This window comes from Achromobacter sp. 10T422, from assembly GCF_056394065.1.
On record NZ_JBFTHD010000008.1, the window covers coordinates 400,761 to 455,986 of the forward strand.

A 55,226-nucleotide genomic window follows, 5' to 3' on the forward strand; every position below is an offset into this window, starting at 1 on the left:
CTTCTTGCCGGCAGGATTTCCCCGCGCGATCAGCTTGCGAACTTCGGTCTGGGCCTTATCGCAGAATGAGCAGTGCAGCATGCCCGGCTGCTTTTTTCGCCGTGGGCTTTTTTTATTGTTGTCGTCCATTGGGCACAGGGGCCGCGTCAACGCGTCGCTAGATCAGAGAGGTGCGAAATCTAGCATATGGCAGGCTAATACGAACGGGTGTTTATCCCTAGTGTGCAGCCCATTGCACAATGGCATTCTCGGCTCCAGCCGCACCCGGATGTTGCTGATCTAGGAGAATAATTTTGGAGGGAACCGTGGTCATCAATGGCGTCCGGGCGGCATACAGAACTATTCAAACGCCGAATGGAAATGGTGTCGTTGCGGAGGTGCAATATGCCCCCGGAGGCCCGTGGGAATGCGTTGGCGGGGCGCGCGCGACTTTCGCGGATGACGCCACCGCTCACCGTGCGATCCAAAATCATGTCGCCGCGGACTGGTCTAAAAGATTGAACACCAACAGACGACTGTAAGCGCGCCGCCCTCGGCATGTTGTTCGTGTCTGATTGCTGAGGTGAGAAAGCCAGGCCGGCAGGCCTGGCCATGCCGTTCAGCCGTTTCGGTGATGGTCCACCATGCCGGCCAAGTACGCCGCCTGCAATGCCCTCCAAAGGTCCCACACCGGTATTTCGCGATAGTCCTTCGAGCGGATCATCTGAAATTCCAGACATTCAATGTCCAAAATCTCCAGGGCGATGTTCTCGATGGCCGCTTCCGCGGCCTCGGATTGTTGCGGCACGCCCATGCTTCACTCCGTGTCCAGCTCGGCCAGCACTTGGCTGGCCAGCTCATTGAGGTTGATTTTCGACTGGGCGATGGCTCGCACCTCGTCCAGCGGCAAGGATTCAAGGAACCGCGCCAGTCGTTGTTCGGTTTCCCGTGCCGCCAGCACGGGCCAGGCGCCGTATGAGGCGATCGCGGATAAACCGGCCCGATTGTTGCGGCCGTAGCCTCGTAGGTAGGCGGTTAACCCACTCTGCAATTCGCATTCATCCCGGCTCATGCTGCAATCCTTTCTTGGTTTGCCAGCGCCAGACGCTGCAAGGCGGCGTCGTGATACTTCGGGTCCATTTCGATTCCGTAGAAACGTCGGCCGGTCTGACGGGCGGCTACGCATGTCGAGCCGGAGCCTGCGAACGGGTCTAGAACAATGTCGCGCGGACGACTAAAGGTTTCGATCAGCGGTGTCAGGCATTCAACCGGCTTCTGGGTCGGATGGTGGCGGTTCCCGGTGTACTTCCAGGGCAGCACATCGGGCAATGGCGTCGCCGGCAGGGCTGGCTGGCCCTTGGCCAGCAAATAGGCCGACTCGTGCTGGTACGCCAAGAATCGCGCATTCGATTGGTATTGCTTGGCGAACACGATGTGGCCTACAACACGAAAGCCTGCCGCGCGCCAAGCGGCAAAGAACCGATCAACGCGATTCCAGCCGTAGAACGAAATGCAGAACGCGTCATCGCGGAGCACGCGGAACATCTGCGCAAATGCCGGCGTCATCCATTCGTCGGTGCGATCATTGGCAATGCTCCGACCGGAGCGGTCAACGTAGTTGACCAGGTACGGCGGATCGGTCAGCACCAGGTCAACACAGCGATCCGGCAAGGTGGGAAGAACGGACAGGCAATCGCCCAGGACAACACGACTCATGGTTGGCTCCTTGCGTGCAGCAATGTCAGCCGATCTGCATTGCACTGCACGGGGCAGGCGGGCGCAGCCCACGAAAGCGCGGTCAAGGGACGTGGAATAAATAGCGAACGCGGTGAGCGGTTTATGCCGCGAAAGCCCTTGAAGATGGGGCCGCGGCTACAAAGCCGCGCGCAGCGGCCCTAGCGTCCGTGGGGGAGTGGGATGCGACTGTATGCTCCGTGCAGTGCTTGTTGGCCTGCATGTGCCGAAGATGGCGCGTCGCCGGCGCGCCAGGCCCCTAGAGGGGCCATTGCAACCTCGCTAGAAGAGCGACATCTGGCCAGCGGCAGCAGCTTGGCGGATGGCCTTCGGAATGGCCTGCGGCGGCGCATCGATATCAGCCGATGGACTGTCGGCCGCCACCTGGTCGACGCGGATCTCGTCCATGGCCGCCGGCGTTTGCAGTAGCGCCCGATCGCCCTCCTCCGCTTCGCGACGGCGAAGCCGTGCGGCCCAGCCGCCCAGGATGTGTGCCGGCGTAAACCACTGCTCCCGGCACTCGCCCGTGAGACCATTGCCATGAATCACCACGGCCGGCACGTGCAAGAGCGCCAGCTGAATGAATGTCATATGCACGCACCGCTGATCGATGTCGATTGCAGTCGCGTGCATGCACTGCTGATAGTTCAGCTGCGCATCGTGCATCGCGTGCGCCGCCGCGATCAACATGCCGCCGGCGCCGCACGCCGGCTCCAGTACGCGGACGAACCCCTGCGCGCTCGTCTTATCGGCCAGACCCTGGCCATTGCCCATCATCGTGTTGCCCATCAGGCGCGACACCTCATAGGGCGTGAAGAACTGGCCGGCGCGAGCGTTGCCCATGTCCAGCATCATGAACGTGCTCCCCAGCACGTCGCCGAAGTCTGCTGCCTGAACCCGGACCTCGTATGCCATGACCAGGTGCGAGAACGCTTGGACGAGCTGGTCGAGCTCGGCTCGCTCGTACTGAGCGATCACCTGCAGGTAGCGCTGTTCGCGCACCTCGCGCTGCGCCAGGTCTGCACGTGCCAATGCGATCGCGCAGATCTCCACCCAATCACTCCAGACGCGGTCGATGCCGCGCGTACGCGCGACATGCCGAATGAGGCTGACGATTTCCTTCTGATGGGCGTCGGCGTTGTTCAGGAAACGGTGTTGTTGTGCATTTGAGGTTTTTGCCATGTGGTCTCTCCGGTTGCCAGGGCGGGAATGCCCGGAACTTGAGAGGCACGGCGCAGCGCAGTGCTCAAGTGTCGAAGACGGCCAGCGGCCGCAAGTGGCGCCGGCGCAGCCGGCGCCGCGCCGCACTTGAACGCGAGAACGCCGTGGCACACTGACCGGGAATGCAGACCCGCCACCCCGTATGGCTTTCAACGGTCCAACTTGAATGCGCAGCCGTTCCCCTGCAGCGCCACTTAGCAGGGGCTGAGCCACRATGGCTTGATGGCGCGCAGAAGAAGAAAGGCCCGCCGAAGCGGGCCGGGATGGCATCAATCGATCGCCGCGAAGATGGCGTTTGCCTCGGCGTGTTCGCCGGCGAAGTCGCGCAGGGCATGGTACTTCTCGGCCAGGTCGTCGCTACGGTATTGGCTGCACAGTTCGCAGAGGGCGTACAGCGTGGCCACGATGCCGGCGGCGTCTGCCGACATGGTTCGGTCGCACCGGTTCATCGGCCAGACGATGTGAAGCGTCTCGTAGTCGGCCGGCGCCATGTAGAAGCCATTCGGGATCTCGTAGTAGTGCCAGAAGCCGCCGCTGTATTCCTGCGACAGGCGATCCAGCCAGTTGTAGACGCTGATTTCCCCGCGCAGCATCAGGCGACTTCCGAACGCCTTGGGGAGAAAGTTCATTCGTTCGCCATCGGGAACCAGGCGTGCGACGGAAAGAGTGGCTTGGGTCATGTCGTGCTCCTCAGAAGTAGGGCCCGGCCGGGTGGCGGGACGGGAGCACTGGCGCCCTGCGGAACAAGCGCCGGGGGCAAGGGGACGTGGAATATAAAGCGAGCGCAGCGAGCGGCTATATGCCGCGAAAGCCCCTTGCGCCTGGTGCGCGCAGGGCAAAGATGCGCCCAAGGCCTGACACCAGCGCCAGGCCCAGGCGCTGCAGGTCAGGGCATGATGCCCTTCTCTGCGAACGAGACGATCCTGCTGCCGGCTACGACCAGGTGATCGAGTACGGTGGTGCCGACCAGCGCGAGCGCATCTTTGAGCTGACGCGTCATGTTGATGTCGGCAGAGCTCGGTTCGGCATGACCGCTCGGATGGTTGTGCGCCAGGATCACGCTCGCCGCGTTGTGCGCCAGCGCAGCTTTGACGATCTCGCGCGGGTAGACAGGCGCGCTGCTCAACGTGCCGCGGAACGGTTCTTCGTATGCGATCAATTCTGCGCGCGGGTTCAGGTACATGATGCCGAACACTTCGTGCTCCAGGCTGCGGTTCAACCGCAGCTGCAAGAACTCTCGCACGAGCTTGGGCGAATCCATGAGTTGGCCCCGCTGGATCTCCTGCAGGACGATCTCACGCGCCGCAGCGAGGATCTCTTTCGGCGCAGCCGGACGCACGGCGCCAGCGGAATCCTGTACGAAGAGCGCGCCGGCGGCGTGATCGTTGGTGTTGAACGCGATGGAATACTGCATTGCTGGATCTCCAGTGCCGGGCGGGATTGCCCGGCGATCCTGGGATACGCTGCAGCGGAGCGGTCAAGTGGCCCGCCGGCCCCTGGCCGCAAGCGGCGCCGGCGCCGCCGGCGTTGCGCAGCACTTGACGGCGAGAACAGCGTGTCATGATCGCCAAAGACGCAAGACTGCCCCCTCTCCCCGGGGGTTGGCCACCTTCAGTACGGCACGCGCGCGCCTATACTGGCCAGACATCTGCATTCACAGAGGTGATCGATGTGCGGTCGAATCGTTCAGAAATCGGGTCCGCTGGACTACGTTGAGCGGATCTTTACCAACCAGAGCCAGATCTTCGCGGACCCGACGGGGCCGCGATTCAACATACCCCCGGGCACGCGCCCGCTCACTTTGCATCGCCTGGCTGAAGGCACCGAGGCCATGGGCAGGCTGCCGTGGGGATACAAGCGTCCCGACTCCAAACACTTCATGAGCAACGCGAAGCTGGAGACCATCCTGAAGAACGGATGGCCCTGGCGCTTTCTCATCGGAGCTGGCCGCATTCTGGTGCCGGCAGACGGCTGGTACGAGTGGCCCGTGCTTGTGGACGGCACGAAGCAGCCCCACTACATCCACGGTGATGGCCCGCTCTACTTCGCCGGGTTGACGGCCTGGTCGCCCGGCGCGCCGTTAGATGCCGCACATGGCTTTGCCATCGTGACCAACGATACGAAAGGTGGAATGGTGGACATCCACGCCAGGCGGCCGGTGGCGCTGCCGCCGGATGTCGCTCGGCGATGGGTTGACCCTTCCTGTCCATTGACAGATGCGCGTGCGCTGTTGAAGGACTGCCTGCCCGAGGACGCCTTCACCTGGCACCCTGTACGGCAAGAGGTTGGAAATTCTAAGTACCAACTGCCGGACGCTATCGATCCGGCCTGAAGGCGGGTTGGGTCAGGCCTTGGCTTGGTGTTCGTACAGCGCCAGCGCACCCTCAAAAGACGCCCTCATCCCGATCAACCTACCCGCCTCTCCGCGCGTGTGCCACAGCTCGTGCTGATACCGTCCGTCTACCCAGACCCGGCAGATGGTCCAGCCAGGCGGACCTGCCCAGTAATAGTCATCGGCGCGCCGCCACTCGGAATTATCCAAAGCTCTGTTCCCATCGGCTCCCAAATCGGGGGCATATGGCGGGAATTCTAGGCATGTTTATACTGTACGTCCATACAGTTGTTTTTCTCCATGCCGTTTAAGCCGCCCTTGCCTCTCGCTCAGCTTCGCGCCATCCAAGACCGCCATCGCGGCCCCGACGGCAAGATTAATGACGCCGACGTCCTTGCCCTGCTCTTAGAGGTCAAGCGGTACCGGTCGTTCGTCCTTCGCACCAAGCAGCTCTCTGGCGAATTCAAGCGTCCTTCCGGCGTGCTGGCGCCGGTCTACGACGAGTGGTGGGAAACCTTGGTGGCGGAACCATGCGTGGCCGAGCAGGAGCAAATGATTCGCGAATTGCTCGAAGGGCCTTTCAAGCCTCGCAAGGGGATGGGGCCGCGATAAGCGCCCCGCCCAGTACAGGGGCTCCATTGTTCCAAACGGCGTTTCATCGCATACTAGTCCCCCGCATCTTTTGGAGGGCGAAAGCCATGCTCGACGACATCCAGAAGCAGGGCGCGGAGGCAGCCCGCAGGGGTTTGAGCCTTTTGAACTGCCCGTATCTGAAGGCGGACGCTATGCCAGGACATACAGGGGAATCTCCCGGCGAATGGCTCAAGCGAGTGAATGCCTGGGAAGAAGGCTGGAAGAAGGAGTCGGCGCAACGCGGGGCCAATCCATCCGCCAATCCGTTTGCAGTCTCCGTCGCCAAGAGGCGACCGGACAGCTGCAATCCGGCCACCTAAGCGACCGACCGAACAAGCGCCCCGAATGGGGCGCTTTTGCTATGTCCGTCCTCGTTTAGCCGCTAAACAGGTAAGCCGCCTCTTCAGGACCAGAGTTTCGTTTGGACATATCATGTGATATTCAATTTCCTCACTATCACATGCCTACACCTCTCCTGAGTTTGCTCCGCTGCACGGGTTACTGGATCACAGCGACCCTGGGCGCGATGGTTCACTACGGATTTGTGGTCCCGTGGCAATGGATCTTGCGGCCGTTGTCGGGAACTCCCTTTGTCCTTTGCGCCTTTGTGATGGTTGCCAGGTCGAGGGTCCGACCGTGGCTGGGGATGCTGGTGGCGGTCGGAGTCATTTCCGCTGCGATGGCCTTCACAGTCATACTCGACCAAGGTTTGAACGCGTGGGCGGCGGTGGCGGTATCTCTAAGTGCCGTCACCCTCGGTCGACTGTTGCACAACCATCACGGCCGGATCCTCGTGGTGAGCAACCAGGGACGTGGAATTTGGTCTGTGCATCTGAACCTCCTCAAGGCGAAGCATCCCACGGCACTGTGGAGGGGGGTGTTCCGGGAATTAGACAATGTTGTTCGTATGGCGAAGGCAGCCGGGGCAGTCGAACTGAGGTTTACGTCTCCACTGCTGGTCAACGACACAACAGGAGGGCGGCTGGACCGAAAGTTGAGGAAGGCGCTGTCTAAGTGTGACCTCACTGCCGAAGTGACATTGGCAGATCCCAAGCCCATGGGCGTGGGCGGCACCGGCCTTATTCATGTTTACCTGGCACGCCAGCGCGGACTCAAAGCCACGCGACAAGTCTATGAAGACGCGCCGTGGAACATCAAAACAAGAGCGATCACTTTCCAGATTACGCCGGCGCCGCACCCTTTTCCTCCGGCCGAGCCTCAGCATTGTTTCGGTGGTGCCGGCGTTTCCCAACACGGCTCAACGCAGGATGGCAGGGCGGCGGTCGCAGCGTCCTCTGGATCTGCACGTTGATCCTGGCCAGGAAAAGCGTCCTTTATGTTTAGCGGCTAAACAGCGCGAGGCCAGATTGGGAACGAGAGTTGCTGCACGGGGGTTTCTTGTTCCAAAGGAGCCAACATGTCCGATGATCTCAACAACCGTGGGCCGCAGGACCGGTCTCGCATCAATGTCAACGAGCCTCACGAGCTTCGCTACTGGACCAAAGAGCTGGGCGTGACTGAATCGCAGCTGCGCGCAGCGGTTAAAGCCGTTGGAGTGTCGGTGAGCGCCGTGCGTACGCATCTGAGCAAGTAGAAATCGGGCCGGCACACGCGTGTCGGCCCTGTTCACTTGAGTGACCCGAAATGTCGGATTCCCTGAAAAAATACCGCGAAAAGCGCAACTTTGCGGTGACCTCGGAACCGGCAGAAGGCGGTCTGGCTAATGAAGCCGAGCGAGCATTTGTCATCCAAAAGCACTGGGCCAGTCGGCTTCATTACGACTTACGCCTGGAACTCGACGGCGCGATGAAAAGCTGGGCTGTGCCAAAAGGGCCGTCGTATGACCCGACCGTTAAGCGTATGGCGGTCCAGGTCGAAGACCACCCTATTGCCTATAACGAGTTCGAAGGCGATATCCCGAAGGGGGAATACGGCGCAGGCAAGGTCATCATCTGGGACGAAGGCGTTTGGACGCCCGTGGGGGACCCTCGCCGGGGATACAAGTCAGGACACCTGAAGTTCGACCTGGAGGGGTCAAAGATGCACGGGCGCTGGGCGCTGGTGCGTCTGCACGGCAAGGAAGACGAAAAGCAGCCTCCGTGGTTGCTCATAAAGGACAAAGACGCCTTCGCGCGTGGCAGTCACGAATTCAGCGTTGTCGACGAGCTGCCGGACAGTGTTGTACCCCTTCGTAAGAAAAAGAAGCGCACCGCCAAGCAAGCCCCCAGGAAGGATCCTCCCACTGCGTCGACGCTACCGGGGCAGGAGACCGATATGCCGGGGTCACTCAAGCCACAGCTGGCCACGCTCGTCGACGGTATCCCACGCCGCGGGGACGACTGGCTGTACGAGGTGAAGTTCGACGGATATAGGATGCTGGCCAGGATCGACGGCCCGAACGTCAAGCTGTTCACGCGGAACGGCCACGACTGGTCTGCAAAGATGCCACATTTGGTTCAAGCCCTGCGCGGCCTTCCTGCGCAGTCTGCATGGATCGATGGTGAGATCGTCGTCCTTGCTGACAATGGCGTGCCCAGCTTCCAGGCCTTGCAGAACGCCTTCGACGGCAAGCGCACAAAGGACATCGTCTTCTATGCGTTCGATCTGCCCTACATCGCCGGCCGCGACATCCGTAGCGAGCCGTTGCGATTGCGCCGAGATTTGCTCGCGCAGCTCATCGCCGCCAGCAAGGACGATCGGATCCGTTTCAGCGAGGCGTTTAATGCGTCACCATCAGATCTGATCGCGTCTGCTTGCCGCATGGGTTTGGAGGGAATCATGGGCAAGCGGCAGTCCGCGCCATACGTCTCCAGGCGCACCGACGACTGGGTCAAGATTAAGTGTGCTCAACGGCAAGAGTTCATCATCGTTGGGTATACCGCGCCAAAGGGCGGCCGCGTCGGATTCGGTGCTCTGCTGCTCGGAGTCCATGATGAACCCAGAGGCATTCGATATGCAGGCAGCGTGGGCACGGGCTTTGACGACCGCGGCCTGGCCGAACTGCATAAAAAACTGATGGCCTTGGTCCAAAAGACTAGTCCGCTCACTGTCGGAAAGCCCAAGTCCGCCCGGGACGTTCGCTGGGTAAAGCCTACGCTGGTATGCGAGGTATCGTTTGGTGAATGGACGGAAGGTGGCCACGTGCGGCATGCAACGTTTCGCGGCCTTCGCACCGACAAGGCACCTCAATCGATTACGCGAGAGGTGCCCCTGCCTGCTGGCGCGGTAGAGGCTCATGCCACGGCTGAAGAGGCCACCGATGAGCTCAAGCCGCGTGGAGCAGGCAGTAGGCCAAAGCCTGGAAAGCTGTCCAATCCGGACCGGGTGATCGATCCCTCAACCGGCCTGACGAAACTTGATCTGGCGCGGTACTACGGCCTAGTCGCCCCGTTGCTGCTGGCACACCTGAAAGATCGCCCTGTGTCCTTTGTGCGTGCACCGAGCGGCATACAAGGACAACTGTTCTTTCAGAAGCACCTTGATGCCGCAATACCTGGCGTGACGGCACTGCCGGAAAAACTACATCCAGGCCATCCGGCGCTGCTCGAGGTCCCGACGCAAGAAGCAATCATGTCGGCCGCGCAGATGAACGTGGTCGAGTTTCACACCTGGAATGCCGTCAAGAGCGCCATAGGCAAGCCGGATCGGTTGATCCTAGATCTGGATCCTGGTGAAGGCGTGACCTGGCAGGCGGTCCAACAAGGTGCCCAGCTGGTGCGAGTGCTGCTGGACGGCATCGGCTTGGCCGGATGGCTCAAGACAAGCGGCGGTAAAGGGCTGCACGTGGTGATCCCGGTGCGTAGGCAATACGACTGGGACACCGTCAAGGGGTTTTCCGAGACGGTGGTACGGCATCTGGCACGCACGCTACCGCAGATTTTCGTCGCGAAAAGTGGCCCTAAGAACCGGGTGGGAAAGATCTTCGTGGATTACCTGCGCAACGGCTTTGGAGCAACAACGGCGTCGGCCTGGTCTGCTCGCGCCAGGCCTGGGCTGGGCGTCTCCGTTCCGCTAGCTTGGGATGAACTACCCAAGGTGACCGGCGGCGCGCAGTGGACTATCGCCAACATACACAATCGGCTCGACGTCGCAAACTCGCCGTGGGATGACTATCTGCCCCAATCACTGGGAAAAGCGATGAAGGCCATTGGTTATGAAAGACAGTAGAGGCTGCCTTAGCGGCTTGGCCGCTTGGCTTGGCTTCCGCGCAACAACGAGCATTAGCGCCTACTGGGGCATGTTTAGAAGTTATGTATCTTATGGCTGCTTGATGGGGGCCGGTGGGTATGTGGGAGAAGCGCGGGTAGCCGGTCGGCATACCCTGTGGTCAAGCGCGTGGTCAGGCGGAGCCTGTCCACCGTTTGTCCATCAGCGGTTGTCCACGGGCCGAGCAGAGCGAGCCGGGCGGTCGCGAAGCGATCATCCACATATCCACGGGTTCGGATAAACGTGTTTTGAATTGGGTGTTTAGCGGCTAAACCGAACCGGTTCGCGCTGCCCCTCTGACTTGGAATGCGCTCTGCCCGTCATGTCGACGTGCTAGCATTTCTGCGAAGACGCATGTCCCAGACAGCGTGCGTCTTTTTGCGCTGAACGGCCCTGACCTCGCGGTCATGGCCACCTTATTGCTCAGCACGAATGTTCACCTATCAAGGCGCCGGAGGCTGGCTGAGCTGAAAATAGACCGTAGAAATTTCGCGGCTAAACAGGTGCCCGCTCAGCGCCCCAGGTCGCGATCACGCTGATGTTGCATCGAGTAGGCTTGCTCAGCCTGTAGGTCCGTGCGCTCGACCAGGCCAACGCCACCATGCGGATAGCGTATCCCGACCATCTGCCCCGGGACGGCGAGATCCACGTTGAGCAGCGCGCGACGGCTGTGCAGGACCATCTCTCCAGCCTGGCCCTTTTGCTCTTGAACCAGGTACCGCTCGGTCAATCCGATAACCACGCCTTCATAGCTCTGCCCAGGAATAGCCTGAACGACGTGTGCGCGATCGCCTGCCACCGCCCTGGCCAAATCCAGAGCGTATTCCCGGTCAATTTCTCGAAGACTGGCGCGAATCAAGTGCGCCATGCGCTGCGAGTCTCCTTGATAGGCCTCGATCGACGCCTTCGTCATCTCGCCCCGATCAACGCCCTGCCAGTCAATGCCGTAGCCGGCATCCCTCGCAAGCTGACCGATGAACTCCCGAATACTTCTGCCATTGCCTTCCCGGAAGGGATGAAGCACATTCAACTCGCCCAAGTAATGACCAGCACGCTCACTGAACGAATCAGGCGCAAGGCCCTTCAGGAGACCTTCGCGCGAAAGTGGTCTCGTGATCTGGGGCGCATAGCTTGTGATCTGCTCGTGGCTGGCGAAGCGTGTTGTGCCCTTCGAAATGTCGACCGTGCGGATCTTGCCCGCCCAGTCATAGACGTCGCCGAACAGACGTTGATGAATCTGTTGAAGGTGCGCCAGGTCAAACTCGCCTCGAACGGGCGATACCGCAAGCTCATAAGACCGCACGGCAGCAAAGGTCGCTTCAACCCTATCCAGTTCGGATTGGTCGCTGATGCCAAATCTGTTGCGTAGAACGCCTGTATCAGGATCTACGTAGGGGTCTTTTGAGTTAATTGGATACTTTGCCATGGCCGTAGCGAAATGGCCGCCAAGGAGGCGGCCAATGCTATTCGATGGCGGTGGGGGAGCGAAACTCCCCAGACGCTACGCGGGCGCGCAGCGTATTGATCACGTCCTGAACGCTCAAGGTTCCGTCCGCGGCACGCTTAAGATCTGCGATAGTCCGCGCATCTGGCTCCAGCCCCTCGAGACGCTGGCTGGCTACCGCATTGACGACTGCGCGATGGCGGTCCTTCAGGTCGTGAGCAGTAAGCATTTGGAGGCCTCCGGGTAAGGCTTCATTTTACCGAATATCCGCGCTTCACAGCTGTTCTGAATCAGATTTTGCCGTCATCAGGAGACCATATCAGGCGCTTCAGAACGACTGTCACAAAATTCTGCGCAGCATCCCAGAAAACATAGAGACTGCCGGCCAGTAGTAGGAGGAACCACCAATTCGTATCGGGCAGTAGTCGATCGAAAACAGAGTGAATCTCCAACAATCTCAGCATTCCTGCCGTAGCCAGTATCCAGGATAGGGCGTAGGTAATGATTCCGAACGCTATGTACAAGATCAAGAACATCGTTGGCTCCTTAGGCTGTTGGGAAGAAGTCGGACGGTAGTTATAGGGTGCGTCACCTCAACGAAGAAGGTAACCGGCCCGCAGATGTTAAATGCGGAACTGTTCGCGCAGTGCTCCGCCCTTTTCTACTGCCGTAAGCCAGCGGGGAGCGCGTCCACGACCAGTCCAAGTCTCTCCCGATTCGGGATGGCGGTATTTTGGCGCCACGGGGCGACGAGGCTCTTTTCGATCTACGACCTTCTTTCGCTTGGCGCGGGTCGACTTCATTGCACCGTATGCGGCCTGGATATCTGCGGGAGCAATCTGAAACTCATGCATCTGCGCGACGATCTTTTGTAGGGCTGACGCCCGGCCATTGATGCGAAGCGCTTCGGCGCGTCGTTGCAGGGCTTGAATTTGAGCGTTGAGCTTGGCGAGCGATTTGTTCGAGTGCATTGCGAATCCTTTTGCTGTTCTATTTTGGTGCTGACCCGGATGGGGCGCTTAAGCGTGAAGGCGTCGTTGCCACGGCGGTCATGCCCGCGCAGCCCATTCCAACTCTGCGGCCGGGCCGATCGTGACGGAGACTCGGCTGTTGGCGCGCTTTTTTATATCCACGGCTTCGTTTTGCGAACGTGCCGCAGCGAGCTCCACCGGATCGGCCTCGTTGACGATCGATACGAGAACGTCGAACTTCCGACCCTGCTTCCCATAGAAGTCCAACACGCGGACTTCGTCAGTCGAAAGCAATGCGTAGATGCGGCCATCCAGGGACTTCACATCGTTCAAAGAGGGGATTAAGTTCGGCATGTCATTTTCCGTTCGCGTGTTTTGTGCAAGTGGGTTGGGTAGGGTCGATACTTGCGGTTTAGCCGCTAAACATCGGCACGCTTTGTCATTCATTAACGAGCTGGGGCCTCCAGATCTTTACTAGCTCCTTGAACGCCTCGTGTACGGTGGTGCTGAGCGTGTCTGGATAGGATCGGCAGCGCCGGACCAGGGCAATGACTGAAGACATGTCGTCGTAAATCTCCTTGTCCACGCTCCACAGATCCGACAGATCAAAACCACCGCAGCTTGTTGCGTTCCACCAGGCAAGCAGGAAGTCCGCCACGCGCTTGCTCTGGTTGGTGTCTCGTCGAGCAATTTCGATGAGCCGATTCAAGGAGTCCATGCCGGCTTGTCGCAGCGCGGGATTGGCAGCGTCACGCTGCTCTTGCTCGAGCACGTTCCGACGGCGTTGGAACTCCGCCTTCACTTCTGCAGGGATCTCGCCGGCGGTCGACACGAATGTTGAGCGAGGCGGGAGTGCGCCGTCTGCGGGCGGGGAGCTCGGCTCGTTTGCCAGGAATACGTAGGTCGAGCATTGCGCGGCTACCGCGCGGGCTGTCGCCTCATTATGTGATGACGGTGACGTCTCGTCCGACGGTGCTTCTGGCGACACTTCCTTGGTCCCTGCGGCTTTGCGAATCGCCTTCACTGCTGACCGCGTCGGCTTCGTCTCGGTGGTGTTTAGCAGATCTGCGACAGCCTGCGGATCTTCTCGATGAGCAACGGCCAGCTCGCTGGCCAGCGTCACGTCCGTGACTTTTCCCGTGGCGACGGCTTCGGCCACCGCAGGCGGCAGATCGAGCATCTTTGCGTGTTGGGTGACCCAGGCCTTCGACTTTCCAAGCCCGACAGCGATCTCGCTCTGCGTTCTGCCCTCCGCCAACTCGTCGCGGATGAACTCGGCAACCTCAAGAGCGGTGATGCCTTCGCGTTTCATGTTCTCGGCCATTTGTGCGAAGCGATCGAACTTTTGCCGGATGATCCCAGGCACCTGGCGCCAACCTTCAGCCTTGGCCGCACGAAAGCGTCGGTGACCGAAGTTGATCAGATACCGACCAGGACGAGCCGGGTTCGGCCGGAGCGAAATCGGGCTCAACATTCCATCGCGTCGCAGCGATTCGCGAAGTTCATCGATGCTCTCTTTGCTCAACCCCGGGTTGTACTCCAGACGGACGTTGCGGTCCTCGTCGATAATGTCCATGTCGAACAGGTCGGGTTCGCCGACTTGCCGTTGGGGGCCGTCCAGGAACGAGGCGAGGTCGCCCAAGCCTGCCAGATCGAGATCGCTACCACCTTGTTTAGCGGCTAAACTCATTTCGCCACCCCCATCGTTTGCAGGACGTGATTGCCGAGGGCGCGCATCTCTGCGGCCGCAGCGCGCGCGGTAGTCTTCTTGCTCTTCCACACGGGTTCACCTGCCGCCAATGCCTCTGCAACGCTGGTGCGCAGGCCCACCACGACGGGGGCCAGAAGCTTGCCATGGGCAGCTTGCACCTCCGCGAGATGTTTGACCTGGCGCGGATTACGGCGGTCAACCCGGTTCGGCACGATCCCCAAAAAATGGAGCTTCGGGTTGTGCTGCTTGGCACCGACGATCACGCGCATCATGTCCTTGATGCCTTCGATGCTGTAGTCCTCCATCTCGACCGGACTGATCACCGCATCGGCGGTGCGCAGTGCAGTAATGGTGGCGATCCCGATGCTGGCAGGCGTGTCGATCACGCAGAGGTCGAACCCCCGCTTCTCAAACTCGCGCAGATTTACCGGGAAATTTTTTAGCGCCCGTTCGACTGGCATGTAGATCACATTTGCCAGCAACCGATCCGCGTGCAACAGGGCGATCGGTCCTTGGACCTCCGGTATGGACGGCAACTCATCAAGAAACAGCGAGCTCGCCGGCACCTCCAGCCGATGCTGGCGCATCGTCTTCGAAAGGTTGCCAGTGTCCAGGTCGACCACAAGGGTTTTGAGGCCTTCTTCGGCCGCATGAAATGCAATGTGAACGGCGTTAGCCGTCTTGCCGACGCCGCCTTTTCCCTGAGCAACAACCGCAGTTTTCATACTCATGAACTTCCTCATAGAAGAGATGTAGGTATCGTTTAGCGGCTAAACTCGTCGGCCGCTGCGTGCAGTGCGGATAGGCAAATACGTGACCGCTTGTAGAACGAGCAGGCGTTACTCGGGACGGGGTAGATCGGGCCACCAGTCCCAGTAGTCGTTTGGTCGAAGCTCTTGGCGTTTTGCCAGCCCGAAGCTCTCGCGCTCGATGATTACTGCGCGGTCGGAAGGGACTTCTGCGCGGTCGATCCATTCGTAGATCGATCCACGGGTGATTCCGAAGCGGCGTGCCCATTTGGTTACGCCGCCCGCGTTGCGGATTGCGGTACGTACCGTGGCTTGTGCTTCTGAATGGGCGAGCATAGTGAAAGACCTCTGTGTATTGTTTTACCGTACATTTTATCGACGGCTTTACCATTCGCGCAAGTGCTAGGCTTCGCGCATGCACGATTTCGGCGAACGCATCCGCAAGCTTCGCGTTGAGCGAGGTCTCACCCTGCAGCAGATCGGGGAGCACTTTGACATCCAGCGCTCGTCGGTTTCCGACTGGGAGAATGGCCGGACGTACCCCGACGCACGCAGACTCATTAAGCTTGCCCACCTACTCAATACGTCGGTCGAATTCTTACTCACCGGACGCGAGGAAGCCTCTTGGCCTCTTCACCCCATTGAGAGAGCGCGGATAGTTGCATTGCCGCCGCAGCAGCTGGATGAGTTGTTGATTGCAATCTCAGCAGCCCTTGCCATGATCGAGGCGAAGCTGGCTAGGCACGCTCACGCTGACGACCCATCCCCCCGCAAGACCGGAACCACCGGAAGACCCCACCACTAGGCATCCGGCCTGCCGGTTTTCACTTCTCATCAGCGAAAGCCCCACACTGTCCCCACCAACGGGGAGCCTGCAACCAGTGCCAACTCTTTTTTGGCCTTCGTGTAACCACTTACGAAATACGTAAGCGCGCAGTTGCATCTACGCGACTTCAGCTGACAAACTCTCCAATATTTCTCTGCATCCGTTGACGCGATGTATTGTTTAGCCGTACTATTGTTGTACGGTATAGCAGTACAAGCTCTTTCAAAACCTAACTTTGCAATTCAGTCCCGCACAACCTTTGGGGGTGCTTGGAGGGGAGGCGGCCGCGAGTATGGAAAGCCCCAGGGACGCAAAGAAGCGGCAAGAATCAATGCGCCAGACGAGGCCCGTGAAGCTCGTTGGCAACAGCGCTGACGTACAAATCCGGCCAGGTGCAGAGCCTGGCAGGCGCATTGATCTCGTGCAGTGAATGGACTTGTTTTCCTTCCCTGCTGAAGTGAACCGACTGACCGCTACTGCGAGGTCGGGCTTTTCAAACGAGCGCCTAAGCAGGACATGCCTCACGTGGCGAATAACGTGTTGGGCGAACACTGGGCAGGGTCTCAACTTGCCTGCGCCGTGCAAGTCGGCAGGAAGCCGCCAACGTTGTGGTATCTCGACGGCGGCATCCGAATCGGCGTTCACCAGGATTTTTCCCGGTGTTTAGCTGCTAAACACTACGGAAATCGAGCGCTCCGATTCGGATGGCACATGACTCCATCTCACGGAGGTCTACACAAATGAACGCTCTTCAAAGAAAGCGCGACTTCAACAGCAAGTATCAACTTTGCAGTCAGGCTGATGGGAGCGGCGCAACCAACCAGCGATGGTTGAAGGCCTTAACAAGGAGTGCCACCGCGCACTTTCTTGCATTTGTCGCCCTGACCATTCTCGGAACCACTATCTGGCATGCGCACAGCCACGATGTTCATCCCGTAGAGGCATTTCAAGAAGCTCTCACGGCCATCCTGCAGGATGCTCAACTCTTAATTGCCCTTGCGTTGATGTCGACGCTCGCGGGATTGCGCGGCGGGAAGAAATCTGTGTACGTTCGCGCCTCGGAACTCGCAACGCCGGAGATATCGCCCATTGCCCACAAGGAAATTCAATGAAAGAGCACATGATTATCTGGGGGGGCGTATCCGTGATCCTCGTTGCCGGCTATGCGTCGTACGAGTTTTACTCCTACGCCAAATTGCGTAAGAAGCAGCCCCCTCATCGAAATCCAAACAGCACGTTAATGGCTTCGTCCGCGATAAAGGTCGCAATGGGACTGGCCTTGATCGTCGTGGTTCTGGCCACGGTTGGAAAGCTAATTGAAGAATGGGCAACTGTTCTGTGGCTGGTATCCCTGGGCGGACGGTTCTGGGGAGCTGTCTCCGTGGGACTAATCTGCGTCGCATGCGCTACTTGGGCCGGGTTGGTCAGTTATGGCATGAGGGAAAGAGAAGCCCCGATAGCGCCTGGCGCATCAAAGCGTAAGGCTACGAGCTTGTTCTGGCTTGATGCCACGCTGATCGCGGGCCTGGTGATTTTCCTTGTCGCTAACGTCGCCCTGTACGCTTCGTACGGCACTTTCAGCGGACTGAACATCTATCAACAGATCGCAGTGGCCGTTATGCACGGCTCCATCGTCATAGGAATTCTCATCCTTAGCGTGCACGCGGCGATCGAAGGCGGAGACCACTGATGGATCGAAAGATATATACCGTGGAGGTCACGCTAGCCGGAATGACCCGACCGTACTCGTCGGAGTTTCAAACGGCTGATCAGTTCAAGGACGGCTGGAAACGCGTACTGTTGATGGCGCATGGCAAGGCAGACGTGAGGTGTACTTGCCCTGGATCGGGCGAACGGCGCTTGTCGATCCACAGCCGTTCCAACTCTGATCGGTTCCACCTTGCCCGCTTTCCAGAAACAGGATCAGAGCACAGCGAAGACTGCGTTTACTACGGCGTAGATCCCAGCATGTCCGGTCTTGGTTCATACCGACGCGGAGTGGTCCAGGAACTCGACGACGGCGCGGTCAAGATTAAGCTGAAGGTCGGGCTTCAACAGCGTGCGACAGCCGCCCCAGAAGAAGGGGACGCCTCGTCCGCCGCTACGCCGCCGATGCCTGCAACGCGCCCGCGAACCGGTCAAGCCAGCATGACACTGCTCGGTCTCCTGCACTTTCTTTGGACGCAGGCTGGACTGCACGCGTGGTCGCCAGGCATGGAAGGAAAGCGCAATCTTGGAGTGGTGCATTACCACCTGATGCGCTCGGCAATGACTACGTACGCGGGGCGTGTGCGACTAGCGCAGAACCTCGTGATTGCCACGCCAACCGCGAGCGGGCAGCAAGCTGGACACAACAAGGCCAAGGCTCTGGAGGCGGTTACTCAACGACGGCGCCTGGTTGTAATTGCACCTCTCGCACAGCACCAAGAGGGAATGGATGGAAGCGCCACGCTGCCTATAGCGGGGTTTCATGGAATCCCGTACCTGAACCTCGATGAGAACGTCTGGGAACCGTTGGAGCGCCGCTTTGCCCGAGAAATCGACTCGTGGCGGGCTGGGAATGCCGTCATCGCTGTCGTACAAACTGATCCACCCAAGTCCTCTGGCGGCAGCATGCGCGCGCAGGTTGTCGATATCGCCCTGATGCAGACAACGCGCGACTGGATACCAGTCGATTCAGGCTACGAGGCTCTGGTCGCTGAAAAGCTCGTGGCCGAAAAGCGTCGGTTCGAAAAGCCGCTGCGGTTTGATGCTGGCGAAGACGCAGCCTTCCCAGACTTTTGGTTGCGCGACAGGCAGACGCCAGCACCATTGGAGGTATGGGGCATGAACACGCCCGAGTACTTGGCGCGCAAGGTCGAAAAAGGCGCGCACTACGACGAGACATACGGAAAGGGCGGTTGGTGGGCTTGGAACGCCTCAATCGGAGATCCCGTTCCGGATTTCCCCGCACCCCTCAATTCACGCCAGGTGGACTAATGATTCAACATTCGACAATTCTGGCTCTCTGCTTGCTCGTAGGCGTGTCAGTTGCGGGATGCATGAACGGCGGAATTCGAGGTTCGAAGAGAGAGGCCTTCGTATTTTTCTCAATCCTAGTTGCCACGGTTCTGATGGGATTTGTCATGAATTCGGGAACGTGGCCCGAGCGGGCTCAGGCCGGATTGGAGCGTCTATTCATCATCTTCTCGTATTCGACGGCCATCTTGATTCTGTGCATCTCCGTGGTTTTGTCGGGGCGAAGAGAGTTTGTACGCGACCTCGGTGTATGCGTCATCTGCGCCGTAGCGACTTACCTCATCCTGTGGCTGTAGCCGGTTCTGCCTATGGAGGCATCGAAGTCACAACATGATCACTGGATTTGAAATTCTCGCCCTGGTGTTCGTGGGCACAGTGGGATACGCGACGATAACCAAGACGCGCGCCGCCTGGATCCTGGTGCTCAGCGAAGCCATTATCGGGTTCGGCTATTTCGCCTACTCCGTTCTTCTGCCCAAACTATGAAGGACCTCTTTCCATTATGACGAAGTTCATTTCGCTGCTTGCGTCCAGCGTCTTCACCATCTTGGGGTCGATTCTCGCAGGGGCCGCAATTGTCAAAGGCGAGGAGGGTCTGGGCGCAGTCGCCATCGCTATTCTCGCGTTGCTGTTCAAACTGGAAGCCGAACTTCCGGAGTTCAAGGATGCCATCCGCCAGCGGCGCCAATAGCATCCTACCTTTCCTGGCACACCCCGATACATTCACGGCCCGATAAAGGAGTTCGTATGTCTTCCATGCCTCCGGCAGAGAACATGGATGAAACGGCGCTCACGCTGCAAGAAGCTGCAATGCGCCTCAACATCTCTTACAGCACCATCTTCAGCTATCGCAAAGAGCTCGGTTTTCAGCTTAGAGCGAGGGGCGCATGGCGCATCTGGCCTTCGCGTCTTGCTGCATTTTCGGAAAAGAACAACAATGTCACCCAGCTATCGCTGCGGGTTGTGGGAGATGCACAATGCCCATCCGCAAAGATGAAACCTCAGGTATTTGGCAAGTTGATATCCGCGTCCCAGGCGTCCCGCGAGTTAGATGTTCTTCTGGAACGACGGACAGGCAAGCCGCGCAGGAATACCACGACAAGCTGAAAGCCGACCTCTGGCGTCAAGCCAAGCTTGGCGAGCAACCCGACCGCTTTTTTGAAGAGGCCGCGGTGCGTTGTCTTCGACTTTGGGACGGACTACGCGACTATGACAGCAAGGTCCGGCACGTTGCGTACTGGCGTAGTCAGTTCTCTGGACGTGCCATTCGCTCTTTAAAATTCGACGAGATCGCGGACAAACTGCCGACGCATACTACCCATAAGCATCGCAAACCCACGCCGGTAAGTGCAGCGACCAAAAATCGCTACCTAGCCACGCTTCGCAGGATGCTCAAGCTATGTGAAGACTGGGACTGGATCGACAAGTGCCCGAAATTTTCGGAGTTCGTTGAACCCGATAATCGTGTGCGATGGGAGCCCCCATCCGTCATCGGTCGGCTGATAAGCGCGATGACGCTTGAGTGGATGCGCGATGTCAGCCTCGTTGCCGTGGCGACTGGCATGCGGGAAGACGAATTGCTTTCGCTCAGGCCGAGCAACGTGGATATGCCCCAGCGAAACGCATGGGTCATTGCGGAAGAGGCGAAATCGGGCTATGCCAGGTCGGTGCCCCTCAACGCGGACGCGATGGCAGTGCTGCAGCGCCGGATTCCCAAAGCCAAGAGGTTTGTCTTCGAACGGCCATCAAGAGATGGTGTGGTGCGGAAGATCAGCCAGGTCGATGCTCGCTGCTTGCGTCGTGCGTGCGCCGAGGTCGGGATTGACGACTTTCATTTCCACGACCTTCGCCATACCTGGGCCAGCTGGCATGTACAAGCCGGAACACCACTCATGGTCCTAAAGGATCTGGGGGGTTGGGAGACGCTGGACATGGTTCAACGCTATGCCCATTTGGCCCCGTCGCACTTGGCCCACCATTCGAACACGGTCGAATTTTGGTCAAAGTCGGAACAGAAAGAAAAAACGCCGCTAGTGATAGCGGCGTAAGTTCTTGATACTGCGGGTGTTTGGTGGTGGGCTGAGCGAGACTCGAACTCGCGACCAACGGATTAAAAGTCCGCTGCTCTACCGACTGAGCTATCAGCCCGACCGAAGCCAGAAATTATGGCGGATTTTTTTTAACTTGTCAAAAGGTTTGACGAAGATCCGCCATGAACATTCCGAATGTGCGCGCTTCATCGTCCATGAAAAACGGCCGCGCAAGGCGGCCGTTCTTGGGCTGGGGTGAACCTGGACTTACCAGGCGGCCACCACGGCGCCCTTGTACTTGGTTTCGATGAACTGCTTCACGGCCGGGCTGTGATAGATGCTGACCAGCTTGGCGAGCTCGGGGCGGTCCTTGTCCTTTTCACGCACGACCAGCACGTTGGCGTACGGCGAATCCGGCGATTCCTGGGCGATGGCGTCCTTGGTCGGGTTCAGGCCGGCTTCCAGCGCGAAGTTGGTGTTGATGGCCGACGCGTCGGTGTCGTCCAGCGAACGCGGCAGTTGGGCGGCGTCCAGTTCAATGAAGCGCAGCTTCTTCTTGTTCTCGACGACGTCGATCGGCGTGGCCTTCAGGCCGGCTTCCGGACGCAGTTTGATCAGGCCATTGGCTTGCAGCAGCAACAGGGCGCGGCCGCCGTTGGTCGGGTCGTTCGGCAGCGCGATACGCGCGCCGTCCTTCAGCTCAGCCAGCGACTTGATCTTCTTGCTGTAGATGCCGATGGGGAAAATCACAGTCTTGGCAATGCTGACCAGCTTGTAGCCGCGGTCGGCGTTGGCGTTGTCCAGGTACGGCTGGTGCTGGTAGCTGTTGACGTCCAGGTCGCCCGAGGCCAGTGCAACGTTGGGCTGCACGTAGTCGGTGAATTCGATGATCTGGATATTCAGACCCTGCTTGGCGGCTTCGGCCTTCACCACATCAAAGATCTGGGCGTGCGGGCCGGCGGTCACGCCAACCTTCAGCGGCTTGTCCTGAGCCAGCGCGGGCTGGGCGAAAACGGCGGCGCCCAGGGCGAACGCGGCCAGCGACTTCAAAACCTTGATGCTCATGATGCGAGTTCCCGAATAACGGAAGTAGAGAGAAGAAAGAATGGGCGTCTTAGTAATCAGCGATGCGACATGCGGCGCACGAAGCGGTCGCCAAGGCTTTGGATCGCCTGGACCAATACGATCAGCACGATCACGACCGCAGCCATGACGTCCGATTGGAAGCGTTGATAGCCGTAGCGGATGGCCAGGTCACCCAAGCCGCCGCCGCCGATGGCGCCGGCCATGGCTGAATAGCCGATCAGGCTGACCACGGTAACGATGGTGGCGGCGATCAGGCCGGGCAAGGCTTCGGGCAGCAGCACCTTCATGATGATCTGCATCGGCGATGCGCCCATGGCGCGCGCCGCGGTGATCAGCCCCGGGTCCACTTCGCGCATGGCGTTTTCCGCAATGCGGGCCATGAACGGAATCGCGGCCACCGACAGCGGCACGATGGCGGCCGTGGTGCCGATGGAGGTCTGCGCAACCAGGCGCGTGAACGGGATGATGGCAACCATCAGGATCACGAACGGCACCGAACGCGTGGCGTTGATGATGGCGCCCAGCACGTGGTTGACGGGCTGGTTCTCCAGCATGTTGCCGCGCGCGGTCACGGTGAGCGTCACGCCCAGCGGAATGCCGATGACCACCGCGATGGCGCTGGCCACACCCACCATCAACAAGGTGTCAAGCAGCGACGTAATAAGCAGGTCGATCAGTTGCGGACTCATGAGCTATTTCTTCAACGGTAATGTCACGGGCGGCCAACGCGGCAATCGCGTCCTTGACCGCGGCGGGCGCGCCTTGGGCCAGCACGAACATCGTGCCCACTGCCACGCCCTGGATATCTTCAACGCGGGCCTGCACCAGACCCACGTCCAACGAAAACTGCTTGGCCAGGTCGGACAGGAACGAGCCCGACGCATCGGTGCCGGTCAAGGACAGGCGCAACAGGCGCACGGCCTGGCCCGGCTTGGCGGCGGCCAGCGTGGCGATGCGTTCCTTCACGGCGGCCAGCGTGGCGTCGGTCAGGTCGGACGCGGTGGCCGCCGACACCATGCCGCGCGTCACTTCGTGGCGCGGCTGCGCGAACACTTCGCGCGTGCTGCCAACTTCCACCACTTCACCTTGCGACAAGACGGCGACGCGGTCGCAGACTTCGCGCACCACTTCCATCTGGTGCGTGATCATGACGACCGTCACACCCGTCTTGCGGTTGATGTCGCGCAGCAGCGCCAGAATATTGTGCGTGGTTTCCGGGTCCAGCGCGGACGTGGCTTCATCGCTGAGCAGCACGTCCGGGTTGTTGGCCAGCGCGCGCGCAATGCCCACGCGCTGCTTCTGGCCGCCACTGATCTGGCTGGGATAACGGTCGCGCAGATGCTCCAGGCCCACCAACGCCAGCAGGCGTTCGACGCGAGCCGGGATCTCGGCCTTGGCCACGCCGGCGATTTCCAGCGGCAAGGCCACGTTGCCGTAGACCGTGCGGCGCGCCAGCAGGTTGAAGCCCTGGAACACCATGCCGATACGGCGGCGCTGGGCTCGCAGTTGCGCTTCGTTCAGGCCAGTGAGCTGCTGCCCGCCGATGGCGATCGTGCCTTCGTTGGGGCGCTCCAGCAAATTGATGCACTGGACCAGCGTGCTTTTACCGGCCCCGCTGGGGCCGATGATGCCGAAGACCTCGCCCTGCTCGATGTGCAGGTTGATGCCTCGCAGCGCCTGGAATTGTCCATGCGGCGTGGCATAGGTCTTGGATAGGTTCTCGATGTGAATCATGGCAAGCGATTTTGTATCTTTTCTCTTCTAAAGAGAACGACCGTTTTTTCCATTTTTAATAACTATAAGTAATATAGTGCGCCGTCATCGCCTTGCGGCGTCCCCGACGGCGCCTATGACCCCTGCTGCGATCTGGCGGCAACCAAAAAGGCGCAAAGGGCAGTCAGGAAGGAAAGCCTTCCTGACTGCCCCTTTTATAACGGTGGCCGGTCAACCGGCCACGTCGTTGTCAGCGAGCGCGCGAAATGCGGACTTCCGCGCCCCGGCGCTTGACCTCAAGGCCTTCGGACGGCGAAATCCGCAGCCCTTCCAGACCCTTGATGTAGCTGGAGCCCTGCATTTGCATCACGCGGATCTTGTTGCGCATGACGACCGGGTTATGCACCGGCATGCCGAACATCCAGACTTCGTCCAGAATGCGCGCCGAATTGAACTCGCCGGTATGCTGCGCGGCCGGTCCCAGACAGAGCATGTGCCCTTCGCGGCCGAAAACCGGGAACTGGCCCAGCTCGCAGTCGATCGTCCAGGTGGTGCCGCCTTCATAGCGGTGACCCGTGTTCAGATCCCACCAGGCTTCGCCCTTGGGCAGATACACGCGCACCTGCTTGCCCGGTTCGGTGACCGGCGCCACCAGCAGGGCCGGGCCCAGCAGGTATTGCAAGTCCCATTCGTGGGCATGCGGGTCGTTCGGGAACGACAGGGCCATGGAACGCTGCACCGGCAAACCGGTGCGGGCCGAATCTTCGATGGCGCCCAACACATAGGGCACCAGGCGATAGCGCCATTGCATCCAGGTACGGGCCTGCGCCAGCGTTTCTTCGCCGAAGTCCCAAGGCATCAAGCCTTCAACACCCTGGAACGAGAAGTTTGCCGAGAACACGCCCACCGTCAGCCAGCGCAGGTACAGCTCGGACGTCATGCCCGAGCGGTCGCGCGAGGCCGAACCGATGCCATGCACCTGCACGGGCAGGCCGCTGGCGCCAATCGACAAGGCGGTACGCAAGGTATGGCGCAAGCCGTCCCAGGTGTTTTCAGCCTGCGGCCCCACCTGCCACGGCAGGCGTTGCGCGGCGGGGAACAGGTCAGCGCTGGGCACCACGCCTTCCGGCGGGACTTTCAGGCCGGCGACGGCGTCAAACAAGGCACGGCGCACCAGCAGCGGATACATGCTGCGCAGCGCGGGGCCGGTTTCGCCGTTGCGGGCGGTGACCCCATCGGGAATGGCGATCTGGGCGTCGCACGCGGGCGCGTCCAGGCCGTCATCCACCAATTGGCGATGGCGCTCAACCCACAGGTTGTAGATGTCGCGATACGTCAGGTCGAGCAGGCCGTAAGGCTGGCCCGACGTGGCGGCGTTGCCGTCAAACACCTGCGCGGAACCGTCGTCCTTGGCCAGCAGCCAGCCACGGTCTTCCAGTTCTTCGAACAGCGGGCTGGTCTTCAGCACGCCGGGGAAACCGGAGGCCGCGACATGCACGTTGTGCTTGTGGAACAGGGCCAGCATCTGCTTGGCGTCCGGGAAACGCTGAGCGTCCCATTCGAACACGGCCTTGTCTGCCTGAAAGCCCCAGGCCGCCGGCTGCGCCAGCGTCACGGCGTCAACCGGAATCTGGTTTTCGCGCATGCGGGCCACCAAGGCGACCGTCTGCGTGGGCATTTCGCCTGCGGCCTGTTGCAGCCACGCGCCCATCGCCCACAACACGGGCTGGCCGGCTCGGCCGGTCAGTGCGGTGTACTGGTTCAGGATTTCAGCGGGTTCGCCGGCGAACAGGAACAAGTCCAGCACGGCGTCGTCCACGGTCAGCACGTAGGCCGAATCCGCAGGCGCGACGCCCACCGAATGTTCAATGCGGCGCATCGTGTTCACATAGACGCCCCAGCCTCGCGGGCTCCATGCCAGCGGCAAGGCGCGGTGCTCGGGGTCATCGGAAACGACCGATTCTTCGCGGCGGTTCAGATCGCCCGGGGTTTCGCCCAGGCCGAACACGCGCTCGTCGGCCTGCAGGGTGAACCCCGCCGTCCAGACCGCGCTGTCGTCCTGGTCCAGCGCGTTATGCCCGAATGCGGGCGTATGCGCGGAAACCTCGGATTCAAACACCCGTTCTTCGTTGCGATAGATCGCAACGCGCACAGGGTTCGATTGGATTTCCAGGGCAACATCGCCCTGTGTGATGCGCCAACCGTCGCCCCCTTCGCGGGGAGCAATGGCGGCTTCGCCCACGGCCTCTTGGCGGGCGAGCAGCATCTCGGCCACAGCGCGCGCACGCGCACTGGGCTTGTCATCATTCAGGTGGTTCGCCTCGCCGCAGCGCAGGCGAAAAACACCAGGCGCATGCGCCTCGACTACCAGGTGCAACCCATCGCCCGCATCGAAATCGAAGCGACTGGGGCGGGACGTCAGCAGCTCGATATTATCGAGCTGGGTAGTATGGGCAAAGTCGAACTTGGGCGGCACAGAGCATCCCCCGGCTTAAGCCAAAAACCATCAAAAGACGCTATTTTGACGGATTTGAGCTTTGAAATAAACTCGGTCCCTCTTTTGGACGGCAATCTCATCCAAAAAAGGGGGCATAAAGCCCTCGGCTGACACGAATCGGCGCGGATGCCGTGCGTGGCCGAAACGCCAATTTTGAGCCCAAAGCGGCCTATTTGGCGCCAAATCCTGGCAATTACTGCAATTCTACGCCACCTGACTGACAGCCTCCTCAAGCTCCCGACTTTTTTTCATCGCGGTGAAACAAGTTGGGCCAGATCGGTTTCCAGCAAACCGGGCTCGCCTGCCAGCCGAGCGGCAATCTCGTCACCCATCAATGCCGACCAAGACAGCCCTCGCGAGGCATAGCCGACGGCCAGCCACACGCCCTTAGCATGCGGCAACTCGCCCACGGCAGGCAAGCGCCCCGGCAACACCGCGCGCCATCCGGCCCAGCCCGGCAACGTCCCCGGCACCAAGGCATCAAAGTCGGGAAAGTGACCGCTCAGCAGGCCGGCCGCCTTGTCCAGCGTGACGCGTTGGCCTTCCGCACTGACCTGCGTCTGCGTGGCGCCGTGCATGTACGTGCTGCCCACCACGCAACCCGCGCCCACATCGGGCAGCAGATAGCCCTCGCCCCCCACAATGCAACGCGGGCCGCCGGCAAGCGAGGCCGCGGGCACCAGGGTGACTTCGCCCGCTAGCGCATGCATTTGCGCAATGCGCGGCAAGGGGTCGAGCAGACCGCTGCCGGCCAGTACCCCCTGCGCGCCAAAGGCGTTGGCCAGGATGACGGTTTCGGCATGCGCGATTTCCAGGCCCTGCTCATCCAGCACGCGCCAGCCCTGCCCAACCGGTTCCAACCGCGCTGCCTTGGCGGGCACGACCGTCACACCCGGCGTTTGCAGCAGCGCATCGATCAGACGATTCGGCTGCACCAGCATCCCCTGCGCAAAGAACACGCCGCCACGCGCCAGCGGCAGACCTGCCAACGCGCTGGCCTCGTCGCGGTCCACCATGCGTACCCAATCAGACGGAAACGCCAGCGTTTCCAAGGTGCCGGCCAGCGCTGCGGACTTGCCTGCATCGCGCTCGACCTGGACGGTGCCGCAGACACGCGGCGCGGCGCCATCGGCCAGCCCTTGCCAGCGGGCCTCGGCGCGCTGGCTGCCCGCGCGCGACAGCCGCGCCCGGGCGTTGTCGTCACGCGCAATCACGGGGGTCAGCGCCGCCGCCACGTGGCCCGCATGCGCGGGCGCGCCCAGCGCCCGGCCGGCATCCAGCACGGTGACGCGCCATCCCCGCCCCGCCAGCGACTGCGCCATGCCCGCACCCGCCAGCCCCGCCCCCACCACCACGGCATGCCTGACTGTCGCGCGCGGGGCCGCTGCCGCGCTGCCCGGCGTGCGAACCGTGCCCACGGTCATGTGCCCCTTGCCGCCATACCCCGGCGCGCACGCCACGTCGAAACCGGCGCCCTGCAAGGCATGCCGCAACTCGCCCATGCAGACCCAGGTGGCAACCGTTGCCCCGGGCGCCGCCAGCTTGGCAAGATCGCGCAACAGGGGCGTGGCCCACATTCGGGGATTACGTTCGGGCGCGAAGCCATCCAGAAAAAAGGCATGCACCCGCGCGTTCAAGCGCCGCGCCAACCCCTGCGCGTCGCCAAACCCCAGGGTCAGCGTGACCGCCCCATTTTCGAACTCCAGCCGGTGCAGGCCAGGCAGCAACGCCGGCCATTGCGCCGACAGCGCTTGCGCCAGCTCCGCCAGCGGCGCGGGCGCATACCGCGCCAACTGCGCCACCAGATTCGCGCGGGTGAAGGGATGCGCCTCCATCGACACCATATGCAGGGCGGCAGGCCGCTGCGGGTCATTGCGCCAGGCGTTCCACAGCGCCAGAAAGTTCAGCCCCAGGCCGAACCCTGTCTCGCACACGGTAAACCCGTCGCGCCCCCGCCAGCGCTCGGGCAGACCGTTGCCTTGCAGAAACACGTGTTCCGCCTGCCCCAACGCCCCCGCTGCCGAGTGATACACATCGTCATACAAGGGGCTGAACAGCGTGCCGTCAGCATTGATGTCCGTCACGGCGGGGGTCAGGGGCAGATAAGACGAGGACATGGAATTCCGAGGAAATAATCAGAGTTGAGACAAGCGCGAATGATCGATCGTCGCCCGCGCGGGCGTTGGATGGACGCCACGCGGTATCCGCCTTTCGCGCCACTGCCACGGGTTTGACGCATTGCTGGGCTTACACTGGTTTACATGGATACCTATGATCAGCCCCGCTCACTGGCCCAGCCCATCGACCTGTGCGCCGCGATCGATGCGGCAGTCACGGCGGCGCATGCTGGCGCGGCCATTCTGCAATCCTACGCGCACCATCGCGCCGATCTCGTGATCGACCGCAAGGCGCGCAACGATCTCGTGTCCCAAGCGGACCGCGAGGCCGAAGCCGTGATTATCCAGGAGCTGCAAACGCGAACGCCCAAGTTCGGCATCGTCGCCGAAGAAACGGGCGGCAAGCCACAAGGCATCGCCACCTGGTACATCGACCCGCTGGATGGCACCACCAACTTTCTGCACGACATCCCGCACTACGCCGTATCGATTGCGTTGATCGCCCACGCAGGCACGGCGGTGTCGGCCACGGAAACGCTAAAGGAAGACACCCCCGTCATCGGCGTGGTGTACGACCCCAACCGCGAAGAGCTGTTCACCGCGGTGTATGGCATGGGCGCCTGGCTGAACGGCCGGCGCATCAAGTGTTCGCGCACGCAGACGATTGAAGATTCGGTGCTGGCCACCGGATTCCCCTTCCGCGACTTTTCGTTCGCCGACCAATACATGCCCATGCTGAACGACGCCATCAAGCGTGCGCGCGGCGTGCGCCGCATGGGCGCGGCCGCGCTGGACCTGGCGTGGACCGCCTGCGGCCGTTACGACGGGTATTGGGAAATGGGCCTGGCGCCGTGGGATGTGGCCGCTGGCACGCTGATCTTGCGCGAAGCGGGCGGCACCTGCACAGACATGCACAAACTTGACCCCTGGCCGATCGGCGGACGCGTCGTAGCGGGCAACCCCGCTATCGAACGCGCCCTGCATGACATGGTCGCCCCGCACCTGGACAACCCGCCGTCTGACGCGGCATAACGCCAATCAGGCGGCCGCAGCGTCCTGGGGCGCCTTGGCCGGCGCGTCGGGGCGCAGTTCTCGGCGCAGGATCTTGCCCACGTTGCTCTTGGGCAATTCTTCGCGGAATTCCACGAAGCGCGGGCGCTTGTAGCCCGTGAGTTTTTCGCGGCACCAGTCCTGCACCTGGGCCTCGGTCAACGACGCATCCTTCTTCACGACAAACACCTTCACGGCTTCACCCGAGTGCTCGTCTGGCACGCCGATGGCGGCGCACTCCAGAACACCCGGCATTTGCGCCACGACGGCCTCGACCTCATTCGGATAGACCTTGAAGCCGGACACCGCAATCATGTCTTTCTTGCGGTCGACGATGCGCGTATAGCCTTGCGCGTCCATGATGCCGATGTCGCCCGTACGGAAGTAGCCATCGGCCGTCATCGACTGCCGCGTTTCTTCGGGCTTCTGCCAGTACCCCAGCATCACCTGCGGCCCGCGTATGCCCACTTCACCGCGCTCGCCCAGCGGCACTTCATGGCCGGCGTCATCAAGAATGGCCACATCGGTGGAAGGCAGCGGCAAGCCGATCGAGCCTGAATACGCCGTGGCGTCGGTGGGGTTCACCGTGGCCACGGGCGAGGTCTCGGACAAGCCATAACCTTCAATCAGCGGCCGGCCGGTAATCTTCAGCCAACGCTCCGCCACCGACTGCTGCACCGCCATGCCGCCGCCCAAGGTCAGCCGCAACGCCGAAAAATCCAGCTTCGCGAAGTCTTCGTTATGGGCCAGCGCGTTAAACAGCGTATTGACGCCCGGGAAGAGATTGATCGGCACCTTGCGCCACGCATTGATCAGCGACGGCTGATCGCGCGGATTGATGATGAGCACGTTGCGCATGCCCGCGTGCAGGCCGTACAGGCCGCATACCGTCATGGCAAACACGTGGTACAGCGGCAGTGCGCTGATGATGGTGAGCTGCGTGTGCGCCAGATCGTGCACCACGGGCTGCGCCACGGCTTCCGTCTGCAACACGTTGGCCGCCAGATTGCGGTGCGACAGCATCGCGCCCTTGGGCACGCCCGTCGTGCCGCCGGTGTATTGCAGCACCGCCACATCGTCCATCGACAAGGCGGGTGGCGTGAACGGCGCACGCGCCCCATCACGCAGCACGGCCGGCAAATTGTGTGCGCCGTCGATGCGCCAGGGCTTGACGATCTTCTTGATGTGGCGGGCCACAAAGTTGACGAGAGGCGCCTTCAGCCCGCCCAGCAAATCACCCGGGCCGGTTACCACGATGTGCTTGAGCTGGCCGCGGTTCTTCACCGCCTGCAAGGTATTGGCAAAGTTCTCAAGAATCAGGATGACGGATGCGCCGCTGTCTTGCAGCTGGCGCTCGAGTTCGTCTGCGGTGTACAGCGGGTTCACGTTCACCACGACCAGCCCGGCGCGCAACGTGCCCAGCATGCCGACCAGATACGCCGGCACGTTTGGCATCATCAGCGCCACGCGCGCGCCCTTGGGCAGGCCCAGGCTTTGCAGCCAGCCTGCGAAGCCGCGCGCATATTGATCCAGCTGCGCATAGGTGATGTCGCTGCCCATCGCCGTGCAGGCGATACGCGACGCATATTGTTTGCAGGCCCGGTCAAGCAGGTCGGCCAACGAGGAATAACCCTCAGTGGAGATCTCCGCCGGAACCCCCTTCGGGTAATGGGCAAGCCACGGACGCGTCATGGTATTTGTCTCCATTAAATAGATTTTTGATTGATGATAACCTTGTTGCGTTCCCCAATTCCGCCTGACTTTCCCCATGAAACTGCTCGAACCCATCGTCGCCTGGCATCAAGACATTTCCAAGATCCGACGCGACATCCACGCGCATCCTGAACTGGCATTCGAAGAATTCCGCACCGCTGATGTGGTCGCGGCCAAGCTTGAAGAATGGGGCATCGAGGTCGACCGCGGTTTGGGCGGCACGGGCGTCGTCGGCATCATTCGCGGCAATCAGCCGGGCGAACGCGCCGTGGGCCTGCGCGCCGACATGGACGCGTTGCCCATGCAAGAGGTCAACACCTTTGCGCACGCCAGCCAGAACGAAGGCAAGATGCACGCGTGCGGCCACGACGGCCACACCGCAATGCTGCTGGCTGCGGCGCAATATCTGTCGCAACACCGTGATTTTGCTGGCATCGTCTACGTGATTTTCCAGCCCGCCGAAGAAGGCGGTGGCGGCGCCAAGCGCATGATCGATGACGGCCTGTTCAAGCGTTTCCCGATGGAAGCGGTGTTCGGCATGCACAACTGGCCCGGCATGAAAACCGGCCAATTCGGCGTGACGCCCGGCCCCATCATGGCGTCCAGCAACGAGTTTTCGATCCTCGTGAAGGGCAAGGGCACGCACGCTGGCATGCCCAACCTGGGCATCGACCCGGTCATGGCGGCCGTGCAGCTGGCGCAGTCGCTGCAGACCATCATCACGCGCAACCGCAATCCGCTGGACGCGGCGGTGCTCAGCATCACGCAGATTCACGCCGGCAGCGCCGACAATGTCGTGCCCAATCACGCCGAATTGCGCGGCACGGTGCGCACCTTCACGCTGGACGTGCTGGACCTGATCGAACGCCGTATGGAAGAGATCACGCGCCACACTTGCGCTGCCATGGATTGCGACGTGCAATTCACGTTCCAGCGCAACTACCCGCCCACGATCAACCACGCTGAAGAAGCGGCGTTCTGCGCCGATGTGATGCGTGACATCGTGGGCGAGGCCAACGTCAACGACCATGTGCAGCCCACGATGGGCGCGGAAGACTTCGCGTTCATGCTGCAGGAACTGCCGGGCTGCTATGTCTGGATCGGCAACGGCACGGGCGAACACCGCGACAGCGGCCACGGCCTGGGCCCCTGCATGCTGCACAACGGCAGCTACGACTTCAACGACGACCTGCTGCCGCTGGGCGGCACGTACTGGGTCCAATTGGCGTTGAAGCGTCTGGCCAAGGCCTGAGCTTTACGCGCCCTACCCGCCCTCCGCCGCCCCGACCGCCAGGCACATCGCCAAAAAGCGTTCGGCGGCGCGGGCCGCGGCATCCGCATGCGGCACCAGAATGCTCAGCGTGCGCGTCAGCGGCTTGGGCAACAAGCGCAATGCCGCCAGCGCACCGTCCTCATGCCGCATCGACATGACGGATACAAAGCCCACCCCCAGCCCCGCGCGCACCGCCTGCTTCACCCCTTCCACCCCCGCCAGCTCAAGCCCCACCGACGGCGCCAGCCCGGCATCCGCAAACGCGCGTTCGACCAGACGGCGCACGCCGGAGCCGGGTTCGCGCATCACCAATGGCGACGCGGCCAGGTCGCGCAACGTCACCGCGCCCTGGCTGGCCAACGCGTGATCCGCCCGCACGATCGCCACGACTTCGTCCTGCCGCCAAGCGTGCACCGCGGTATCCGCCGACAGGCCCGTGGGCACATCCCCTTCAATAAACGCCAGATCCAGCGCGGGCAGCCGCTCGACGATTTCGCGCGTGTTGCCATCTGACAGGTGCAGGCTGACCGCGGGAAAGTTGTGGCGGAAATCGGCGACCAGGCGCGGCAACAGATAGCTGGCGGGCGTGGTGCTGGCGCCGAGGCGCAGCGCGCCGGTTTCCAGGCCGCGCCACGATTCCCGCACCGCCTGCGCCTGCCGATACACCTGCCGCAGTTGCCGGGCCTGCTCGGCCAGCCGTTCGCCGGCCTCGGTCAATGCAATGCCGTGGCCGCTGCGGCGGTACAGCGGTTCGCCAAACCATTCTTGCAGCATGCGCAGTTGGCCAGACACAGCGGGCTGTGACAAATGCAGCACTTGCGCGGCGCGGCTGATGTTGCCGGTATCGGCAACGCAGGCGAAGGTCAGCAATTGATCAGGGGTCATAGGCAAGCTAATTATCAGAATTTCCGATATTACATATTCAAAATAAAGATTTTTCAAATAGTAGTGGCACATCTAATATTTCGGGAAGTTATTTAGATATGCCCAAAGGGCCATCATGAGCACCACCACCAGCACCGCAGTACCGCTTCCCGCTTCGACAGCTGGGGCGCCCGCCGCCGCAGTATCGGCCGCCACAGCACCGGCTGCCGCAGCCCCGGCTGCCGCAGCATCGGCTGCCGCAGCAACGGCTGCCGCCCCCACCGCCACCCCTTGGCGCGACAAACTCAACGGCGTGCTGTTCGTCGGCCTGATGGCTGCGGCCGTCATGCAGCTGGCGGACCTGCCCGCCATTCGCCAGCTGGGCTTTTCGCCGCTGGTGGTCGGCATTGTCTGCGGCATGCTGTATGGCAACTTCCTGCGCGGCACCATGCCGGCGGATTGGGGCGTGGGCGTGAACTTCACCGCGCGGCGCCTGCTGCGCATCGCCGTCGCCTTCTACGGTTTGAACATCAGCATCCAGCAGATCGCGGCCGTGGGCTTGCCGGGGCTGGCGGTCTCTGTGGCCGTGGTGCTGGGCACCCTGTTGATTGGCACCGTGGTCGGCCAGCGCATGCTGGGCCTGGATCGCGACACGGCCATGCTGACCGCAGCGGGCAGCGCCATCTGCGGCGCGGCCGCCGTGCTGGCGTTCGAACCGACCTTGCGCGCCGCCCCGCACAAGAGCGCCGTGGCCGTGGCCACCGTGGTGCTGTTCGGCACGCTGTCCATGTTCCTGTACCCCATCCTCTATCACGCAGGCTGGCTCAACCTGGATACCCAGGCGCTGGGCATCTATATCGGCGGCACCATCCATGAAGTGGCGCAGGTTGTCGGCGCGGCCAGCAATATCGATCCCGCCACCACCGAAGTCGCCACCATCGTCAAGATGACCCGCGTGGCGCTGCTGGTGCCGGTGCTGCTGGTGCTGGGCATGTACCTGCGCAGCGCCGCCAGCCAGGCGGGCGGCCAGGCCAAGGGCGCTAAGCTGCCCATTCCCTGGTTCGCGGTCGGCTTCCTGGTGCTGGCCATCATCAATTCGCTGAACATCATTCCCGCCGACGCCATCGCCGCCATCCGCCGCCTGGATGTCTTTGCGCTGACCATGGCCATGACGGCGCTGGGCATCGAAACCCGCTTTGCCCAGATCAAGAAAGCCGGCCCCCGCGTGATGGCCCTGGGCCTGATCCTGTACGCGTGGCTGTTGGTTGGCGGCTACGGCATCGTCAAATTGGCCACCTGAACCGCGCGGCCGCCGCTGCAAAGCGCGGCGGCCGCTCGTCCATGCACGCCGCAGTCGCTTTTTTCCTGCATAATCGGCTGGTTCCCTAGCAGTGGAGTCGGCCGCATGACCTCCAGCAACAAATCCCCGTTTACGACCTTGCCCGCCGATCGCGACGCGGTATTGCGCGTCATGCCGATGCCGGCCGACGCAAATATCCACGGGGACGTGTTTGGCGGCTGGATCATGTCCCAAGTCGACATCGCCGGCTCCATTCCAGCGGCCCGCCGCGCCGCTGGCCGCGTGGCCACCGTCGCGGTCAACGCCTTTCAGTTCAAAGAGCCCGTGTTCGTGGGCGACCTCCTCAGCTTCTACGCCGCCATCGTCAAGACCGGCAAGACGTCGATCACGGTGTCGGTCGAGGTCTACGCGGAACGCCAGCGCCTGGACGCCGAAGTCGTCAAGGTCACCGAGGCCACCCTGACATACGTCGCCACCGACGAAGCGCGGCGCAGCCGCCCCCTCCCCACTCTTTGAGCCGTAACGCATGACGCAGTCCGCCGCCGCGCAGAAACCGCCCGCGACGCCCCGCCGCCTCGACCCGGAAGACGCACAGACCGCCCTGGCCGAAGTGCAGGAACGTCTGCGCCGCCAGCAATTGGTGGCCGATCTGGTGCATCGCCAGGAAGAAGGCGACGCCAAGGCCACGCTGGTCGAAGACCTGGTGCACCGCCAGCACGAGGCCGAACTCAAGACGCTGCTCGACGGCCTGCATCCGGCCGATATCGCCTTCATCCTGGAATCGCTGCCCAAGGACGAACGCCAAGCCATCTGGAAGCTGGTCAGCCCCGAGCACGACGCCGACGTGCTGCTGGAAGTCGAAGACTGGGTGCGGGAATCGCTGATTGAAGCGATGGACCGGCAAGACCTGGTGGCCGCCACCGGCAACATGGACGCCGACGAGCTGGCCGACCTGGCGCCCGACCTGCCGCCCGACGTGGTGGCGGAAGTGCAAAAGGGCCTGACCGAAGAAGAACGCGCACAGCTGCTGGAAGCCATGGGCTATCCGGAAGACAGCGTGGGCGCGATCATGGACTTCGAAATGGTCCGGGTGCGTGAAGACGTCACGCTGGAAGTGGTGCTGCGCTATCTGCGCCGCCTGCACGAGCTGCCCGACCACACCGACCAGATTTTCGTGGTGGACCGCCAGGACAAGCTGCAAGGCATTCTGCCGCTGTCGCGCCTGTTGGTCAGCGAACCCGAAACCGAGGTGCGCGCCGTCATGAATTCGGATTTCCTGGCGCTGAACCCGCTGGATTCCGACGCCGACGCCGCCGGCGCGTTTGAACGTTACGACCTGGTGTCCGCCCCCGTGATGGACGACCAGGGCCGCCTGATCGGCCGCGTCACCATCGCCGACGTGGTGGACGTGATGCGTGAAGACTCGCAAGAACAGGCGCTGTCGCGCGCAGGTCTGCAAGAAGAAGACATCTTTGCCCCCGTCAGCACCGCCTTGCGCAACCGCGCCCCCTGGCTGCTGTTCAACCTCTGTACCGCCGCCACGGCGTCTTTCGTGGCATCCCAATTCGAAGGCACGGTCAGCCAGATCGTCATCCTGGCCTTCCTGATGTCCATCGTGGCCGGCATTGGCGGCAACTCCGGCAACCAGACCATGACGCTGATCATCCGGGCGCTGGCCATGGGCCGGATCACCGGACGCAACCTGTGGCAGCTGGTCAAGCGCGAGCTGTTTGTGACCTTGCTGGTAGGCCTGTGCGGCAGCCTGGTGGCCGCCCTGTTCGCGTGGGTGATCTCGCATTCGATCTCGATCGCACTCGTCATGATGGCGGCGATGATCTGCAATATGCTGGTCGGCGCGTCCGTCGGCGTGCTGGTGCCGATGCTGCGCGCCCGCTTCGGCAAAGACCCTGCGATGGGTTCGTCGGTACTGCTGACGTTCGCCACCGACTCGCTTGGCTTCTTCATCTTCCTGGGCCTGGCCACGCTCTTCCTGCTGTAGCTTGGCCGCCACAGAGAATTCTTAATCTATGTTTGCCATCTGCCCGCTTTCAGCGGGCAGATGCATTCGAACGTCGTTTCATGACAGCGGTCTGACAGGGATACGCCCGTGACTCCATGTAAAGTCATGGAATTGTCATCTTCATCCCTTAGTACCCGTAATGACCGCCAACATCCGGGCAGCGATCCTTTGCCTGCTGCTCTCGACTTTCGCCGCCACCGCTCAAGCTTGTGAAAATATGCCCTCTTGGGCGCAGTCCGCTTGTAATCGCCTGGACCAGATCTGGACCGAAGGCGGCCACGACCTTTACGTTTCCGGCTACGCCTGGCACAACCGCGCCATGTACAGCAAAGAGAAAATCGACAGCTTCAACGAACTGGCGTGGGGCGGCGGCTATGGCCGCAGCATCTACGACGAAGACGGCGACTGGCAGGGCCTGTACGCCATGGCGTTCCTGGATTCGCACAGCAAGGTCGAACCGATTGCCGGCTACGGCTTCCTGAAGATCGGACAAGTCAGCGAGAACTTCCGCCTGGGCGCGGGCTACACGGTGTTTCTTACCGCGCGGCACGACATCATGAGCTACGTGCCGTTCCCCGGCATCCTGCCGCTGGTGGGCGCGGGCTACAAAGACGCCATGTTCTACGCCACCTACATTCCCGGCGCATCCGGCGCGGGCAACGTGCTGTACATGTTCGGCCGCTGGCACTTCTAAAGCGCAGGGCCGAACGTCAGAACATTTGGCCGCTGGCACCGTTCAAGCGCAGGGCCCAATCGTCAGAAGGCGTGGCCCAGCTTGCGGACCAGATCGCCCAGCCGCCAATCGTCGATGCCATGCGCGCGCAGCGCACGCTCGGTCTCCACCACGTAATCCAGGCACGGCCCGGAATGCCCGACGGCATTGCGTATGCACGCGAGCAGGCGGTCGTCGCTCAGGTCAGCGGCGTATTCATCGCAAGCCCGGTTCAGCAGGAAGACCAGCCCGCGCACGGGTGCGGCTTCGGTGTGGCACGTGAGCCAACGGGGGGTGTAGGCGCCCGTCACCATCTCGCGGCGCCAGAGCGCCTGGAACACGTCGCGCACATCGGCCGCCGCAATCTGATACGCCACGCCACGGCAGCAACCGCCCCGGTTCAAGCCAAACACGAGGCCTGGGTTATCGGGCGAGCCGCGATGGTCGTGAGACCACAGGCACAAAGAACGGTGATAGCCGCGCACCGTGGCCAGCCGGCGCTCGCGCCAGGCAAAGCCGGGATGCCAGATCAGGGACCCATAGGCGAACACCCATAAATCGTCGACGCCGTTCCAGCCGGCCAACAAGTCGTCCACCGATAGCGCTTGCCGCGATTTGGCCAAACCGGCACAGCCGGCGGGTACTGCCAACGACATAGGGTCCTCTGATATCCCGATTCATTCCCTAGCAGGAATGAGCGATATCCTACGCCGAGCACCGCGCAAAAGAATTGCGAGATGGGCCTTGTGCAACACGCCGAAAGAAATTTGCATCCGCCGCAGCCCTCGCACAAGAAAAAAAATTGCGCGCCGGCCGCTACACCGCGTCCAACGGCAATTCCGTCGTGCTTTTGATGATCTCCATGGAGAAGCTGGCGCTGACATCCAGCAGATCCACCGCGCCGATCAGCCGGCGGTAAAAGCGGTCATACGCCGCCATGTCTTCCACGACCACCTTGAGCAGGTAGTCGATATCGCCCGCCATGCGATGAAACTCCACCACGTTGGGCAGCGCCATGACCGCGTTGATCAGGCTCTGCGTCCATTTCTCGTTGTGCTGGCTGGTCTTGATGGACACGAAGACCGTCAGGTTCAGCCCCAGCGCCCGGGGGTCCAGCAGGATGGCGTTGCGCGCGATAACGCCATCGTCCTTGAGCTTCTGGATGCGGCGCCAGCATGGCGTGACGGACAGGTTCACCTGCTCGGCGATTTCAGCAACCGAACAGGTGGCGTCCTTTTGCAGCAAGGCCAGGATCTTGATGTCTGTCTGGTCCATGGGGAATCCTCAGTACGTGCCGGGGTAGCCGCCGCCGTCGATCAAGATGTTTTGCGCGGTCATGTAGCCGGAGTGCGCCGAGCAGATGTACGCGCACAGGGCGCCCATTTCTTCGGGCTGTCCGTAGCGCCCTGCGGGGTTGGCGCGGCCGCGCTCGTCCCAGAGCTGGTCGAAGGTCTTGCCGCCGGACTGCTCCAGCATGCCCTGGATGTGGCGCACCTGCGCATCGGTCGCGAACGCCCCCGGCAGCAGGTTGTTGATGGTGACGTTGTGGCGCACGGTCTGGCGCGCCAGCCCGCCCACAAAGCCGATCAGGCCCGAGCGCGCACCGTTGGACAGGCCCAGTTCCGCATGCGGCGCCTTCACGCTGCGCGACACGATATTCACGATGCGGCCAAAGCGCCGCTCGATCATGCCGTCGACCACGCGGCGGATCATGTCGATCGGCCCGAGCATCATCGCGTCCAGCGACGCGATCCAGTCTTCCCGCGTCCAGTCGCGAAAATCGCCCGGCATCGGGCCATCGGCATTGTTGATCAGGATGTCTGGGTGCGGGCACGCGGCCATTGCCGCATCGCGCCCGGCGGCTTGCGTCAGATCGGCCGATACCCAGCCCACGCCGATGCCGGTTTCGTGCGAGATCTCGGCTGCGGCTTGCTCAAGCGTCTGCGGATTGCGGGCCGCGATGGTGACCGCCACGCCTTCCCGCGCCAGTTGCAGGGCGCACGCCCGGCCCATGCCACGGCTGCCGCCAAACACCAAAGCTGTCTTGCCCCTGATCCCCAAGTCCATGCCCGATTCCCCTGTGATGTGCCGCAGACCACGCGCCTGCGCGCCGAAGCGGATCAGTATAGGAGCGCGCGCCGCGCTCCGGCACAAAAAAAGGGGCCCCGAAGGGCCCCTTTATGCGTTGATGCCGCATCACTGCGCTACCGCTGCCGCATCCACGCAATGCCGCATCACTGCGCTACCGCTGCCGCATCCACGCAATGCCGCATCAGCCCATCCACTGGCTGACCGGCGCCGCGGCGTCTTGCAACGGCTGCGCCACCACGTCGATCAGCGCCGGGCCGTCGTGCTCCATGGCGGCCTTGATCGCGGCGTCCAGCTTGGACGGATCTTCCACCCGCCACGCCTTCACGCCATAAGCCTCGGCGATGCGGGCATGGTCGGTGCGGTTGAAGTCCACGCTGTAGTAGCGCTGGTCGTAGCCCGCCTTCTGGCTGGCCTTGATCCAGCCGTAGACCGAGTTCGAAAACACGATCATCAAGAGCGGCGCCTTGTGACGCACGATGGTTTCCAATTCGCCCACGGTGAAACCGAAGCTGCCGTCGCCCATCACGGACACGCACTTGGACTGCGGCCGGCCAACCCAGGCGCCCAGCGCCGCCGACATCGAGAAGCCCAGCGCCCCGTGCGCGCGGTTGGTGATGAAGTGACGGCCGGGGCGCGACACGTCGTAGTAAGCCGAAAAATACGGGCAAGGCGTGCCGGGGTCCGCACACACGATGGCGTCATCGGGCAGCAGGCGGTTCAGCGATTGCACGACGCGCTCGGGGCGGATCGGCGCTTCCAGGCTGTTGGCCAGCGGCTCTAGTTGCGCCAGCCGGGCCGCCTTGGCGCGGCCAGCCAGCACCGCGCCGTCAACCGCGTCGGCGTTGCGATGCGCCAGACGCGCTTGCACTTCGGCGCCCAGTGCTTCCAGCGCCAGCTTGGCGTCGCCCACCAGACCCACTTCGGTCAGGTAGTTGGCGCCGATCACCATCGGGTCGATATCGATGTGCAGGATCGGCACGTCGCGGTTCGGGAAGCGCCAGTGCTCGGTCGACGTCGACCCCGCGCGGCAACCCACGAACAGCACCACGTCGGCGGCGGCCACCACGTCGCGCGTGGCCATCACGCCGCCGTTCGAACCCACCACGCCCGCGTTCAACGGGTGCGTGTCGGCCAGGCTGCCCTGCCCGCTGACCGTGACGCAGACCGCCGCCTTCAGCGTTTCCGCCAGTTCCTGCAAGGCGCCACTGGCGCCGGCAATGACAACGCCACCGCCGCAAATGATCACCGGCGCACGCGCGCCGATCAGGCGCTGCGCGGCGCGGGCCACGTCAGCCGGGTCCGGCGCAAAGCGCATGGACGGGAATTGGCCGTGCTCGGGCTGCGCCCAAATGTCCGACGCATCCACTTGCTGCTTCATCACGTCATACGGAAAGCACAGGTGCGCGGCGCCCGGCTTGCCGGTCGTCATGGCGCGGAACGCCGCACGCACCATGCCCGGAATCTGGTCAGCGCGATCAATCGTGCGGTTCCACTTCGTCAGCGGGCGATACAAGGCTTCCTGGTCAAGTTCCGTCAGCGGGTACTTGCCACGCGAGCCCACCGCCACGTCCGACGTAATGCCCAGCACGGGAATCGACGATTCGTTGGCTTCCACCAAGCCGGGCAGCAGATACGTTGCGCCGCCGCCGCTGGGGCCTTCGCACACGCCGACCTTGCCGGTCACGCGCGCATAGGCATCCGCCATATAGCCCGCGCTGCGCTCATCGCGCGTCAGGATGTGCTGCATGCCGTGGTCCAGGCGGTACAGTGCGTCGTAGAACGGCAGGCTGGTGTCGCCGCACAGGCCAAAAATATGTTTGACGCCGTTGTGCTGCAGCATCCGCACCATGGCTTCGGCGCCGGTCAAATTTTCCATGTCATCTCCACGTGTTTCGCGGTTGGGGCCGAACGGCAAGCCGTCCGGCCAGCCACCGCTCAGTTATCCAGATTGATGTTGCTGCTCTTGATAAAGGCGCTCCAGCGGTCGTACTCGGACTTCACGTACGCATCCAGCGCAGGGCCGTCGGACGCCACGATCTCGAAGCCCGCTTCCGTGACCTTCTTCTTGATTTCCGGGTCGGCCAGCACCGCCTTGAAGTCCGCCGTCAGCTTCTTCACCGTGGCTTCCGGCGTGCCCTTCGGCGCGAACATGCCGCTCCACGAATAGGCGACAAAGCCGGGGAAGCCGGACTCGATCACGGTTGGCACATTCGGCAATTCGGGCAGGCGCTTTTCGCCCGCCACCGCCAGCGGCTTGATCTTGCCGCCTTGAATCTGGCCACGCAGCGCCGCAAAGCTCAGCCACGTCATGTTGGCCTGACCGCCCACCACCGCCTGAATGGCCGGCCCCCCGCCGCCATACGGCACGTGCAGCAGCTCCACCTTCGACAGGCGCTTGAGCTCTTCCGGCGCCAGGTGGTTCAGCGAACCGACACCGGTTGAGGCGTAGTTGAATTTGTTGGGCGATTCCTTGGCGGCTGCCGCCAGGAACTCCTTCAAGTTATCCCCAGGCACGTTCGGGTTTGCGCCGATCACCAGCGGAAAGCGCACGGTCTGCGAAATGGCGACGAAGTCCTTGAACGTGTCGTAGGGCAGCTTGGGCTTCACGGCGGGGTTGATGCCGTGGTTGTCGAAGCTGACCAGCAAGGTGTTGCCATCGGGCTCCGCGCGGGCCACGAAAGCCGTTGCGATCTGGCTGGCGGCGCCCGGGCGGTTTTCCACGACAACGGCGCGTCCGCCCAATTGCTGCGACAAACGCGGCTGCAAGATGCGCGCCAAAATGTCCGTGCTGCCGCCCGGCGGGTACGGCACGACCAGGATCAATGGCCGTTCTTCGGCGGCGGCGGGCGCGGCGATCATGGCGCCCCCCAGCGCGGCCAGCGCGCATAAGCTCGCTGCAATCCGCTTCATCGTATGAGTCATTTTTTTTCCCCTGCTGTTGTGGTGTTGGCCGGCGCTGCCGTGGCGGGTTCGGCCTGGTCCCGCATGTAAATCGTTGAAAAGCCGGTGCGTATGACGTCGGTGATCTGGTCCAGCCGCCGGCCGATATGCGTGCTCATCAGCCCGGCCAGCCCATCTGCATCCCGCTGTTCCAGCGCCTGCACGATGCGCAGATGTTCGCCTTGGGTATGGCTGCGGCGGCCCTGCTGCATGTCAATCCAGCGCACGAAATGGATGCGGGCATTGACGCTTTCCAGGGCGCGCACGAATTCTTCGTTGCGCGACAGGCGCGCCAGATGCAGGTGGAACGCTTCGTCCAGCTCCAGCAAGCGCGTGGCGTCGCTGTCTTCGGGCACATCGCGCGACCGTTCCACGAACGCGCGCAGGCCGGCCAGTTCTTCGTCGCTGGCGCGCTCGCACGCCGCGCGCACAATGCCGGCCTCCAGCACCGCGCGGTATTCATACAGGCTATGGATCTGCTTGGCGTCCAGCAGCCGGGCGATAAAACCGCGGTTCACCGAGCGGGTCAGAAAGCCTTCAACCATCAATTGATTCAGCACTTCACGCAACGGCGTGCGGCTGACATTCAAGCGACGCGCCAGGTCAACTTCGTTGATGCGTTCGCCCGGCTTGAAATCAAACCGAACCGCCATCGCCTTGACGGCGCCATACAGCTCCGCCTGTCCGGCGGACGTCCGGGCAGCGGGTCGGATGGCTGAAGGGGGATGGGTCATCAGGGCGGCTGGCGAAGGGGGATGAAGTGCATACTAAAGTGCATACACTTTGCTTCGCAACCAGGGTTTGCCCGGAAATGCGCACGGCAAAAGGCGCGCATCCCTGACCGGAATGAAAATTAAAACGGGGATGGATAACCGCAGGATGCGGTTCTTACAGGCCGGTATCCAGCGTGTAGTGGGCGCCGTMGCGGTTTTCCAGCGTCAGCGTGGACAGCACCGGCGTAACCGCCGTTGCGTCCTGCTGCACGTGAATACGCAGATTGGCCAGCGGCACGTCCCAGCCGCCCGTGGCGGCTTCGGCGGTAACGTCCGCCACCAGCGCCAGACGCTCGGCCACGGCACGGGCATCCGCCGCGCGGGCGTCGATACGCAACAGACTGCGTGCGCCGTTCGGGTGCGCCATCAATTCAGGAGACCAGACGCACTCGGGCGTCAGATGGCGGCAGAAATACATGCGAATGCCGGGCAAGGGCTGCTCGGCAAAACGCACGGTATGAAAACGGGCCTGCACTTCCTGGCCGTCCAGCATCGCGGGGCGCGTCAGTTCCTGCACGGGATTCACGGCGAACCCCGCCGCCTTCAGCCGTTCATACGTGGCGTCGGCGTCATAGGTGCGAAACACCAGCGCTTCCAGCCCGAACGGAGAATCAGCGATTTCCTTGCGAGCCGGCGGCGCGCCTTCCGGCCAGCCCAGCAACTCAACATACGTGCCTTCCAGCACGATCAATCGATTGCACGAGCCCAGGTTGTGCACCGCCTTGTCGCTCAGGTGAAAGCCCTGGCGCTCGAAGTGCGGCGCCAGCGCATCCAGCCGGTCACGCACCATGACGACGGCGTGGTCGAATTCGGTGTGGCCGACAGAATGCAGCATGGCGTTATTTCCTGATCAGACGAGCTTGCCGTGGCACTGCTTGTACTTCTTGCCGCTGCCGCACGGGCACGGGTCGTTGCGGCCGACCTTGGGCAGCGCATTGCGCACGGGCTGCGCACCATCATCCGATTCCGTCTGGGCCAACGCTTCGTCGTAATCAGAGTGGTGGTACTGCACGTTTTGCACATGCGATTGCGCGGCTTCGGCTTCGGCTTGTTCAACCTGTTCCGACGACTGCACACGCACGGTCATCAACACGCGAACCACGTCGTCGCGGATGCGGTCCAGCATGCCCGAGAACAGTTCAAAGGCTTCGCGCTTGTATTCCTGCTTCGGGTTCTTCTGCGCATAGCCGCGCAGATGGATGCCCTGGCGCAGGTAATCCAGCGACGACAGGTGCTCGCGCCAGTGCGTGTCGATCGCTTGCAGCATGATCGAACGCTCGAACTGCGACCACGATTCCGTGCCGACTTGATCGACCTTGGCCTGGTAGGCCTCGCGCGCGGCGTTGACCACGCGTTCGCGCAGCTCTTCGTCCGTCAGGCTGGTTTCTTTTTCCAGCATTTCGGTCAGCGGCAGATGCAGGTGCCAATCAGCTTCCAGGGCCTTTTGCAGGGCCGGGATGTCCCACTGCTCTTCCACCGATTCCGGCGGCACGTAGGTGTTGAACATCTCAACCACGGCGGCGTCGCGCAGGTTGTTCACCGTTTCGCTGACGCTGGCAGCTTCCAGCACGTCGTTACGCTGCGAATACAGCACCTTGCGCTGGTCGTTGGCCACGTCGTCGTATTCCAGCAATTGCTTGCGGATGTCGAAGTTGCGGCCTTCCACCTTGCGCTGCGCGGTTTCGATCGAACGCGTCACCATGCCTGCTTCGATGGGTTCACCCTCGGGCAGCTTCAGGCGCTCCATGATGGCGCGCACGCGGTCGCCCGCGAAGATGCGCATCAGGGAATCTTCCAGCGACAGGTAAAAACGGGACGAACCCGGGTCACCTTGGCGGCCGGCGCGGCCACGCAGCTGGTTGTCGATACGGCGCGATTCGTGGCGCTCGGTGCCGATGATGCGCAGGCCACCAGCGGCCTTGACCTGCTCGTTCAGCGGCTTCCATTCCGCGCGCACCTGTTCGATGCGTGCGTTCTTTTCGGCTTCCGACAGCGATTCGTCGGCGCGGATCAGGTCAACCTGCTTATCCACACTGCCGCCCAGCACGATGTCGGTACCGCGACCGGCCATGTTGGTGGCAATGGTGATGTGGCCCGGCTTGCCGGCTTCGGCAACGATCTCGGCTTCACGGGCGTGCTGCTTGGCGTTCAGCACTTCGTGCGGCAGCTTGGCCTTTTTCAGCAGGCCCGACAGCAGCTCGGAGTTTTCGATGCTGGTAGTACCCACCAGCACGGGCTGGCCGCGCTCGTGGCAATCGCGGATGTCTTCCAGGATTGCGTTGTACTTTTCCGGATCGGTCTTGAAGACCTGGTCGTTCTGATCCTTACGGATCATGGGCTTGTTGGTCGGGATGATGACCGTTTCAAGCCCGTAAATTTCCTGGAATTCGTACGCTTCCGTGTCGGCCGTACCGGTCATGCCGGACAGCTTTTCGTACATGCGGAAGTAGTTCTGGAACGTAATCGACGCCAGCGTCTGGTTCTCGTGCTGGATCTTCACGCCTTCCTTGGCTTCGACGGCCTGGTGCAGGCCATCGGACCAACGGCGGCCCACCATCAGGCGGCCCGTGAATTCGTCGACGATCACCACTTCACCGTCTTGCACGACGTACTGCTGGTCGCGGAAGAACAGGTTGTTGGCGCGCAGAGCCACCATCAGGTGGTGCATCAGCGCAATGTGGCGCGGGTCGTACAGCGACTCGCCTTCGGGCAAGATGCCCAGGCGGGCCAGAATGGCTTCGGCGTTCTCGTGGCCGGCTTCCGACAGATAGACCTGCTGGCTCTTTTCGTCGACCCAGTAATCACCTTCGGGTTCCGGCTCCTGCGGCTTGGGCTCGGTGGCCATACGCTTGAGCAGCGGCGGCACCGCGTTCATGCGGATGTAGAGCTCGGTGTGATCTTCGGCCTGGCCGGAGATGATCAGCGGCGTACGGGCTTCGTCGATCAGGATCGAGTCCACTTCGTCGACGATGGCGTAGAACAGCACGCGCTGGCGGCGGTCCTCAACACGGTATTCCATGTTGTCGCGCAGGTAGTCGAAGCCGAATTCGTTGTTGGTGCCGTACGTGATGTCGGCAGCGTACGCGGCCTTCTTTTCTTCGTTCGGCTGCTGCGGCACCACCACGCCCGTGGTCATGCCCAGGAAGTGGTACAGGCGCCCCATCCATTCCGCATCACGGCGGGCCAGATAGTCGTTCACCGTCACGACGTGGACGCCCTTGCCGGCGACCGCGTTCAGGTAAACGGGCAGCGTCGCCATCAGCGTCTTGCCTTCCCCCGTGCGCATTTCGGCGATCTTGCCGCTGTGCAGCGCAATGCCGCCCAGCAACTGAGAGTCGAAGTGGCGCATGCCGAATACCCGCTTGCCGGCTTCGCGAACCACGGCGAAGGCTTCGGGCAGCAGGTCGTCCAGGGAAGTCCCCTGAGCGTATCGGGATCGGAATTCGTCGGTCTTGGCCGCCAGCTCCGCATCGGAAAGCGCGGAAATCTTGGGCTCTTGCCCATTGATCTGGGTTACCAGCTTGCGATACTGCTTAAGCAGCCGGTCATTGCGGCTACCTATGAGTTTTTTGAGCAGAGAAACCATGCGTATGTCGGCCGCACGTACCACGCCGCGCCTGCATAAGGCCTGGGCAGCGTCGCCCGTGACTTTTGATGTTATTGGTTGAGCGGGGGTCCGCTGGGAAACGAACCAGTTTAACGCACCTGGAGCGTAATAGCCTGGATCTATGACCAGGGTGCTTTCATTGTCCTGTTGGACCGGTCAGCGCGCCGCAGGTTCATTTGTCGTTGCCTGCGCCACCGCGGGCGGCGCGGGCTGCTGCGAACCCAGGAACAATCGGGGGTCCAGCGGCTGTCCGGCAAGGCGGACTTCAAAGTGCAAATGCGGGCCGGTAGACCGCCCCGAACTGCCCACGCGAGCCACTTGCTGGCCACGCTCGACAAGCTGCCCTTGCTTGACCATCAGCGATGACGCATGCGCGTAACGCGTGATCAAACCATCACCATGGTCGATCTCGACCATGTTGCCAAAGCCGGGCTGGAACTTGGCTTCCAGCACCACGCCCCCAGAGGCCGCCAGAATCGGCGTCCCCGACGGGGCCGCAAAATCCAGCCCTTCATGCATGGCCGTGCGCCCCGTCACCGGGTTGCGGCGCCAGCCGTAAGACGAGCTCAGATAGGGGTAATCGGTAATCGGCATCGCGGTCGGCATGCGGGCCTGGTCCGCCGACCGCTTGGTCAGCGCCGCATCCAGCAGCTTCAGGTTGTCGGACTGCTGGGCGAGCCGCGCCTGGATTTCGTCCAGCTGGCGGCCCAAGGCTTCGGCCGACGCCGCGCTGGGCGGGGGATGGTCGGTGAACAGGTCATCCATGACCTGCGTGGCTTCGGGCTGGGTCAGCGCTTCGGGTTGGGCCACGGCCAATTGCTTGGCCAGCTCCGGGTCCGTGTAAGCCACGCCGGCCACTTTGGCCACGCGCTGGCCCAGGCCGTCGATGCTGACCAGCTTGGCCTGCAACGCGCCGACTTTGGCAGCCAGCAAGTTCATGTTTCCGCGCAGGAAATCAGTGTCCCGGCCCGGCTGAGTGGCCAGCGGCCACCCCACGGTCTGAACCGCCGGCAGCATGGGAGTAAGGTATCGTTGTAGCGCGGCGCCAAAGATGGCTGCCGTCACGAGCGCGGCCCCGAGAAACAACGCCAGTCGCGCTCCTCCCAGGGTGAAATGCCCGTCCCGCCCGTCGCGGGCGTGCATAATCACGATTTTCAAGGTGTGCTTCCTAAATCTTTATAGCCGGGATGAATAGACCCACTTCATACCGTCAACGTTCCAGTGCCAGCCGGCGGAAAGAAAATACCGCTCTGGGATGGCTGGGTCATGACATGCGGGGCGCCGGAGTGTTGGCGACTGCCCGCAAGCACTTGCAAATTCAGTATGCGGTGGCGGCGGTTCTGCCCGCCCCGCTAGGTGCTGTCTGCCAGGTCGGCAAGCTGGAAAACCAGTGCCTGCATCTGGTGGTGCCCAGCGCCGCTCATGCCGCCAAGATGCGGCAATTGGCGCCGCGCGTAGCGCGCGCCCTGGCCGACCAAGGCTGGAACCTTAACGAAATTGCCGTCAAGGTACAAGCGGGTTTACCGAAGCCCGGCGCCCGTCAGCCGCTGCCCCCCAAAGAGGCGCAACCGCTGGGAGACACCGCGCTGGGCGCGTTCAAATCGCTACATGACACGCTGCGTCCCGGCCCGTTGGCAGACGCAGTCGCCAAGCTCTTGAAGCATCACAAGAGTAGCTGAAGCTATCCGGCCCTGTCCGGCGCCTGGGGCGCCCGGAAACGAAGCGAAACCAAGTTCTGGGGGGTTTAGACCCGATGGTTTGCAACCGGATGGCGGTTTTTGCGCTAAGGGATGGCGGCCAGCGCCATCCTTAAGCAGGGGCCTGATGAGGATACCGGGGACACTCCCCGGTTCAGGCCCGATCAGAAAGCGGCGTTATGCCAGCTTCCATTCGTGGCGGAAGGCCTGCGGCGCTTCAGCCTGCGATTCATAGGTGACCAGTTCCCAGGCGTCTTGCTGAGCAAGCAGCGCACGGGCCAGCTGGTTGTTCAGGCCGTGGCCCGACTTGCACGCCACATAGCGCGCCACCAAGGGTTTGCCCAGCAGATACAAGTCGCCAATGGCGTCCAGGATCTTGTGCTTCACGAATTCGTCGTCGTAGCGCAGGCCGTCGCTGTTCAGCACGCGGTATTCGTCCATGACGATCGCGTTGTCCAGGCTGCCGCCGCGGGCCAGGCCCATCGAGCGCAGCGCTTCCACTTCGTTCACGAAACCGAAAGTGCGCGCACGGGCGATCTCGCGCACATACGAGTGCGTGGCGAAATCGATCTCGGCGAAATTGGCCGTGGAATCAATGGCAGGGTGGCGGAAGTCGATCGAGAACGCCAGCGCGTAACCCTCGTGGGGTTCCAGGCGGGCCCATTTCTCGTTGCGGCCTTCGCCTTCGCGCACTTCCACCGTCTTTTTGACGCGGATGAATTGCTTGGGCGCGTTCTGCTCGACGATGCCCGCCGAGCGCAACAGATAAACAAACGTAGCCGCACTGCCGTCCATGATGGGGACTTCTTCGGCAGTGAGGTCGATATGCAGGTTGTCGATACCCAGGCCAGCCAATGCCGACATGAGATGCTCCACCGTGGAGACGCGGACGTTGCCCTGCTGGAGGACGGACGCCATGCGCGTATCGCCCACGCCAGTGGCCTGCGCGGGCAGGTCCACGACCTCGGGCAGGTCGACGCGGTGGAAAACAATACCGGTATTGGGTTGTGCCGGACGCAGGGTGAGTTCTACCCGCCGTCCGGAGTGGACGCCGACGCCTGTCGTGCGGACTAGATTCTGAATGCTGCGTTGTCGGAACATGAGACTTAGGTGCTTTGGAGCCAAGAAGCCGGCACGAAGAGAACAGATTGCCGGCGTAACTGACGTATTGTAACGCTGTCCGACCCATGACGCCAACGTGCGCCCGGATCGACCGATACCTCCGTCCCTTAATTGAACCGTGCAAGGGAAACACGGACCGCTCCGCCTCCGGCTCGCCCGCGGGGACAGGCGAGCCGGAGATGAGGGAGTGCGATTAGAGCCTGTGACCGGCTCTTAGGTTCAATCCGCTTGCTTGCGCAGGAACGCCGGGATGTCGAAGTGATCCATGCCCGAGCTTTCCAGTGCACGCACCTGGGCCGACGCCTGGCTGCGCGGATTGCGCATGACCGACGGCATGTCCAGATTGCGGTAATCGCCGCCTTGACCGGCCGGCATCGTGCCCATGGGCATGTTGTCGGTACCGGTGCGCAGCACCTCAGCGGTGTTCTGCACCAGCTGCGGACGCGCTTGCGCACGGCCCAGGCCAGTTGCCACCACGGTCACGCGCAGGTTTTCACCCATCGACTCGTCATAGGCCGTACCGAAGATCACGGTGGCGTCGTCCGAAGCGTAGCTGCGGATCGTTTCCATGATTTCGCGCGTTTCGCGCATCTTCAGCGTGCGGCTGGCGGTGATGTTGACCAGCACGCCGCGAGCGCCGTTCAGGTCCACGCCTTCCAGCAGCGGGCAAGCAATGGCGTGCTCGGCAGCGACGCGAGCGCGGTCTGCGCCCGAAGCCGATGCCGTGCCCATCATGGCCTGGCCTTGCTCGCCCATGATCGTCTTCACGTCTTCGAAGTCGACGTTGACGTTACCTTCGACGTTAATGATTTCGGCGATACCCGCGCAAGCGTTGTGCAGGATGTCGTCGGCGGAACGGAAGCAGTCTTCCTGCGTCGCGTCCTCGTCCATCAGTTCATAGAGGTTCTCGTTGAGCACCACGATGAGCGAATGCACGTGCTTGGCCAATTCCGAGATACCGTCCTCGGCCATCTTCAGGCGCTTATTGCCTTCGAACGTGAAAGGCTTGGTGACCACGCCCACGGTCAGAATGCCCAGTTCCTTCGCCACTTCGGCCACGACCGGACCTGCGCCGGTGCCGGTGCCACCGCCCATGCCGGCGGTGATGAAGACCATGTGAGCGCCGTTCAGCGCAGCACGGATCTCCTCGCGCGCGGTTTCAGCCGACGCACGTCCTTGCTCGGGCTTGGCGCCCGCACCCAGGCCAGTACGGCCCAGACGAATTTGCACCGGGGCGTTGGTCGCCGCCAGTGCCTGCGCATCGGTGTTGGCGCAGATGAAATCCACGCCGTGCACGCCGCTGCGAATCATGTGCGCGACAGCATTGCCGCCCGCACCGCCCACACCAACGACCTTGATTACGGTCCCTTTGGTGTTGTTCTCAAGCATCTCAAAGTTCATCATGATGACTCCCTCACAAGTCCGATTTTGCAAATCACAAAAATTCCCCAACAACCTATATTTTGTGAATCGCCTCAAAGCCGATGCCGACTACATAGGTCCGCGACGGGTTTGAGACGCCTCCTCTTTCTGGCGCGCCCCGCAAAACAACCGCGAGTCACACCAAGGAGCAGGCCCCTACCTGCACCTTTCAATTCATAAACCATTCCTTCATGCGCGCCAGCAGGCTCTTGAAATTGCCGGTCTGGGCGGCGACCTTGCGGCCGCGCACACGCTGCATCCGTGCTTCCTGCAACAAGCCCATCACCGTCGAGAAGCGCGGATTACGCATCACGTCAGCCAAGCTGCCTTCATATTCGGGAACCGCCACGCGCACCGGCTTCAGGAACACGTCCTCGGCCAGTTCGATCATGCCGGGCAGTTGCGCCGACCCGCCGGTCAGGACCACGCCCGAAGCCAGCAAATCTTCGTAGCCGGAATCGCGCACCACCTGCTGCACCAACGTGAACAGTTCTTCGACGCGCGGCTCGATCACGGCGCCCAGCGCCTGGCGCTTCACTTGGCGCGGGCCACGGTCGCCCAGGCCCGGCACTTCCACGGATTCGTCCGGGCTGGCCAGCACCTGCTTGGCCACGCCGTAGCGCAGCTTGATTTCTTCCGCGTCCGGCGTCGGCGTGCGCAGCATGGCGGCGATGTCGTTGGTGATCTGGTCACCGGCAATCGGCAGCACCGCTGTGTGGCGGATCGCACCGCCGGTGAAGATGGCGACGTCGGTCGTGCCGCCGCCGATATCCACCAGCACAACGCCCAGTTCTTTCTCGTCGGCGGTCAGCACGGCCAGGCTGGATGCCAGCGGTTGCAGGATCAGGTCTTGCACTTCCAGGCCGCAGCGGCGCACGCACTTGACGATGTTCTGCGCGGCGCTGACCGCACCCGTCACGATGTGCACGCGCACTTCCAGGCGCAGGCCGCTCATGCCGATGGGCTCGCGGATGTCTTCCTGGCCGTCGACGATGAACTCCTGCGTCAGCACATGCAGCACCTGCTGGTCCGTCGGGATGTTCACCGCTTTGGCGGTCTCGATGACGCGGGCAACGTCGGTGGCGGTGACTTCTTTGTCCTTCACAGCGACCATGCCGCTGGAATTGAAGCTGCGGATATGGCTGCCGGCAATGCCGGTGTAGACGTCGCGAATCTTGCAATCTGCCATCAGCTCGGCTTCTTCAAGCGCGCGCTGAATGGAATTCACAGTGGTCTCGATATTGACGACCACGCCCTTGCGCATGCCGCGCGATTCGTGCTGGCCCAGGCCGAGCACTTCGAATCGCCCTTCGGGCAAAATTTCAGCCACCACAGCCACCACCTTGCTGGTGCCGATATCGAGGGCGACGATAAGGTCCTTGATGTCACGGGTCATGGCGTTAGCGTTTCTTGGGAGGTTTCGGTGTGGATTTGGATTTGGTTTCCGACGCGGGCAACGGAGCCAGCGCCAGGGCGAAACCATTCGGATAGCGCAGGTCGGCCTGCGTGATGGTGCGCCCTTCCAGGCGTCCCGACACGGCGGGCCACGCCTGCACAAAGCGTTGAATTCGGGCCGCGAACGGCAGCGCGCCGGGCAGGCCATGCGGGTCCGGCGCATCGGCGCCCGGATCGCGGCCCAAGTCCAGCATCATGCCGTTGGACAACACCACCCGCCAGGCGTAGCGCGGGCTGAGCTCCAGCTGTTTGACGTGCATGTCCAGCGGCGCGAACCAGCGCGCCAGCTCGGCGTAGCGCTGCACGACGAGCGGCTCCGTGCCCTCGGGCCCGGAGAACTGCGGCAGTACGGTTTCGTCGTCCACCTCGCCCGTGTTCGCCGTGAACGCTTCGCCCCAGGTGTTGATCATCTGGTTCTCGTTCCACAGCGCAAGCGGCTGCTGTTCCTCGATGCGCACGCGCAGCACATTGGGCCAGATCCGGCGCACGGTGGCATGGCGCACCCACGGCACCGATTCGAAGATCTCGCGCGCGTCGTCCAGGTCCACCGTGAAGAAGTTGCCCTTGAAGCGCCCCGCGATGGCGGATCGCACCGCTTGCGGCGACACATAGTGCAGCTCGGTGTCCGGCATCGATTCCAGCTCGATGGCCGTCAACGTGAAGAACGGGCGTTGCGCTACCCACACCACGCCCGCGATGAGCATGGCGCAAACCGCCAGCACGGCTAGCGTGTTGGCGATCAGGTTGGTAGTACGAGCGTCGTTCCACACGGATTATCCAGGTCAAGCGTTACGCGCGGCGCTGTGCACTTTGCACGACGCCTCAGACAAAATTGCCACGCACAGATCGGCGTAGCTGATCCCAACGGCCTTCGCGGCCATCGGCACCAAAGAATGGCTGGTCATGCCAGGCGAGGTATTCATTTCAAGCAGCCACGGCCGGTTGTTGCGGTCGAGCATGAAGTCGGCGCGGCCCCAGCCTTCGCAGTTCAGCGCCTGATAGGCCTTCACGGCAATGGCGGCGACTTCCTCAGCCACGCCGTCCGGCAGCGTCGCCGGGCAGAAGTACTGCGTGTCGTCCGAGAAATACTTGTGTTCGTAGTCGTAGTTGCCGCCGGGCGCCGCGATCTCGATCACGGGCAGAGCGCGTGCGCCCTTGCCTGCACCCAGCACGGCCACGGTCAGTTCGCGGCCGGTGATGAATTGTTCGGCCAGCACAACGCTGTCAAAGCGCGCGGCAGCCGCGTAGGCTTCCTTCATGTCGGAATAGCCCACCACCTTGGTGATGCCAACGGTGGAACCTTCATGCGGCGGCTTGATGATCAGCGGCAAGCTCAGACGGTCGGGCACCAGACGAAGTTCCGTGTCGGCGTCCAGCACTTCAAAATCAGGCGTGGGCAGACCAATCTGTTGCCACACGCGCTTGGTCATGGTCTTGTCCATGGCCAGCGCGGACGCCATCGGGCCGCTGCCGGTGTAAGGAATGCCCAGCAATTCCAGCGCGCCTTGAATCGTGCCGTCTTCACCATAGCGGCCATGCAGCGCGATGAAGACGCGGTCGAAGCCTTCGGCGGCCAGCTCGGCCAGGCTGCGTTCCCCCGTGTCGAACAGGTGCGCGTCCACGCCGGCGCTGGCCAGCGCCTGCTGCACGCCCTTGCCGGACATCAGCGACACTTCGCGCTCGGCGGAACGCCCGCCGTACAAGACACCCACTTTGCCGAATTGCGTGCTCATGCCAGCTCTCCTACTTGGCCAGGGACTTTGCTGATCGAACCCGCGCCCATCACAATCACCACGTCGCCATCGCGCACGAAGTCCACCACTGCCTGGGGCAGCTCGGCCACGTCTTCGACGAACACCGGTTCCACCTTGCCGGCCACACGCAGCGCGCGCGACAGGGCGCGGCCGTCGGCGGCCACCAGCGGCGGCTCGCCGGCCGAATAGACCTCGGTCAACAGCACCGCGTCGGCCGTGCCCAGCACGCGCACGAAATCTTCAAAACAGTCCCGCGTCCGCGTGTAGCGATGCGGCTGGAACGCCAGCACGATGCGGCGATCAGGCCAGGCGCCGCGCGCGGCGGCCAGCGTGGCGGCCATCTCAACGGGGTGATGGCCGTAGTCGTCGATGACGGTGAATGTGCCGCCGCCATGGCTGGCCGGCACGGGGAATTCGCCCGTCTGCGTGAAACGGCGGCCCACGCCCTTGAAGGCGGCCAGCGCGTCGCAGATGGCGTCGTCGGACACGCCCAGCTCCGTTGCCACGGCGATTGCGGCCAGGGCGTTGCGCACGTTGTGCAGGCCCGGCAGGTTCAGCACCACTTGCAACGGCGGCAGCAGCGTATCGCGGTGCGTGCGCTGCACGTTGAAGCGCATGCGCGTGCCTTCCGGCTGCACTTCATAGGCGCGCACTTGTGCGTCTTCGTTCAGGCCGTAAGTGGTGATCGGCCGCGACACGAAGGGCATGATCTCGCGCACGTTCGCATCGTCAGAGCACAGCACGGCGCTGCCATAGAACGGCAGGCGCTGCGTGAATTCGATGAACGCACTTTTCAGGCGCGCCACGTCATGGCCGTAGGTGTCCATGTGATCGGCATCGATGTTGGTCACGATGGCCATCACCGGCAGCAGATTCAGGAAGGACGCGTCGGACTCGTCGGCCTCGACCACGATGTAGTCGCCCTGGCCCAGGCGCGCATTGGCGCCGGCGGAGTTCAACCGGCCGCCAATCACGAATGTCGGGTCCAGGTCACCGGCGGCCAGCACGCTGGCCACGAGGCTGGTGGTCGTGGTCTTGCCGTGCGTACCCGCCACGGCGATGCCGCGCTTCAAACGCATCAGCTCGGCCAGCATGATGGCGCGCGGCACCACGGGGATGCGCGACGCGCGGGCGGCGATCACTTCAGGGTTGTCACCCGCCACCGC

At 62.3% G+C, this 55,226-nt stretch carries 57 protein-coding genes and 1 tRNA gene (2 of these 58 cut by a window edge); 21 read left to right on the forward strand and 37 right to left on the reverse strand.

The genetic code is table 11. The features are described 5' to 3' along the window. The 7 genes from AC1DB0_RS23340 to AC1DB0_RS23370 all read right to left on the reverse strand — a co-directional run. A protein-coding gene (locus AC1DB0_RS23340) for a ClpX C4-type zinc finger protein (RefSeq protein ID WP_476757892.1) crosses the window boundary here: on the reverse strand, positions 1-129 show its start. The gene continues 207 nt to the left of window position 1, outside the view; 129 of the gene's 336 nt are visible here — the first part of the coding sequence; it begins with the start codon at positions 127-129; its stop codon lies beyond the left edge, outside the window. Positions 130-598: 469 nt separating this feature from the next. Beyond that, on the reverse strand, positions 599-793 hold the full coding sequence (locus AC1DB0_RS23345) for a DUF6900 domain-containing protein (protein WP_476757893.1): 195 nt from the start codon (positions 791-793) through the stop codon (positions 599-601). A 3-nt stretch (positions 794-796) separates the two neighbouring features. Beyond that, the gene (locus AC1DB0_RS23350) at positions 797-1,051 is read right to left on the reverse strand and encodes a hypothetical protein (RefSeq protein WP_476757894.1); all 255 of its coding nucleotides are present in this window, start codon (positions 1,049-1,051) and stop codon (positions 797-799) included. After that, a complete protein-coding gene (locus tag AC1DB0_RS23355; RefSeq protein ID WP_447577078.1) occupies positions 1,048-1,695 on the reverse strand; it encodes a DNA methyltransferase in 648 nt (215 codons plus the stop codon). The genes AC1DB0_RS23350 and AC1DB0_RS23355 overlap by 4 nt, the downstream gene beginning before the upstream one ends. Before the next feature lie 300 nt (positions 1,696-1,995). Then, entirely contained in the window at positions 1,996-2,895 is a 900-nt protein-coding gene (locus AC1DB0_RS23360; RefSeq protein WP_476757895.1) for an N-6 DNA methylase, read from the reverse strand. A 308-nt stretch (positions 2,896-3,203) separates the two neighbouring features. After that, a complete protein-coding gene (locus AC1DB0_RS23365) occupies positions 3,204-3,614 on the reverse strand; it encodes an antirestriction protein (RefSeq protein WP_476757896.1) in 411 nt (136 codons plus the stop codon). Between the two features lie 206 nt (positions 3,615-3,820). Next, complete coding sequence (locus tag AC1DB0_RS23370; RefSeq protein WP_476757897.1) at positions 3,821-4,348, reverse strand: JAB domain-containing protein; 528 nt, start codon at positions 4,346-4,348, stop codon at positions 3,821-3,823. A gap of 255 nt (positions 4,349-4,603) precedes the next feature. Here AC1DB0_RS23370 and AC1DB0_RS23375 point away from each other — a divergent pair, with 255 nt between their 5' ends. The 6 genes from AC1DB0_RS23375 to ligD all read left to right on the forward strand — a co-directional run bounded on the left by AC1DB0_RS23375 (position 4,604) and on the right by ligD (position 10,066). Beyond that, a complete protein-coding gene (locus AC1DB0_RS23375) occupies positions 4,604-5,266 on the forward strand; it encodes an SOS response-associated peptidase (protein WP_050448740.1) in 663 nt (220 codons plus the stop codon). Positions 5,267-5,554: 288 nt separating this feature from the next. Beyond that, the gene (locus AC1DB0_RS23380) at positions 5,555-5,878 is read left to right on the forward strand and encodes a hypothetical protein (protein WP_476757898.1); all 324 of its coding nucleotides are present in this window, start codon (positions 5,555-5,557) and stop codon (positions 5,876-5,878) included. Between the two features lie 86 nt (positions 5,879-5,964). Next, positions 5,965-6,219 (forward strand): CrpP-related protein, encoded by a 255-nt coding sequence (locus AC1DB0_RS23385; protein ID WP_447987933.1) that lies wholly within the window; start codon positions 5,965-5,967, stop codon positions 6,217-6,219. 359 nt (positions 6,220-6,578) lie between these two features. Then, entirely contained in the window at positions 6,579-7,211 is a 633-nt protein-coding gene (locus AC1DB0_RS23390) for a hypothetical protein (protein WP_476757899.1), read from the forward strand. Between the two features lie 105 nt (positions 7,212-7,316). Next, a complete protein-coding gene (locus AC1DB0_RS23395) occupies positions 7,317-7,493 on the forward strand; it encodes a DUF3606 domain-containing protein (protein ID WP_083447496.1) in 177 nt (58 codons plus the stop codon). Between the two features lie 50 nt (positions 7,494-7,543). After that, complete coding sequence (gene ligD, locus AC1DB0_RS23400; RefSeq protein WP_447987931.1) at positions 7,544-10,066, forward strand: DNA ligase D; 2,523 nt, start codon at positions 7,544-7,546, stop codon at positions 10,064-10,066. A 550-nt stretch (positions 10,067-10,616) separates the two neighbouring features. Here the strand turns inward: ligD and AC1DB0_RS23405 are convergent. The 7 genes from AC1DB0_RS23405 to AC1DB0_RS23435 form a co-directional block, all read right to left on the reverse strand. After that, positions 10,617-11,531 carry a Fic/DOC family protein gene (locus AC1DB0_RS23405; RefSeq protein ID WP_447987930.1) on the reverse strand — a complete coding sequence of 305 codons (915 nt, stop codon included), beginning with the start codon at positions 11,529-11,531 and terminating at the stop codon, positions 10,617-10,619. Between the two features lie 37 nt (positions 11,532-11,568). After that, entirely contained in the window at positions 11,569-11,778 is a 210-nt protein-coding gene (locus AC1DB0_RS23410; RefSeq protein ID WP_447577067.1) for an antitoxin VbhA family protein, read from the reverse strand. A gap of 394 nt (positions 11,779-12,172) precedes the next feature. After that, complete coding sequence (locus tag AC1DB0_RS23415) at positions 12,173-12,520, reverse strand: H-NS histone family protein (RefSeq protein WP_447577066.1); 348 nt, start codon at positions 12,518-12,520, stop codon at positions 12,173-12,175. Between the two features lie 78 nt (positions 12,521-12,598). Then, positions 12,599-12,874: a hypothetical protein gene (locus AC1DB0_RS23420; RefSeq protein ID WP_447577065.1), complete on the reverse strand. Its 276-nt coding sequence runs from the start codon at positions 12,872-12,874 to the stop codon at positions 12,599-12,601. 85 nt (positions 12,875-12,959) lie between these two features. Next, entirely contained in the window at positions 12,960-14,210 is a 1,251-nt protein-coding gene (locus AC1DB0_RS23425; RefSeq protein WP_447577064.1) for a DUF7673 family protein, read from the reverse strand. Continuing rightward, the gene (locus tag AC1DB0_RS23430; RefSeq protein ID WP_254600774.1) at positions 14,207-14,962 is read right to left on the reverse strand and encodes a ParA family protein; all 756 of its coding nucleotides are present in this window, start codon (positions 14,960-14,962) and stop codon (positions 14,207-14,209) included. Before AC1DB0_RS23430 ends, AC1DB0_RS23425 begins: the two co-directional genes overlap by 4 nt. 108 nt (positions 14,963-15,070) lie before the next feature. Next, positions 15,071-15,316: a Cro/CI family transcriptional regulator gene (locus AC1DB0_RS23435; RefSeq protein ID WP_175171857.1), complete on the reverse strand. Its 246-nt coding sequence runs from the start codon at positions 15,314-15,316 to the stop codon at positions 15,071-15,073. Positions 15,317-15,395: 79 nt separating this feature from the next. On the opposite strand from AC1DB0_RS23435, the gene AC1DB0_RS23440 reads away from it, so the two are divergent. From AC1DB0_RS23440 to AC1DB0_RS23470, 7 genes are all read left to right on the forward strand, one after another. Further along, positions 15,396-15,785, forward strand: a complete 390-nt coding sequence (locus tag AC1DB0_RS23440; protein ID WP_447577063.1) for a helix-turn-helix domain-containing protein — start codon at positions 15,396-15,398, stop codon at positions 15,783-15,785. Positions 15,786-16,546: 761 nt separating this feature from the next. Continuing rightward, positions 16,547-16,918 (forward strand): hypothetical protein, encoded by a 372-nt coding sequence (locus AC1DB0_RS23445; RefSeq protein ID WP_476757900.1) that lies wholly within the window; start codon positions 16,547-16,549, stop codon positions 16,916-16,918. After that, complete coding sequence (locus AC1DB0_RS23450) at positions 16,915-17,496, forward strand: hypothetical protein (protein WP_447577061.1); 582 nt, start codon at positions 16,915-16,917, stop codon at positions 17,494-17,496. The genes AC1DB0_RS23445 and AC1DB0_RS23450 overlap by 4 nt, the downstream gene beginning before the upstream one ends. Beyond that, on the forward strand, positions 17,496-18,785 hold the full coding sequence (locus AC1DB0_RS23455) for a DUF1173 family protein (protein ID WP_447577060.1): 1,290 nt from the start codon (positions 17,496-17,498) through the stop codon (positions 18,783-18,785). The genes AC1DB0_RS23450 and AC1DB0_RS23455 overlap by 1 nt, the downstream gene beginning before the upstream one ends. 369 nt (positions 18,786-19,154) lie before the next feature. Continuing rightward, a complete protein-coding gene (locus AC1DB0_RS23460; RefSeq protein ID WP_447577059.1) occupies positions 19,155-19,310 on the forward strand; it encodes a hypothetical protein in 156 nt (51 codons plus the stop codon). A gap of 16 nt (positions 19,311-19,326) precedes the next feature. Further along, positions 19,327-19,515: a hypothetical protein gene (locus AC1DB0_RS23465; protein WP_447577058.1), complete on the forward strand. Its 189-nt coding sequence runs from the start codon at positions 19,327-19,329 to the stop codon at positions 19,513-19,515. 286 nt (positions 19,516-19,801) lie between these two features. Next, a complete protein-coding gene (locus AC1DB0_RS23470) occupies positions 19,802-20,872 on the forward strand; it encodes a tyrosine-type recombinase/integrase (RefSeq protein WP_447577057.1) in 1,071 nt (356 codons plus the stop codon). A gap of 24 nt (positions 20,873-20,896) precedes the next feature. Here the strand turns inward: AC1DB0_RS23470 and AC1DB0_RS23475 are convergent. The 5 genes from AC1DB0_RS23475 to AC1DB0_RS23495 form a co-directional block, all read right to left on the reverse strand. Next, a tRNA-Lys gene (locus AC1DB0_RS23475) sits at positions 20,897-20,972 on the reverse strand. 149 nt (positions 20,973-21,121) lie between these two features. Next, a complete protein-coding gene (locus AC1DB0_RS23480; RefSeq protein ID WP_054420489.1) occupies positions 21,122-21,919 on the reverse strand; it encodes a MetQ/NlpA family ABC transporter substrate-binding protein in 798 nt (265 codons plus the stop codon). 56 nt (positions 21,920-21,975) lie between these two features. Then, positions 21,976-22,629, reverse strand: a complete 654-nt coding sequence (locus AC1DB0_RS23485; RefSeq protein WP_054420487.1) for a methionine ABC transporter permease — start codon at positions 22,627-22,629, stop codon at positions 21,976-21,978. After that, positions 22,586-23,674, reverse strand: a complete 1,089-nt coding sequence (locus AC1DB0_RS23490; protein WP_175171847.1) for a methionine ABC transporter ATP-binding protein — start codon at positions 23,672-23,674, stop codon at positions 22,586-22,588. The genes AC1DB0_RS23485 and AC1DB0_RS23490 overlap by 44 nt, the downstream gene beginning before the upstream one ends. 229 nt (positions 23,675-23,903) lie before the next feature. After that, positions 23,904-26,084: a glycoside hydrolase family 31 protein gene (locus AC1DB0_RS23495; RefSeq protein WP_342066877.1), complete on the reverse strand. Its 2,181-nt coding sequence runs from the start codon at positions 26,082-26,084 to the stop codon at positions 23,904-23,906. On the opposite strand from AC1DB0_RS23495, the gene AC1DB0_RS23500 reads away from it, so the two are divergent. Further along, positions 26,007-26,261 (forward strand): hypothetical protein, encoded by a 255-nt coding sequence (locus AC1DB0_RS23500; protein ID WP_254600780.1) that lies wholly within the window; start codon positions 26,007-26,009, stop codon positions 26,259-26,261. The two genes, AC1DB0_RS23495 and AC1DB0_RS23500, sit on opposite strands and share 78 nt — an antisense overlap. A gap of 137 nt (positions 26,262-26,398) precedes the next feature. Here AC1DB0_RS23500 and mnmC read toward each other — a convergent pair whose 3' ends face one another. After that, complete coding sequence (gene mnmC / locus AC1DB0_RS23505) at positions 26,399-28,267, reverse strand: bifunctional tRNA (5-methylaminomethyl-2-thiouridine)(34)-methyltransferase MnmC2/FAD-dependent 5-carboxymethylaminomethyl-2-thiouridine(34) oxidoreductase MnmC1 (protein WP_476757901.1); 1,869 nt, start codon at positions 28,265-28,267, stop codon at positions 26,399-26,401. 144 nt (positions 28,268-28,411) lie between these two features. Between mnmC and AC1DB0_RS23510 the strand changes: the two genes are divergently transcribed. Continuing rightward, entirely contained in the window at positions 28,412-29,299 is an 888-nt protein-coding gene (locus AC1DB0_RS23510; RefSeq protein ID WP_054420479.1) for an inositol monophosphatase family protein, read from the forward strand. A gap of 6 nt (positions 29,300-29,305) precedes the next feature. Here the strand turns inward: AC1DB0_RS23510 and AC1DB0_RS23515 are convergent, their stop codons facing one another. Further along, positions 29,306-31,009, reverse strand: a complete 1,704-nt coding sequence (locus tag AC1DB0_RS23515; protein ID WP_175171841.1) for an AMP-binding protein — start codon at positions 31,007-31,009, stop codon at positions 29,306-29,308. A 76-nt stretch (positions 31,010-31,085) separates the two neighbouring features. On the opposite strand from AC1DB0_RS23515, the gene AC1DB0_RS23520 reads away from it, so the two are divergent. Continuing rightward, positions 31,086-32,282: a M20 aminoacylase family protein gene (locus AC1DB0_RS23520; protein ID WP_476757902.1), complete on the forward strand. Its 1,197-nt coding sequence runs from the start codon at positions 31,086-31,088 to the stop codon at positions 32,280-32,282. 12 nt (positions 32,283-32,294) lie between these two features. On the opposite strand, the gene AC1DB0_RS23525 is transcribed toward AC1DB0_RS23520, so the two are convergent. Further along, a complete protein-coding gene (locus AC1DB0_RS23525) occupies positions 32,295-33,188 on the reverse strand; it encodes a LysR family transcriptional regulator (RefSeq protein WP_476757903.1) in 894 nt (297 codons plus the stop codon). Positions 33,189-33,303: 115 nt separating this feature from the next. On the opposite strand from AC1DB0_RS23525, the gene AC1DB0_RS23530 reads away from it, so the two are divergent. The 4 genes from AC1DB0_RS23530 to pagP all read left to right on the forward strand — a co-directional run bounded on the left by AC1DB0_RS23530 (position 33,304) and on the right by pagP (position 37,181). Beyond that, complete coding sequence (locus AC1DB0_RS23530; protein ID WP_476757904.1) at positions 33,304-34,467, forward strand: YeiH family protein; 1,164 nt, start codon at positions 33,304-33,306, stop codon at positions 34,465-34,467. Between the two features lie 105 nt (positions 34,468-34,572). Continuing rightward, positions 34,573-34,983: an acyl-CoA thioesterase gene (locus AC1DB0_RS23535; RefSeq protein WP_054420472.1), complete on the forward strand. Its 411-nt coding sequence runs from the start codon at positions 34,573-34,575 to the stop codon at positions 34,981-34,983. 10 nt (positions 34,984-34,993) lie between these two features. Beyond that, positions 34,994-36,466, forward strand: a complete 1,473-nt coding sequence (gene mgtE / locus AC1DB0_RS23540; protein ID WP_342066869.1) for a magnesium transporter — start codon at positions 34,994-34,996, stop codon at positions 36,464-36,466. Between the two features lie 160 nt (positions 36,467-36,626). Next, positions 36,627-37,181, forward strand: coding sequence for a lipid IV(A) palmitoyltransferase PagP (gene pagP, locus AC1DB0_RS23545; protein WP_054420469.1), 555 nt, complete (start codon positions 36,627-36,629; stop codon positions 37,179-37,181). A gap of 62 nt (positions 37,182-37,243) precedes the next feature. Here pagP and AC1DB0_RS23550 read toward each other — a convergent pair whose 3' ends face one another. The 9 genes from AC1DB0_RS23550 to AC1DB0_RS23590 all read right to left on the reverse strand — a co-directional run bounded on the left by AC1DB0_RS23550 (position 37,244) and on the right by AC1DB0_RS23590 (position 47,753). Then, positions 37,244-37,855: a gamma-glutamylcyclotransferase gene (locus AC1DB0_RS23550; RefSeq protein ID WP_054420468.1), complete on the reverse strand. Its 612-nt coding sequence runs from the start codon at positions 37,853-37,855 to the stop codon at positions 37,244-37,246. A 160-nt stretch (positions 37,856-38,015) separates the two neighbouring features. After that, positions 38,016-38,474: an Lrp/AsnC family transcriptional regulator gene (locus tag AC1DB0_RS23555; RefSeq protein ID WP_006226278.1), complete on the reverse strand. Its 459-nt coding sequence runs from the start codon at positions 38,472-38,474 to the stop codon at positions 38,016-38,018. A gap of 9 nt (positions 38,475-38,483) precedes the next feature. After that, positions 38,484-39,266 carry an SDR family NAD(P)-dependent oxidoreductase gene (locus AC1DB0_RS23560; protein WP_054420466.1) on the reverse strand — a complete coding sequence of 261 codons (783 nt, stop codon included), beginning with the start codon at positions 39,264-39,266 and terminating at the stop codon, positions 38,484-38,486. Positions 39,267-39,471: 205 nt separating this feature from the next. Further along, on the reverse strand, positions 39,472-41,166 hold the full coding sequence (locus AC1DB0_RS23565; protein WP_054420465.1) for a thiamine pyrophosphate-binding protein: 1,695 nt from the start codon (positions 41,164-41,166) through the stop codon (positions 39,472-39,474). Between the two features lie 59 nt (positions 41,167-41,225). After that, entirely contained in the window at positions 41,226-42,212 is a 987-nt protein-coding gene (locus tag AC1DB0_RS23570) for a tripartite tricarboxylate transporter substrate binding protein (RefSeq protein WP_476757905.1), read from the reverse strand. Further along, entirely contained in the window at positions 42,209-42,964 is a 756-nt protein-coding gene (locus AC1DB0_RS23575; RefSeq protein ID WP_476757906.1) for a GntR family transcriptional regulator, read from the reverse strand. The genes AC1DB0_RS23570 and AC1DB0_RS23575 overlap by 4 nt, the downstream gene beginning before the upstream one ends. A 154-nt stretch (positions 42,965-43,118) precedes the next feature. After that, on the reverse strand, positions 43,119-43,838 hold the full coding sequence (locus AC1DB0_RS23580) for a VOC family protein (RefSeq protein ID WP_476758750.1): 720 nt from the start codon (positions 43,836-43,838) through the stop codon (positions 43,119-43,121). 15 nt (positions 43,839-43,853) lie between these two features. Beyond that, entirely contained in the window at positions 43,854-46,589 is a 2,736-nt protein-coding gene (gene secA, locus AC1DB0_RS23585; protein ID WP_054420460.1) for a preprotein translocase subunit SecA, read from the reverse strand. 177 nt (positions 46,590-46,766) lie between these two features. After that, positions 46,767-47,753 carry a M23 family metallopeptidase gene (locus tag AC1DB0_RS23590; RefSeq protein WP_054420459.1) on the reverse strand — a complete coding sequence of 329 codons (987 nt, stop codon included), beginning with the start codon at positions 47,751-47,753 and terminating at the stop codon, positions 46,767-46,769. A gap of 128 nt (positions 47,754-47,881) precedes the next feature. Between AC1DB0_RS23590 and AC1DB0_RS23595 the strand changes: the two genes are divergently transcribed. Then, positions 47,882-48,289, forward strand: a complete 408-nt coding sequence (locus AC1DB0_RS23595) for a DciA family protein (protein ID WP_082386878.1) — start codon at positions 47,882-47,884, stop codon at positions 48,287-48,289. A gap of 195 nt (positions 48,290-48,484) precedes the next feature. On the opposite strand, the gene lpxC is transcribed toward AC1DB0_RS23595, so the two are convergent. From lpxC to murC, 6 genes are all read right to left on the reverse strand, one after another. Next, complete coding sequence (gene lpxC / locus AC1DB0_RS23600) at positions 48,485-49,408, reverse strand: UDP-3-O-acyl-N-acetylglucosamine deacetylase (protein ID WP_054420456.1); 924 nt, start codon at positions 49,406-49,408, stop codon at positions 48,485-48,487. 240 nt (positions 49,409-49,648) lie between these two features. Next, positions 49,649-50,833, reverse strand: coding sequence for a cell division protein FtsZ (gene ftsZ, locus AC1DB0_RS23605; RefSeq protein WP_054420454.1), 1,185 nt, complete (start codon positions 50,831-50,833; stop codon positions 49,649-49,651). A gap of 187 nt (positions 50,834-51,020) precedes the next feature. Then, positions 51,021-52,247 carry a cell division protein FtsA gene (ftsA, locus tag AC1DB0_RS23610; RefSeq protein WP_006217473.1) on the reverse strand — a complete coding sequence of 409 codons (1,227 nt, stop codon included), beginning with the start codon at positions 52,245-52,247 and terminating at the stop codon, positions 51,021-51,023. A 4-nt stretch (positions 52,248-52,251) separates the two neighbouring features. Beyond that, positions 52,252-53,076, reverse strand: coding sequence for a cell division protein FtsQ/DivIB (locus AC1DB0_RS23615; RefSeq protein WP_054420453.1), 825 nt, complete (start codon positions 53,074-53,076; stop codon positions 52,252-52,254). A gap of 12 nt (positions 53,077-53,088) precedes the next feature. Beyond that, positions 53,089-54,039: a D-alanine--D-alanine ligase gene (locus AC1DB0_RS23620; RefSeq protein ID WP_054420446.1), complete on the reverse strand. Its 951-nt coding sequence runs from the start codon at positions 54,037-54,039 to the stop codon at positions 53,089-53,091. After that, on the reverse strand, positions 54,036-55,226 hold the 3' portion of the coding sequence (murC, locus tag AC1DB0_RS23625; RefSeq protein ID WP_054420445.1) for a UDP-N-acetylmuramate--L-alanine ligase. 216 nt of this gene lie beyond the right edge of the window; only the last 1,191 of its 1,407 coding nucleotides appear in the window; the start codon falls outside the window, past its right edge; the stop codon is at positions 54,036-54,038. The genes AC1DB0_RS23620 and murC overlap by 4 nt, the downstream gene beginning before the upstream one ends.

Excerpts from the sequence above, each read along its gene's own strand:
- AC1DB0_RS23390 (WP_476757899.1), top strand. The coding sequence starts at position 6,579 with ATGGCCTTCACAGTCATACTCGACCAAGGTTTGAACGCGTGGGCGGCG.
- mnmC (WP_476757901.1), bottom strand. The coding sequence starts at position 28,267 with ATGTCCTCGTCTTATCTGCCCCTGACCCCCGCCGTGACGGACATCAAT.
- AC1DB0_RS23515 (WP_175171841.1), bottom strand. The coding sequence starts at position 31,009 with ATGACGCGTCCGTGGCTTGCCCATTACCCGAAGGGGGTTCCGGCGGAG.
- AC1DB0_RS23465 (WP_447577058.1), top strand. The coding sequence starts at position 19,327 with ATGACGAAGTTCATTTCGCTGCTTGCGTCCAGCGTCTTCACCATCTTG.
- mgtE (WP_342066869.1), top strand. The coding sequence starts at position 34,994 with ATGACGCAGTCCGCCGCCGCGCAGAAACCGCCCGCGACGCCCCGCCGC.
- AC1DB0_RS23510 (WP_054420479.1), top strand. The coding sequence starts at position 28,412 with ATGGATACCTATGATCAGCCCCGCTCACTGGCCCAGCCCATCGACCTG.
- AC1DB0_RS23430 (WP_254600774.1), bottom strand. The coding sequence starts at position 14,962 with ATGAGTATGAAAACTGCGGTTGTTGCTCAGGGAAAAGGCGGCGTCGGC.
- AC1DB0_RS23450 (WP_447577061.1), top strand. The coding sequence starts at position 16,915 with ATGAAAGAGCACATGATTATCTGGGGGGGCGTATCCGTGATCCTCGTT.
- AC1DB0_RS23555 (WP_006226278.1), bottom strand. The coding sequence starts at position 38,474 with ATGGACCAGACAGACATCAAGATCCTGGCCTTGCTGCAAAAGGACGCC.
- AC1DB0_RS23590 (WP_054420459.1), bottom strand. The coding sequence starts at position 47,753 with ATGCACGCCCGCGACGGGCGGGACGGGCATTTCACCCTGGGAGGAGCG.
- AC1DB0_RS23410 (WP_447577067.1), bottom strand. The coding sequence starts at position 11,778 with ATGCTTACTGCTCACGACCTGAAGGACCGCCATCGCGCAGTCGTCAAT.
- AC1DB0_RS23535 (WP_054420472.1), top strand. The coding sequence starts at position 34,573 with ATGACCTCCAGCAACAAATCCCCGTTTACGACCTTGCCCGCCGATCGC.
- AC1DB0_RS23365 (WP_476757896.1), bottom strand. The coding sequence starts at position 3,614 with ATGACCCAAGCCACTCTTTCCGTCGCACGCCTGGTTCCCGATGGCGAA.
- AC1DB0_RS23455 (WP_447577060.1), top strand. The coding sequence starts at position 17,496 with ATGGATCGAAAGATATATACCGTGGAGGTCACGCTAGCCGGAATGACC.
- ftsZ (WP_054420454.1), bottom strand. The coding sequence starts at position 50,833 with ATGATGAACTTTGAGATGCTTGAGAACAACACCAAAGGGACCGTAATC.
- AC1DB0_RS23520 (WP_476757902.1), top strand. The coding sequence starts at position 31,086 with ATGAAACTGCTCGAACCCATCGTCGCCTGGCATCAAGACATTTCCAAG.
- AC1DB0_RS23405 (WP_447987930.1), bottom strand. The coding sequence starts at position 11,531 with ATGGCAAAGTATCCAATTAACTCAAAAGACCCCTACGTAGATCCTGAT.
- AC1DB0_RS23385 (WP_447987933.1), top strand. The coding sequence starts at position 5,965 with ATGCTCGACGACATCCAGAAGCAGGGCGCGGAGGCAGCCCGCAGGGGT.
- AC1DB0_RS23345 (WP_476757893.1), bottom strand. The coding sequence starts at position 793 with ATGGGCGTGCCGCAACAATCCGAGGCCGCGGAAGCGGCCATCGAGAAC.
- AC1DB0_RS23370 (WP_476757897.1), bottom strand. The coding sequence starts at position 4,348 with ATGCAGTATTCCATCGCGTTCAACACCAACGATCACGCCGCCGGCGCG.
- AC1DB0_RS23425 (WP_447577064.1), bottom strand. The coding sequence starts at position 14,210 with ATGAGTTTAGCCGCTAAACAAGGTGGTAGCGATCTCGATCTGGCAGGC.
- AC1DB0_RS23435 (WP_175171857.1), bottom strand. The coding sequence starts at position 15,316 with ATGCTCGCCCATTCAGAAGCACAAGCCACGGTACGTACCGCAATCCGC.
- lpxC (WP_054420456.1), bottom strand. The coding sequence starts at position 49,408 with ATGTTCCGACAACGCAGCATTCAGAATCTAGTCCGCACGACAGGCGTC.
- AC1DB0_RS23350 (WP_476757894.1), bottom strand. The coding sequence starts at position 1,051 with ATGAGCCGGGATGAATGCGAATTGCAGAGTGGGTTAACCGCCTACCTA.
- AC1DB0_RS23490 (WP_175171847.1), bottom strand. The coding sequence starts at position 23,674 with ATGATTCACATCGAGAACCTATCCAAGACCTATGCCACGCCGCATGGA.
- AC1DB0_RS23560 (WP_054420466.1), bottom strand. The coding sequence starts at position 39,266 with ATGGACTTGGGGATCAGGGGCAAGACAGCTTTGGTGTTTGGCGGCAGC.
- AC1DB0_RS23530 (WP_476757904.1), top strand. The coding sequence starts at position 33,304 with ATGAGCACCACCACCAGCACCGCAGTACCGCTTCCCGCTTCGACAGCT.
- AC1DB0_RS23480 (WP_054420489.1), bottom strand. The coding sequence starts at position 21,919 with ATGAGCATCAAGGTTTTGAAGTCGCTGGCCGCGTTCGCCCTGGGCGCC.
- ligD (WP_447987931.1), top strand. The coding sequence starts at position 7,544 with ATGTCGGATTCCCTGAAAAAATACCGCGAAAAGCGCAACTTTGCGGTG.
- AC1DB0_RS23415 (WP_447577066.1), bottom strand. The coding sequence starts at position 12,520 with ATGCACTCGAACAAATCGCTCGCCAAGCTCAACGCTCAAATTCAAGCC.
- AC1DB0_RS23360 (WP_476757895.1), bottom strand. The coding sequence starts at position 2,895 with ATGGCAAAAACCTCAAATGCACAACAACACCGTTTCCTGAACAACGCC.
- AC1DB0_RS23575 (WP_476757906.1), bottom strand. The coding sequence starts at position 42,964 with ATGACCCATCCCCCTTCAGCCATCCGACCCGCTGCCCGGACGTCCGCC.
- AC1DB0_RS23620 (WP_054420446.1), bottom strand. The coding sequence starts at position 54,039 with ATGAGCACGCAATTCGGCAAAGTGGGTGTCTTGTACGGCGGGCGTTCC.
- ftsA (WP_006217473.1), bottom strand. The coding sequence starts at position 52,247 with ATGACCCGTGACATCAAGGACCTTATCGTCGCCCTCGATATCGGCACC.
- AC1DB0_RS23395 (WP_083447496.1), top strand. The coding sequence starts at position 7,317 with ATGTCCGATGATCTCAACAACCGTGGGCCGCAGGACCGGTCTCGCATC.
- AC1DB0_RS23440 (WP_447577063.1), top strand. The coding sequence starts at position 15,396 with ATGCACGATTTCGGCGAACGCATCCGCAAGCTTCGCGTTGAGCGAGGT.
- AC1DB0_RS23525 (WP_476757903.1), bottom strand. The coding sequence starts at position 33,188 with ATGACCCCTGATCAATTGCTGACCTTCGCCTGCGTTGCCGATACCGGC.
- AC1DB0_RS23355 (WP_447577078.1), bottom strand. The coding sequence starts at position 1,695 with ATGAGTCGTGTTGTCCTGGGCGATTGCCTGTCCGTTCTTCCCACCTTG.
- AC1DB0_RS23570 (WP_476757905.1), bottom strand. The coding sequence starts at position 42,212 with ATGACTCATACGATGAAGCGGATTGCAGCGAGCTTATGCGCGCTGGCC.
- secA (WP_054420460.1), bottom strand. The coding sequence starts at position 46,589 with ATGGTTTCTCTGCTCAAAAAACTCATAGGTAGCCGCAATGACCGGCTG.
- AC1DB0_RS23445 (WP_476757900.1), top strand. The coding sequence starts at position 16,547 with ATGAACGCTCTTCAAAGAAAGCGCGACTTCAACAGCAAGTATCAACTT.
- AC1DB0_RS23420 (WP_447577065.1), bottom strand. The coding sequence starts at position 12,874 with ATGCCGAACTTAATCCCCTCTTTGAACGATGTGAAGTCCCTGGATGGC.
- AC1DB0_RS23595 (WP_082386878.1), top strand. The coding sequence starts at position 47,882 with ATGCGGGGCGCCGGAGTGTTGGCGACTGCCCGCAAGCACTTGCAAATT.
- AC1DB0_RS23500 (WP_254600780.1), top strand. The coding sequence starts at position 26,007 with ATGCGCCTCGACTACCAGGTGCAACCCATCGCCCGCATCGAAATCGAA.
- AC1DB0_RS23565 (WP_054420465.1), bottom strand. The coding sequence starts at position 41,166 with ATGGAAAATTTGACCGGCGCCGAAGCCATGGTGCGGATGCTGCAGCAC.
- AC1DB0_RS23470 (WP_447577057.1), top strand. The coding sequence starts at position 19,802 with ATGCCCATCCGCAAAGATGAAACCTCAGGTATTTGGCAAGTTGATATC.
- AC1DB0_RS23485 (WP_054420487.1), bottom strand. The coding sequence starts at position 22,629 with ATGAGTCCGCAACTGATCGACCTGCTTATTACGTCGCTGCTTGACACC.
- AC1DB0_RS23460 (WP_447577059.1), top strand. The coding sequence starts at position 19,155 with ATGATCACTGGATTTGAAATTCTCGCCCTGGTGTTCGTGGGCACAGTG.
- pagP (WP_054420469.1), top strand. The coding sequence starts at position 36,627 with ATGACCGCCAACATCCGGGCAGCGATCCTTTGCCTGCTGCTCTCGACT.
- AC1DB0_RS23375 (WP_050448740.1), top strand. The coding sequence starts at position 4,604 with ATGTGCGGTCGAATCGTTCAGAAATCGGGTCCGCTGGACTACGTTGAG.
- AC1DB0_RS23550 (WP_054420468.1), bottom strand. The coding sequence starts at position 37,855 with ATGTCGTTGGCAGTACCCGCCGGCTGTGCCGGTTTGGCCAAATCGCGG.